This window comes from Rhizobium sp. A22-96 (assembly GCF_053521805.1).
Genome location: NZ_JBNWDQ010000008.1, coordinates 57,672 through 113,584 on the forward strand (window position 1 = coordinate 57,672; position 55,913 = coordinate 113,584).

Sequence of the window (55,913 nt, forward strand, 5' to 3'; positions counted from 1 at the left end):
TGTCGGCCTGCAGCGCGAAGCCCTGGTTGCTCGCGGTGATCTGCGATCTCTTGAGGTAGAGCGCCTGAGCCTGTTGACCCGACAGGCTCGCTTGGATGCAATCACGCAAGGGCAACCCTCGATCAGCTTTCCACCGGAGCTGACGGCGCGCGCAAACGAGCCGCTCATTGATCGAATGATGAAGCAGGAGCGGGATTTGTTCGATACGCGACAGCGCTCGTTGCGTACGGAGGTCGATGCGCTCAATCAGGCAAAGCTCCTTGCCGCAAACCAAATAGAGGCCCTCAATTCAAAGGCGGCATCGCTTGCAAAGCAGATCGAAATGGCCAACAAGGACGTAGGCACGGTCAGCAAGCTGATTTCGCAAGGGCTGACGGTGTCGTCGCGCGAGCTGGGCGCAAACCAGAATCTTGCTCAGCTTGAAAGCCAGAATCTCGACGTAGCCCTCGCCAATCTGAAGGCGCGGCAGGATATCGCCAAAGCGGATGGAGATATTGCCGACGTTAATAATCGCTATCGCGTGCAGGCGCTGACCGAAGCCGCAGATGTGCGCGACCGTCTTGCTGCCAACCGAGAAAAGGCGGCAACCACACAAGCTCTGCTCGACAACGTGCAGGCCCGCGCGCCAGCTGCGGCTGCAAGCCTCGCCATTGAAGATTCGCAACGCTCGCTCAAGACCACCATAGATCGCGTTGTCGATGGCAATTTGCGTATCATTGCCGTCGGAGACAATGATGCTGTCGCGCCTGGAGATGTCATTCGCGTAGAAGACGAAAAGCCGGCATCTCTCACCCAGACAACGGATGATGGCATGAAAGCCTCTCTTTCTCCGTGAGCCGCGTCAATTGCGGCTGGCAATAGCTAGGAGATCCATGCTGACCCGTTGGTTTCGGAAAGCGGCTGCCTCGCGCTAATCGGGCAATCTGTATGATCTATTCTTCGCTGCAAAGTGGAATTCATGCCTCCAGGCAGAACTTTAACGTAAAAATGGAGCGTATAACCGCGTGATCTTGCGATATTCGACTTGTTCCGCAAGCGTAGATCACTGATACTGTCTGCAATGATGCGTATTGATTGAAGATGGACTACTCGGAGCTGGAGCTTTGATGGCCTGGGGTCTTATTATCTCATTTGCAGTCGGGGTTTTGTGCGCCCTAAGAGTGCCCATCCTCCATTTCACGATAATCGTGCTGATTGTGATGGTCGGTTATTCGCTTGCGAATATCGGTTCTGCAAACTCCACGCTCGACAATATTGGATGGTCTTTCGTGCTCGCCGCAGTTCTTGAGGCTGGCTACATTTTTCCCCATGTGCTGCTCTATCTTGTTTATGTGAAAATACTCGGGCGGGACCTTAACAGATCACCCAAGCAAAGATCCGGTCTGTCTGCTTACAATCTGTTTCGTGTGCATTCGAATGACCGGCTCTCTGCAAAAGCCGAGGGCACCGGGCCAGACAAGGCGCGGCGCGGGATGCAGGACTGAGCCGGCGCCATAGGCACAGCATCCATTGATGCATCGTAAAGGCCGAGGTGCGAGACTTCAGGACGCCGGTGCTACCACATTCAGTTTCTCGCCGTTCCTCAGCTCCCGTGATACGTACCAGCCATCCCACTGTGAGAATTGCTCAAATACCCGCCGATAGCCATTGTCCTCCAGAAGCTTTTGAATGGCAGGTTCCGTCTTCGGATTATTCTCCACAGATATAAGGCGAAATTGGCGACTGAAACTGTAGGCCGAAAGTATATCCAGCTCGCTACCTTCCGTGTCTATCGAAAGATAATCGACCACTTTCGGTGCTTGATACATATCGAGCAGGTCATCCAACGATATCGTCTGCACCTCAATCTGCGATCCGCGGCTGCGGACGCCTGAGAAGTGATCGCCTTGAGAGAAGTCGGCAATAGAGCTCAGCTCAGGGTCGGATGCATCCGTTGTTATAAAGGCAACCGTGGCGTTGGATGTTGACGAGACGCACCTGTGCTCGATCGGTCCCGATCTGTTGACCGCAAGGTCCGAATGCCAGATCGGATTGGGTTCGGCCAGAATACCGGTCCATCCGAATTTCTTCTCGAGCAGCCAGCTATTGCTGTTTTTCAAGCCGTTGGTTGCGCCGAATTCGACAAAGAACCCGTCCCTTTTTTCAGCCAGCTCGAAACATACCCACAAATCCTGCAGGATCTGGGCGTGAGACCAGTCTCTTCTGGCCAGACAATAACTGATAAATCTCGCGTCGTTATCGCGGATGATATGGGATATCTCCGGCCTATCAAGACGAATTGCGTTAAACGTCGCTCTCTGTATTCTTTTACTGCGGTGAAATCTGCTGACCGCAGCGGATATTCCGGAAATTGCAACTTTTGTTACATCGAACATCCCGGATACTCCAAGAGTGCATTGCTTTATGCTAGCCTAGAATGTTTTCCGGAGCCAATCAATATTGCCGAATATCGAAAATAAGCTTCATCGGTAGCTACCAAGGTTGTCCGAGTTGCCCGTTCGCGAGAGGCCTTGGCGGCGACGGACCGCGAGATAAGACAAGCGACCGTTGTTCCCTAGCGGAAGGGTGGCTGAGTTTTAATCTGTTTGTATCGTCCCCGCATTTTCATTCAACTTTGTATGTATAGGGGCTCATTTCGACAATTTAAAACACGAATATAGGTATAATTCACGTACTATTCGATTAATATATTCACACGTATATCTATTAATTAGGCTGATTAATGTAATATTCTAATATCAAGTGTTGTTGTACTTCAAATTTTGTTGTATAGACGCAGAAAGACATAATATAATCTAAAAATTGGGGAGGCAGTATGAGGGACGCGATTAAATTTGCGCGTCCAGCATCGAGCTGGCGCGACTATCTCAAAATTGCCAGGCCTGATCATTGGGTGAAGAACATATTTGTTCTTCCGGGTTGCGCTCTGGCGATCACGCTGAGTGGCCGCACCGGCCCGGAGATATCGCTACTGGTCGCTCACGCCGTGATCGTCACCTGTCTGATTGCCAGTGCGAACTACACGATCAATGAGTTTCTCGACGCAAAATTCGATCGGTTCCATCCGATAAAGAAAAATAGGCCGGGTGCACAGGGGCATTTGTGGGCGCCTCTTGTTGCTGTTCAGTGGGCGGCACTGTCCGTTATTGGTCTTGCGCTCGCCGCCGAAGCAAGCTGGCCTATGGTCGTTGCAGCTGCATTTCTTTTGTTCATGGGAATTCTCTATAATGTCGAACCCGTACGCACAAAGGATCGTGCCTATCTCGACGTACTCTCGGAAAGCATCAACAATCCTATACGACTGACAATTGGCTGGCTGGCGATCTTGCCTGGACAATTGCCACCGTCATCGCTGCTGATCTGCTACTGGATGGGTGGTGCTTTTTTGATGGCAATGAAACGGTATAGCGAATATCGCAGGATTAATAATCCGGAAGTCGCTGGTTCTTATCGCCGCAGCTTCTATGTCTACACCGAAAGAACACTGCTGCTGTCATCGTTCTTTTACGCGTTGACCGCGAGCTTGCTTCTGGGTGTGTTCCTGATCAAATACAGAATAGAATATCTGCTGACGGTTCCTTTGTTTGCGCTTTTGTTTACGCAGTATTTTTCTCTGTCGATGGAGGCGGATTCCGCTGCCCAGGCGCCGGAAAAACTCTACAAGGAAAAGAGCCTCGTTATCGTCGTCTTTGCACTGGCGGCGAGCGTTGGCGTGCTCACCTTTATCAATATTCCGGCACTGGCTATCCTCATGGAACCGGTGAGATATTGATGATGACTGAGCGTGCCGTCGCCATATTCGATCTCGATAGGACAATATCGAGGCAGGATCTCTATCTTGCCTTCCTGATCCAGGGGGTGCGGCAACCGGCCAATCTCGGGTCTGCCTGTCTGCTGCCGGCTCACTTGGTCCGGTTCTTTGCCCACGTCATAAATAACGACCAGCTGAAGAGCCTATTCTTGGCGAGCATTTACGGCGGCCGCTCCAGAGATTTCATGGATGAGGCGGCGGCCCGCTTTATTAAGACCGTGCGCAGGACCATGTTGAAATCCGCGGCCTTGCGAAGGGTAGCTGAACACCGCAGGCAGGGTCATTTCCTGCTGCTGGCATCGGCAAGCCTGGATATCTACACTGTGCCACTCGCGGGCGAACTTGGATTTGATGATGTTGTCGCGACGAAGGTTGCATGGTCGACGGACGGCAGGATCACGGGCCAGCTCGATGGTCCAAACCTGCGAGGTACGGCCAAGGCGGCGGCAGTGGCAAGGATTTTACGGCGCCATGGCCTCGATGCCAGTCCGACGTTTTTCTATTCGGACCATGAAAGCGACGCGCCTCTGTTTTCGGCCGCTCGCTGGCCAGGCGCGGTAGATCCCACGAAGAAGCTCAGAATGCTTGCCCGGGAGTTTGGCTGGCCCGTCTATGATTGGCGAGGCTTCGATGAAGGACAGGCTTAGATATGCGCCGCTGATCGGGGTTGCCTTTGTCCTCCTTCCGCTTTCCTTGATCTTCACCTTCCCATCGCAGGATGTTCCGGCGCACCTGGATACGGGTCGCATTGCCGCGCTTCTTGCAAAGGCGGCGCCCACCGTCTCTTCGGTTTATGAGCTCGCGGCTCCCACGCTGTCGAATGGCGTCGCACCTTGGCTGCTAACCAGAGTGTCTTCGCTAACCTCAGCGCTCACAGCAGAATGGTTGATCGCGCTGTGTTCAACGGTTTTGATCTGCGCTCTCATCGTTACGACGCCATCGCTGCTCGGCAAGGAGAGGAAATGGGCAATCCTTGCCTTGCCCGTGGCCATGCCGCTCATGCTCTACATGGGCTCCATCAGCCTCGTTCTGGCCTATCCTGCGGTTTTTCTGGCCTTGGCCTGTGCAACGGCTTTTCTTCAGGGCGGTAAGCCGCTGTATCTGGCGCTGTTCGTCATCCTTTCCGTGATCGCTTTTTTCGTTCAGGTGCAGTCTGTGCTTGTCCTTCTCACCGCAGTGCTAGGCGGAGCGATCGGGGTGGTGGTCTGGCAGCTTGTCCGAGGCGGCTTGCCACCGCTACGGCCGCTTTTGCCGCTGGGCTTGGCGACAACCCCCGCCATCGCGCTGATCGGCGTCTATATGAGCACCATGTCCTCGGGAAGCGTTGGCGAGCAGACAAATCGTTATCTGCTGAAGAGCATCTACGCAGTGTTGATGCGCCTCGATGTCGTGCAGTTTTCTCTTTTCGACCGTGCGTTGCTCGCCGTCACATTCATTATGATGGTTTTGATCGCTCTGGGATGGGTATTGTCACGATGGAGAGCGAGGAAAATTGCTTTGGCGCCGGCTTGGGCCTTCGCCGGGACGGCGGCTGTCTTGACGCTGGTCGTTGTGCTGCCTTACGGGACGAAAGCCGTGCCGCAGATCCCCGAGCGTATCCTACCCGTCGCTCACTACATGGTGTTCCTGTGGTTTGCCACAGCCAGTCCAAAGGGGAGATGGAGTGTGGCTCTTCTCGGCCTCTCCATGCTATTTCTTGCGGTTTCAAGCGTGGAGCGGACTTTTGCCCATGCGCGTTTCGGCCAATACATGCGTGATCTTGCGAAGGCAGAGGAGAGCGTGCCGGCCGGATCGGTGGTCATTCCCTTCAGCCTTGGCCGTATCGCCAGAGAGGGTCGTATCCTCGTTGAGCAAGGCGGAATTGATGTCGGATTCGAGGCCTGGTATCATCGTGGGCGCGGCTATGGTGATAGGGACATCGTCAGCCTTGGCAACTATCAAGCCGAGGGCTCCTATCCCTATTTTCAAATCACGTATCGCCCCGAATGGAGAGCGAATGAAAATGCCAGAGAGCCGGATCTCGTTGTTCTGACGAGCACTTCGGTAACGCAGTTGAATGACTGGGTCAGAAACTTCGAGGCGATAACATCGAGGCGCGTTAGCCATGTCATTTTGAATACGGACGGGCTTGATATGCGTAAGATAGATTCTCCATATGTGCGAAATCTGGCTGAATTTCTCGACAGCAATTTCACACGGCAGTCCGCATCGCAAAATGTTGAAATCTGGGTCCGTCGATGATCTCTCGCCTGATGAGGCAGTCGTTGCGTTCGTCTGCAATTCGCTCGACCTTCGCGCGTTATCTCGTCACCGGCGGTGTCGCTGCGATAATCGATGTGTCCGTCTTTTCTTATCTGAACAGCCTCGGGTTCACCATTCTGGTTGCAGCAACGATAGGCTTCCTCGTGGCTTGCCTTTTCAACTACATCTCGACGTCGATCTTCGTCTTTGCAGCGGATTGGCGATCTGTTGCACGCGGATTGTTCTTCCTTGCCGCCGCGCTCGTCGGCTTATCGATCAACGTATCGATTACTTTTTGCCTGGCCGCCTATGGAGTCTGGCCGATCCTGGCAAAGATCGTCGGTATCGGAATTGCCTTCATCGCCAACTTCTCCATGAATTCTCTCATCGTTTTCAGGCGACGCTGAATGGTCGGCGATATCCCCTGAAAGGCTTCTCGTTGCCGCCGAAACGGCAAGATATCGGAAACGTGCACGCACCTGGATGATGGCACGACCCAGCCTCGCAGGCGGCCTAGCCGTCAACGCTGAGTGCTTGCTGCCCCGGTCTCAATCCACTCTGTCAATAGTCCACAATGCGGCCATCGGTCGGGTCAGCCCAGCGAGTATTTGGCGTAGTCGAAAACCAACCGGGGCGGGCTGGGTCGCGATCATAGAGATAACCACCCAGCGACTTATAGAGATCCGCATATTTCCCGAGCTTCTCGCGGTCCAATTCCACGCCGAGACCGTGGCCGGTCGGCACGGCGATCGACCCGTTGACGTATTTCATGGGGCCGCCGACGATGATGTCGTCGATGAGTTGGTGGTAATGCGCGTCGGCTGTGTAGACAAGGTTCGGCAGCACCGCGCCGAGATGCAGCATGGTGGCAAGCTGGATGCCGAGCTCACCAGAAGAGTGCACGGCAATGCCGAGCTGGAAGGTTTCGCAAACACCCGCCGCTTTGATACAGGGGCGGATGCCGCCCCAGAAGGTGGTATCGAGCAGAATGACATCGACGGCCGGGTTCAGCACATTGGTGGCAAGCTGCTCGAAATTGATCACGACGGTGTTGGTGGCGAGAGGCATGTGTGTATTCTCGCGCACCCGCCGCATGCCGTTCAGGCCCCAGGTCGGATCTTCGTAATAGTCGTTGTTGAGGTCCTCTATACCTTTGGCAAACCGGATCGCCTCTTCGACGCTGAAGGCCGCGTTCGGATCGTAGCGAACGGAATCGGTACCGACTGCCTTTGCAAGGGCACGAAAAACGTCGAGCTCATAGTCGGGCGGAAACACGCCACTCTTCAATTTATGAGCCTTGAAGCCGTGGGTGCGCTTCAGCTCGAGTGCCTGTTCGATCAGCTGGTCGGCAGTGCGGATCTCGCCCTTGCCGGTGTCTTTGTTGGGCAGGCGGAAGAAGAGATAGCTCGCAAAGCCAACCTCGTCACGCATCTTGCCGCCGAGCACATCATAGGCCGGCACGCCCAGGAACTTGCCTATAATGTCGATGCAGGCGAATTCGATGGCCGCATGCATCTGAGTGCGATTGTTGTAGAGACTGGCGGTGGGGTTGCAGATCTTGAAGCGCAGTTGCTCAAGTTCGAACGGATCGTGCCCAACGAGGTAGGTCTTCAGCGCACGAAATGCGGCCTCCGCACTTTCGCCACCGCCGCCCATCTCGCCGAGACCCACGATGCCTATATCCGTCTCGACCTCGATGATGGTGCGAACGAAGCGGCCCCAATGCGCCCCGTTGGAGTGGCGAAGCGGCGCTTCGAGCGGCACGGTCACGGTCGTGGCGCGGATGTCTGTGATTTTAGGCCGCTTCATGCAGGTCTCCGTTGTCATGGATGCTATCGATCAGTCGGGTAGCACGATGCCGAGCTTGGCCATGGTGCCGCCATCGATCTTCATGTCGGCGCCGGTAATGAAGCGCGCCTTGTCGCTGGCGAGGAAGGCGACGAGCTCCGCCACCTCCTCTTGCTTGCCGACACGGCCGATCGGATGGCCCTTGCCCCATTGGGCGATCATTTCGTCCTGAGTCAGGTCGCCCTTGAAGAGGTCGGCCGCCCAACGCAGCATGGGGGTGTCGATCGAGGCGGGGCAGACGGTATTGACGGTGATGTTATCGGCGGCATGATCAAGCGCCATGGCGCGCACCAATGCATTGATGCCGCCTTTGCTGGCAGTATAGGCGGCGACATTCGCCTGCGATGCGTAGGATTGTATCGAGGAAATGGCGACGATCGCGCCGCCGCCACGCTTCTTCATTTCCGGAACGGCATATTTCGCGGCGAGATAGATCCCCTTGAGGTTGATGTCGAGCACATCATCCCAAATGTCCTCCGGCGTGTCGACAACTGTGCCGTAGCGCTGGATACCGGCGCAGCAGGTGAGGATATCGACACCCCCATAGCTCGCGACGGCCTGCTCGACAGCGCTCCTCATGTCGGTTGAATTGCGGACGTCGCCGACGAAGCCGGCCGTTTTGCCGCCGATCTCCATCACAGCCTTGTCGACGGAATCCCTGTCGTTGGAGACGATCAGAACCTGCGCTCCGGCCTTGGCGAAGCGTTCCGCGCAAGCACGGCCCATGCCCAGGCTGCCGCCGGTGACGATGATGCTCTTGCCGTCAAATTCCATATCCAGGCGCTCCTCCACGCAATTCGATCTATTAACATTCTACCATACCAGTATGTCAATATCCGAATTTCGGCTCCGGCATGCCACGAAAGCTGGTTTCGATCGTCAACAGGCTGCCTTCGAGTGGATGGGTTGCAAGATGCTCTGGTGTCATGGTGAAGCGGGCCGAGGTCACGTAAAGCGTCGAGAAATCCTTGCCGCCGAATGTGCAGCTCGTCGGCCAGGAAACCGGCAGCTCGATCAAAGTGCTGAGTGTACCTTCGGCGCTGAACCGCGCGATCGCTGCACCGCCCACCACGCGGCAATTCCAGAGGTGGTCGTCCGCATCAAGGCATGAGCCGTCGGGCAGGCCGCGGTCGAAGCCGCTGACGATGGTACGGCGGTCAGAGATTACCTTCGTTTCGGGATCGTAGGCGAAGGAGTAGATTTCGTTTGCAAGCGTGTCGGCAAAGAGAAAGCGGTTGTTGCGCGTCCAGCCCATGGTGTTGGTGATGCCGTATTCGTTCGGAGTAAGCCGTGTGATGGTGCCCGACGGATCGATGCGGTAGACCGCACCGGTATTGGCGTCCATATGCTTGGGCGCACCGTCCGGATTGAGATTGTTCTGCATCGTTGAAACCCAGAACGAGCCATCCGGCGCGACACGACCTTCGTTCAACCTGTTGTCCGGCATGTCCGGCTCTGGCACGGCGAGGGTCTCGAATGCCTCACCAGGCTGCCAGAAGCAGACTTCGCGAGCGAGGCCGACGATGAAGCCGCCCGCCTTGCGGATACCGATCGACGTCGGGAAATCCGGCGTAGGCCAGGTGTCGTGCCTTGCTGTCTCCACCTCCAGGCGATGAATGCGCTTGCCGCCGATATCGACCCAATAAAGCGCGTGCTCGTCATCCGACCAGATGATGCTTTCGCCGACGATATCCTGTGCCTCGAACAAAACACTGGCCTGCATAGGTCCTCCCAATCACTCCCGAAACTTCCGATTGACAATAGGTATGTCACAATCTAAATCAAGCTTAAATTAAACCTATATGATAGGTAGGAGCGAAGCTTGATAGAGACGTTGTCGAGCGTGAGGGAAGCCGGAGAACGGCAGGGTGCGGCTGAAGGCCTGCTCGGCGGAGTGATGGAGTCCGTGAAGGTCTTCATCCGCGACAATGGGCTTCAAGTTGGCGATGAACTGCCGAGCGAAGGCGCCTTTGCGGAATTGACCGGCACATCGCGAACGATCGTACGTGAAGCCTATCGTTCGCTTGCGGCTCTGACGCTGATCGATATCGGCAACGGCCGCCGAGCTCGAGTGGCGGCTCCCAAGGCCGATGTGCTGGCGATGATCACCGATCATGCCGTTCACACCAACCAGGCGACGATCCAGCAGATCTTCGATGTACGGCGCACGATCGAACGGCGCACGGTGTCGCTCGCCGCGCTACGCCGAACCGATCGCGAGGCGGCAGAGATTTATGCCTTGGTCGAAGCCATGCAACACGATTTCTTCGATCCGCAGAAGGTCATGGAGCACGATATCGCCTTTCACGAAGCAATCGGTGCTGCGTCAAAGAATCCGATGTTTTCCCTGATCGTCGGCTCTTTCCATGTCGTGACGCGTCACACCTGGCCGATCGGCTGGGCAAGCCGTGGCAGCAACGAAACGCGACAGGAGAGCATCGACGGGCATTTCGCGATCGCGCAGGCAATCGCCAATGGCGATCCGACCAGAGGAGAGGCGGCCATGGTCGAGCATTTCGACCTGACCGTAAAGGCCCTGTTGGCCGCCGGAGTATACTGATGAAGATCACCGCGCTCGAAACCATCCGCGTCAGGGAATTTCCAAACATCCTCTGGGTGAAAATCCATACGGATGAGGGTCTGGTCGGGCTCGGCGAGACATTCTTCATGGCCGAAACGGTGGAAGCCTACATCCACGAAGTCGTGGCGCCCAAGCTCCTCGGCCGAGATCCGTTGGAGATCGACAAAATTTCCAAGGATCTGACCGGCTACCTCGGCTTCCGCTCGACAGGGGTCGAAATGCGCGGCAATTCCGCCGTTGATATCGGTCTCTGGGATCTGTTCGGAAAGGCGACGAACCTGCCGATCGCGCAATTGCTCGGCGGCTTCTCGCGTCGCGAAATCCGCACTTACAATACCTGCGCCGGCAACACCTATATGCGTGAGGCCAGCGGCCAGCAGACAAAGAATTACGGTATCGGCGGCCCGAAGCGCGACTATGACGACCTCAATGGCTTTCTCGAGCGCGCCGACGAGCTGGCCGAGGACTTACTGTCCGAAGGTATCACGGCCATGAAGATCTGGCCCTTCGATATCGCAGCGGAGGGGAGCGACGGCCAATATATTTCCGGACCTGCGCTGCGCAAGGCACTGGAGCCCTTCGAGAAGATCCGCAAGCGGGTCGGAGACAAGATGGACATCATGGTCGAGTTTCACTCGATGTGGCAGCTCACACCAGCGATCCAGATTGCCCGCGCGCTCGAACCCTATGCAACGTTCTGGCATGAGGATCCGATCAAGATGGATTCTCTTTCCAGCCTGAAACGCTATGCAGCGGCGAGCCGCGCGCCCCTATGCGCCTCCGAGACGCTTGCGACGCGCTGGGCCTTCCGCGACCTGCTGGAGACAGAGAGCGCCGGCATCGTCATGCTCGATCTCTCGTGGTGCGGCGGTATTTCCGAGGCGAAGAAGATCGCCACCATGGCCGAGGCCTGGCATCTGCCGGTTGCTCCGCATGATTGCACCGGTCCGGTCGTTTTGTCGGCGTCGACGCATCTGTCGCTCAATGCACCGAATGCACTCGTGCAGGAGAGTGTGCGCGCTTACTACCGTACCTGGTACGCCGATCTCACGACGCAATTGCCGACAGTCACCAATGGCATGATCACCGTTCCGCCGGGGCCAGGCCACGGTGTCGAACTGGCCGAAGATCTTGATAAAAAGTTCAGTGTTTCCCGTCGTATGGCCAAGGTTGAGACCTGAGTTCGGCAAAAGCACTTGACTTGTATGGTAGTAGGTTAGTACACAATTCGCATTGAGGCAGACATCGGGAGAAGGGTCGCCGCATGCATACAGTCAAATCCCCGAAAGTCGTCGCGATGGGTGAATCTGTCGGACCGCAGGTCTACCGCATCCTGCGCGAAAGGATCATTCAGGCCGAGCTTTTGCCGGGGGAGCGGTTGTCGGAGTCGGATGCGGCCAAATCCTTGTCGGTCAGCCGACAGCCGGTCCGCGAAGCCTTCATCAAGCTATCGGAGGAGGGGCTGGTGCAGGTATTGCCGCAGCGCGGCACCTTCGTCACCAAGATCTCCGTGGCTTCGGTCATGGATGTGCGTTTTGTCCGCGAGGCGATCGAAGCGGATATCGTCCGGCTCGTTGCCGAAGGCCATGCACCCGAAACGATTGCGGAACTGCGGCGCCAACTGGCCGAGCAGAAGAAGGTGCCGCATGACAATCGCGCCGCCTTTCTGAGGCTCGACGAACTCTTTCATCACACGCTCGCTGCCGCCGCCGGCAAGGCCTATGCCTGGAGCGTCATCGAAAGCGTCAAGGCGCAGATGGACCGCGTCCGCTTCCTGTCCGTCGACGACATGCACATCGGACGGCTGATCGAGCAGCACGAGAGGATCGTCGAAGGCATAGCCGCCGGCGAAAAGGCCGTCGCGGAGGAGGCGATGCGGCTGCACTTGCGCGAGATACTGAAATCTTTGCCGGCAATTGCCCGTTCTCGTGCCGAACTATTCGACGACACGGAATAATCGCAGCGCAATTCATTATAAAACAGAGGGAGGAAAGCATGCTTAAGAAATTGATCGCCGGTACGGCGCTCGGCCTGTCGTTTATGGCTTCCGGCGCGTCTGCCGCAGGACTGAACATCACATTCATCAGCCACTCGTCGGCCTCGAACACCTTCTGGCAGTCGGTCAAAAAAGGTTTTGACGATGCCTGCACCCGTGTTGATGCCAATTGCCAACTGGTCCTGACTCAGACCGAAGGCTCCGTCGAGCAGGCTGTCGCCAATCTGCAGGCGGCGATCGCTACCAAACCGGACGCGATCTTTGTCGCCATCGTTGACGACAAGGCCTATGACGCGGCGATCAAGGAAGCGACCGACGCGGGCATCCTTGTGCTTGCCGTCAATGTCGACGACAGCCAGGGTGCGAAGGGCAATGCCCGCAAGGCCTTTATTGGTCAAAGCTTTGTGGCTGCAGGTTACTCACTTGCCAAGGCCCAGTCGCTGAACTTCCCGAAGGATGGCCCGCTCAACCTGCTCGTCGGCGTCAATGCTCCCGGGCAGACATGGTCAGAACAGCGCGCCGCCGGCGTCACGAAATTCCTCGAGGAATACAAGGCCGAGCACAAGGAACGCGAGGTCAACATCTCGCGTATCGATTCAGCCACCGACCTTGCGGTCACGGCCGACCGTATCGGCGCCTATCTCAACGCCAATCCGAACACTACGGCTTATTTCGACACCGGCTATTGGGAAGCAGGGGTGGCCAAGGTGTTGAAGGACCGCGGCATCGCGCCGGGCAAGGTTCTGCTCGGCGGCTTCGACCTCGTGCCTGAGGTCTTGCAACAGATGAAGGCCGGCTATGTGCAGGTGCAGGTCGACCAGCAGCCTTACATGCAGGGCTTTATGCCGGTCATGGAGGCCTATCTCTGGAAGACTGCCGGTCTTACTCCCTCGGACATCGACACGGGGCAGGGTATCGTCACACCGAAAGACGTGCCTGCCATCATGGAAATGTCCAAGCGCGGCCTGCGTTAAGACAACAACCATCCATCATCATCCGGCGTCTTGCTCCCAGGAATAAGACGCCGAACCATGAGTGATATGCCTATGAAGCGGTTTCTGAAAGTCTATCTCGACAAGCCGGAGCTGGCGGGGCTTGCCCTGTTGATCATCCTGATCGTCCTGTTCCAGATCAAGTCGAATGGTGTGTTGCTGTCGTTCGAAAACATCCGTGGCATCATGGGTCTTCTGCCGGAAATGGCGCTGGTGGCCATCGGCGTCACCATATTGATGATCTGCGGTGAATTCGATCTTTCAGTCGGCTCGGTCTTTGCTTTGATGCCGATGTCGATGGCTGTCATGCTGAACGATGGTATTCCGTTCAGCGTGGCCCTGCTGCTGGGGCTGGTGCTCTGTGCGTTCATCGGCTTGATCAACGGCTATATTACGCTGCAGTTCTCCATTCCAAGCTTCATCACCACGCTTGGCATGCTGTTCATGGCGCGGTCGCTGACGATCGTCATCTCTGGTGGCTTTCCGCCGCTTCTGCCCGACGATCTGCCGACCTGGCTCTTCACCGACTATATCTGGCCGGGAGCGATCCTGCGTATGTCCTTCTTGTGGTTCGCGCTGATCGCAATACTCGCCGCTGCATTCCTGTCTCTCACGAATTTCGGCAATTGGATCCGCGCCGTCGGTGGTTTCAACGAAGCAGCGGGATCCATGGGTATCCCCGTCAGGCGTGTGAAGATCGTCTGCTTCATGCTCTGCTCGATGCTGGCGGGTTTTGCCGGCTTGTTGCAGGTGCTGCGTCTGGGCTCGCCGTTGCCGTCGATTGGCGAGGGGCTGGAGTTGCAGGCGGTTGCCGCTGCCGTCATCGGCGGCACGGCACTTGCCGGCGGGATCGGCACGGTATTCGGCGCAATCATCGGCACCCTGCTCATCCGCACCATCGACAACGGTCTCGTCCTCTCGCGGGTCGATGCCAATTGGTTCAAGTTCGCAATCGGCATGCTCACCATGTTTGCCGTCATCGCCAATGCTTGGATGGGCAAGATGTCCCGCAAGATCAAGGTGGAGGCGCATAAATGACAACCCCGATCATCGAGTGCCGCAATCTCCAGAAGTGGTATAGCGGCGTACATGCGCTCAAGAATGTGTCCCTGACCATCAACCCCGGAGAATCCGTCGGCCTGGTCGGCGACAATGGCGCTGGCAAATCGACGCTGATCAAGATCCTCTCCGGTGTGCACCATCAGGATGCTGGCGAGATCCTGATCGAGGGGCAGGAGGTCAATTTCCGTTCGCCCAAGGATGCGATGCATCATGGGCTGGAGACGATCTATCAGTACAATTCCATGGTTCCCACAATGTCGATTGCTCGTAACCTGTTCATCGGTCGTGAACCGATGAGGTGGCGCATCGGCAATTTCGGCATCATGGATCAGAAGCGCATGCGTGCGGACAGCGTCAAGGCAATCGCTGACGTCGATCTTCATCTGCGCTCTCCGGATGCATTGGTGGGGGAACTGTCCGGCGGCCAGCGGCAGGGGGTGGCCATCGCGCGGGCGATGCATTTCAGGTCGAAAGTTTTGATCCTCGATGAACCGACCAATCACCTCTCGGTCAAGGAGACCAACAAGGTGATCGGCTTCGTGCGTGGCCTGAAAGCGCAGGGGCTGACCGGCATCTTCATCTCGCACAACATGCAGCATGTCTTCCAGTCCTGCGATCGGATCGTCGCCATGGCGCGTGGTGAGATCGTTTTCGACCGGCCGACCGCCGAAACTTCGATCGACGAAGTCCACGAACTATTGTGAGGCAATCATGGTGACATTATCGGGAAAGACGGTGCTGCTGACCGGAGCACTGGGAACGCTCGGACGCGCCCAGGCCGATATCCTGGTCCGGGCCGGGGCGCAGGTGCTGCTGCTGGATCGCGCCGAACCCGAGACTGGCGAGGCTATCGCCGCGAGCATCGCCGAGAATGCCTCGGGCACGGCATTCTATGTCATGCAGGATCTCAACGATCTTGTCGGCAGCGAGAAAAAGGTGGCCGAGCTTTCCCGCGCGCATAGCGGCATCGACATCCTGATCAACAATGCCGCACTGATCATCAACAAGCCCTTCGAGGAGTTTTCTCTGGAGGAATATGAGCAGCAGCTGAGGGTCAATTCCTCCGCAGCCTTCGCGCTCACGCGCGCGGTTGCTCCTAAGATGAAGGAAAAGCACTACGGCAAGATCGTCAATTTCTGCTCGCTCACCCTCAATGGTCGCTGGGATGGCTATGTCCCCTATGTCGCCTCGAAGGGTGCCATATATGGCCTGACGAAATCGCTGGCGCGGGAACTTGGACCGCACGGTGTGCGTGTCAATTGCGTGTCGCCGGGTGCGGTTGTATCGGAGGCCGAGGAACGGGTCTTCGGCGATCGGCTGCAGCAATACAACGACTGGATTATCGAAAACCAGTCGATCAAGACACGTATCCAGCCCACCAATATTGCAGAACTCGTTCTGTTTCTCGTCTCACCCGCCTCGGATATGATCTCCGGCCAGAATATCGCAATCGATGGCGGTTGGTGACGGCGGCATTGTGGTGGTCAAAGGCGATTTAACAATTCCATCTCGTGACTGGCCCGGAGTGTCACCGATCCTGTTCGATCTGGCCAATGACCCAGACGAACTTGTCGACCTCGGTCGCGATCCAGGGAAGGCGGATATCATCCATGCTTTACAGCTTGCCTTTGAACGCAGGCTAGCGATGAAATAACTACAATTCTAGGCTCGCAAGGTGTCACGCCGAGAAAGCTCATTCGCTTCATCAATGAGGGCTGAGTCAGCATCGACCCCAAAGGAGTTGCGGACTTCCGAAGCTTGGGTCAAGGGATCTGACTCTATTTTATCGAGACTGTAAGTGAGAGCTCACCAAAACAATCTCCTTAGCGGGATTGCATCCCCTGATGGTCTTTTCGTTCATTGGTCTAGAATGGATATAAATTCGTATCGCCAGCAAAATGTGACAGCGAACCTGGAGTTCCTGCCGGAATCAGCGGTTCAGCTCTCTTCAAGAGCGACGGATGTTACATCGAATGCCACGATCGAGCGTTCTAGAGCCCACCTCGGTTACTTTACAAAACTGTAAACCGTCGGACAGGTGCTGGCGAGAATCAGAGCTTAGTTCTGGCAAGGCCCGAGATTGAGGGCCTCTGATAACTATCGAGCTATAGGACATCTCCGATGAAGAACCTTTTCTTGCCAATGATTGTGCTTGCAGTAGGCATCTATTCCGCAGGCGCGGCGCAGGCTGCGAACGTGCCGTGCGAGGAAGCGCTGAAAGAGTTACGCGCGGCCGAAGCCTCCGCCAAGCCAAGCGATACCGACAAAGCCAAGATTTCTGAACTCGAAGCAAAGGGTGTCGAGCGTTGCAATGCCGACGACGACAAACGCGCCGACGAATTCTTCAGCCAGGCGATGAAGATCCTGGGCAAGTGACATTCGCGCGATCCCCGTGAAAGAAGGAGGAGGCTATGCCCTCATCAACGACGCCAATTGTTCCGGCACCGAATCGCGTTCCCGATGTGACCGTCGATTTTTGGATCATCAAGCTCCTCGCGGTGACCATGGGCGAAACGGCTGCCGATTATCTGGCGGTCAATCTCGGCCTTGGCCTGCCGATGACATCGGCCATAATGTGCGGGTTGCTGGCGATCGCACTTATCCTGCAATTCGCGCAGAAGGAATACGTGCCCTGGGCCTATTGGCTTGCCGTGGTCATGATCAGCGTCGTTGGCACATTGGTCAGCGACAATCTCGTCGATAATTTCGGGGTCGCGCTTGCGACGACAACGATCGCCTTCAGCATCGCTCTTGCGCTCACGTTCGGCGCCTGGTACGCGAGCGAAAAGACGCTATCGATCCATACGATCTTCACGACACGACGTGAAATCTTCTATTGGTTTGCGATCCTCTTTACGTTCGCGCTCGGGACGTCCTCAGGCGATCTTGTGGCGGAACGGTTCGATCTTGGCTACTTGACCACGGGTTATATCTTCGGCGGGATTATCGCCCTCGTTGCGCTGGCCTATTACCTTTTCAAGCTCAATGGCATTCTCGCCTTTTGGCTGGCCTATATCTTCACCCGCCCGCTTGGCGCATCCTTTGGCGATCTGCTTTCGCAACCCAGCGAGTACGGAGGGTTGGGGTTCGGCACCACGATCACCAGCCTTCTCTTTCTTGGTGCCATTGTCCTGCTCGTTGTCTACATGACGATCAGTCGCCGATTTGACAAAGACGATGCTTTGATCCTCGGTGGGGATTGACCAAAAATCCCGGGTAGACCGGTATTCGCGGAATGTCAGCGCGGGCTCAGCGTCGATCCGTCTTCGATGTTCAGATGAGCGCTCATGTTACAAAATGGCCGACCAGGATTTCTGGTCGGCCATTTTGTTTTCAACCGGGCCTGCAAACGCGAATGAGCAAAATCATCAGGTTTGCAGGCTCGTCGAGATATTGATTACCTACTTCATCGACGGATTCTGCATGACCTTGATCAGCGTCTTGAGTGCGAGCTTGGCATTGGCGGGGGATGGCTTTTTTGCACGAAGCGAAGAAATCGCGTCATCCGCTGCCGTATCTATTGCGCCCCATTCTTCATGATTGAGCGGATAAAGCCGTGATTGCGCCGCATCCCATTCAGTCTCAAAATCGGTGATGCGTTTCTGAGCAGCAATCATGTCGCCGGACTCCACAAGAGTGAGTGTGTCGTTGGCGATTGTCTTGAAGCGCGAGAGGTCGCCGAGTGCTTGTGAGGTCGCCGCAACGACAGGTGTCGCCGACACGAGCGATGCGAGGGTGGGAGCAAAAGCCAGGGAAATGATGATAAGCGTCTTTTTCATGAGGGTGTCTCCAACATCTGGCGCGACGGTTGCGCCGCAACGAAGACTGGCGGCTGTTGATTACCCTGCTTTTGCCTGAGCTATACGGTTTCGTAAGGTCAGCGCATGACACCTGGAGCGTCCGTTCGAGGATGGAGGGGCGTGACCGATAAAGTGGCCGAGGCAACTATTCAGCCGGATTCATCTGCCTGTCAGTAAACTGGAGCATTGCTGTCCGCGCGAAGGGAGATCTGGGTTGCGGATACTGCTTGTGGAAGACAATATTCTCTTAGGCGGCGCTCTTCAGGAGCACCTGTCGTCGATGGGATGGGACGTGATCTGGGTGACGGGCTATCGGCTTGGCGCGGATATCCTATGCCGCATGTCCTTCGATATCATTTGCCTTGATCGGCGGCTTCCGGACGGCGACGGGTTCGACCTGTTACGTCGCGGACTGGCTCAGTGCCCGACCATCATCATGTCGGCGTTCGACCAATTGTCAGATCGGCTCGAAGCGAAGCGGCTGGGCGCTGCCGACTATCTGATAAAGCCCTTTCGCCTGGAGAAACTGACGCATCGGATCGACCTGCTGGCCGGCTTGGAGCCAAGCCGCGTGCCTGCTCTAAATCCGTCCCGGCTGTAGACATCTGCGATTTCTCGTTCTTGCACAACCACCGTTCAGGCGTTTGTCAGGCTCTTCCTGCATGTCATGCCAGCATCACAGAAGAAACGGCTGAAGATCAATGACTGTATTTCGCAAGGTGGTTCTGGCTGCACTCGGCGCCATCGGAATTCTTGGCGGGAGTTGCGCAGCCTATGCTGGCTTTCTCCAGGTCACGGGGAACTTTCATTCGGTGATTGACGGCCAAATTTACCGTTCGGCGCAACCAACGCCCGAGGAACTTGCGTCCTATATACAAAAAAATGGAATCAAGACTGTCATTAATCTGCGTGGGACCCATCCAGGCAAGGCTTGGTATGATGGCGAGGTCGCGACGGCTCAGAGCCTAGGTGTAAGTCACATTGATTTTAGCATGTCGGCCACGAAGGCCGTTTCGCCTGAAAAGGCGCAGCGCCTTGTCGAGCTGATGGCTTCGGCACCGAAACCCATCCTTATTCACTGTCTCTCGGGTTCTGATCGAAGCGGATTGGCCTCCGCACTTTATGTGCGGAAAGTTGCCGGGCTGGATGAGGCCCGCGCTGAAGGCCAATTGTCCTTCTACTACGGACATGTCGGCATTCCTATCGTCTCAGCCGCCTATGCCATGGATAGGAGCTGGCAGAACATCGAGGCTCAGGACAAGAGACAGGCGCAGGCGGAGCTCGTCAACGGTGCCAGCGTACAATAGCGGCGAGCGCTAAGTGGCGTGTCATGAAAGAGCGCCCGTCCAGTAGGGTGTTGATCACCGTGTGCTGACCTTCGCCAGGATGACTGTCAAATAAAGCAGGCTGTTCTTGATCAGGCCTCGCCCCGGCGGAGTGCTAGCCTGAGATCTCACCGATATGCACCGGCCGATGGCGAATAAAAGAAAAACTTGAGATCGGATATTATCGTGCAACAGGTTCAGGCTCTAGCGGCCACACACAAGCACGCTATCATGCGCCTATTCGTTGTCGGCATGATTTGCGCGCTTCTCGATTATATTATTCTCTTGATGTCGATCCGAGTTGGAATCGATCCGATGAAGGCTCACGTTTTGAGCTTTGCTTGCGGCTCCATCTTGTACCTGGTGTGTATCGGAACTGGCGGAATCCCGGCAAAAATTGATAGTGATGCCAGAGGCAGCTCTCGTTTTGAGCAATTGATAATTTTCCTCTTTATCAGAATTTTAATGCTTGGCCTGAGGGGTGGAATCCTGGTTGTCGCAATGACAACTCTCGGCTTTCCCATTATCTTTTCCGCTGCAATTACGGTATTCACGAGCGCCGCCATTGGTTTGCTGGCGGATGCGGTTTTCCTGTGGCCAACAATCTCTATTGAGAAGCGGAAATATTTGGCGGCTGCAGGCATTATCATCTATCTTCTTGCGCTTCGTCTTATATTTCTTGGTTCCGCTAATCTCCTTCCTGAAGAGGCCTATTATTGGAACTATTCTCAGCATCTGGATATCGGTTATCTCGATCACCCACCGATGGTCGCGTGGATGATCTGGCTGGGAACTTATCTTTTTGGAGATAATGAATTTGGTGTTCGTATCGGTGCTTATTGCTGCTGGTTATTAACTGCGATTTTTTCCTTCTATCTCACACAAAATCTGTTCGATAAAGTTACCGCGATCGTCTGCGTCGTGCTGGTCGCCGCTGTGCCGTTCTATTTTTCGACCGGTTTTCTAATGATGCCGGATGCTCCGTTGACGGCCGCATGGGCGGCCACATTATTTTTTCTGGAACGAGCTCTGCTTGGAGAAAAGCGACTTGCCTGGTTGGGAGCGGGTATGTCGCTTGGTATAGGCTTGCTGTCGAAGTATACGATATTGCTGCTTGGTCCAGCAGCATTGCTTTTCATCCTTATTGAACCGGGAGCGCGTCGCTGGATTTATCGAAGAGAGCCGTATCTCGCAGCTGCTGTGGCCGCCTTGCTGTTTTCTCCCGTTATCTATTGGAATGCGACGCATCAATGGATTTCCTTCGCGTTCCAGGGAAGCAGGCGTGTAAGTGGTGCGTTTCAGTTCACGCTGCCGTCGTTGATCATAAGCGTAGTCGTCCTCCTGACTCCCACAGGGCTGATTGCTGCGATCGTTTGCCTGAAGGCGAATATGTCTGCCGTCCTGTCTCGAACCGGCGCACCCAGAGGGCTCTTCCTTCTCCTCTTTACACTTGTTCCACTGAGCGTATTCATACTCTTCAGCCTCTTCCACGAAAACAAGCCGAACTGGACGGGTCCTTTATGGCTCGCGGTCCTACCCTTTGTCGCATCCACACTCATTGGCACCGTGGGCGGAACGCAATTGTCCGGCAGCCGTCTGAGGCGCGCATGGATACCGACGATCGGCATTGCAACCGCGGTCTATGCGGTGCTGTTTCACTATGTGGTTCTGGGTTTCCCAGGGGTCGGCTACATCAACAACATTCGTACATTGCCAGTCGCGTGGAGCGAGTTCGGCCAAGCGGTCGGCGCGATTGAGGCGGCGGTGGCCAAAGAGAGCACGGTTCCCGTGGTGCTGATCGGGACCGACAAGTACTTCCTTGCAAGCGAAATGGCCTTCTATGCGCGCCAGCCACAGGGAAATCGAGACAATTCGGTGGGGTTGAGCCCAATCGGCGGTAGTAGCTTGATGTACGACATCTGGCACCCCACCGAAACCGTAAAAGGAAATACGGCAGTGCTCGTTTCCGTAAAGCGAAACGAATTGGAGCAAGATGACATCCCTCAATACTTCTCACGCCTCACCGATATTCAGGAACAGATTGTGAGAAAAAACGGCACCGTCGTCGGAAGCTTCTATTACCGCATTGGCTATGATCTCGGCAGTTGCGGGAGCACGGGAATGCAATGTCGCTCATCGTCTGGCGGCTAGAGATTTTCTGCGCCGGCTACATGTGCGGTAAACTGGTTGAGGTCGAATTTCCACGCAAATTCAGAGTATTGTCAGGTGAGCATGGTATATTCACCATATCGAAGTCGCTCGCGTCATGGCGAGTTAATGAGCGGCGAAGGTTCGTAGAGGGACGTTGAGTTCATGGGCGCGAAGGCGATCGCATGCGTTCGACTTGAGCCTTTGCAAATTCGTCGATGCCACTCGCCCTTCCTTCCATGGACTCTCAGAGGCACATGAATTCTTCTCTTTTGGCTCCTCTCGGAGTATGGCCCGAGGCTTTGACGCCGACCCAGAGCGAAAGTCCTCGGCAGGACGGCATCGAGCTATCCATCGTCATACCCACCTTCAACGAACGCGAGAATATCGTGCCGCTGATCGAGCGGCTTCGGGCTGCTCTTGTCGGTATCGCTTGGGAGGTCATTTTCGTTGACGATGATTCAAGCGACAAGACCGTCGAGGTGGTGCGAAGCCTTTCCGTTGGTGATCGCCGCATCCGCGGGATACGGCGGATCCATCGACGTGGCCTGGCCGGCGCTTGTCTTGAGGGCATTCTCTCGACATCCGCTCCCATCGTTGCCGTCATGGATGCCGATCTGCAGCATGATGAAACACGATTGGCAGCCATGCTCTCGATGATGCGTCGCAATCACAGCGATCTCGTCGTTGCAACGAGATATGGTGGAGAAGGATCGTCGGAGGAAGGTTTCAATCGTATTCGTCAAGCTGGTAGCCAGGTGGCGATCCGGATTGCAAAGCGCCTGCTGAATATAGAAACGTCCGATCCGATGAGCGGGTTCTTCATGGTCAGGCGAACGCTGATCGACGAGCTTGCTCCGAAGCTATCGCAGCAGGGCTTCAAGATCCTGCTGGATATTCTCGCTTCATCGCCGGTACCCCTGAACATCGGGGAGGTTTCATATGTGTTTCGGCCGAGGATTCACGGCGAGAGCAAGCTGGATGCCTCGGTGATATTCGAATATATCGGGCTCCTCGTCGCAAAATGGTCTGGTGACATCGTCTCCTCCAGAATGCTGCTGTTCGGCATGGTCGGCCTGAGCGGTGTTGTCGTTCATTTGACCATGCTGCGGTTGTTCCTGCTGGGAGGGTTGGCATTTCCGGTCAGCCAGGCCGCCGCAATGTTGGCCGCAGTCGTCTCGAACTACACATTCAACAATGCTTTGACATATAGAGATCGCCGTCGTCGCGGCGTGCGCTTCGCAACGGGCCTGCTGTTGTTTTCCGCATTCTGCAGCATCGGAGTTCTCGCGGGGACCGGCGTGTCGTCGCTATTTTACAGCCAGGAGCCGCAATGGTGGCTTGCGGGTCTGGCTGGCGCCGTCATCGGCGCAGGTTGGAACTACATCACCAGTTCCATGATTACATGGAGACGCGCAGGTTGAGCCGTGAGAACGGCCGAAACATGAGACAAGCGGCTCAAGCTTTTGGAAAATTCAGTGCAACCCGCAGCCCAGGATGATTGTCCTCAAGCGCGATACTGGCCGCATGAAGATCGGCAATCGCCTTGACAAGACTGAGGCCCAGCCCACTGCCGGGGGTCGTTCGGCTTTTGTCGAGCCGGTAGAGCCGCCGGAACACCAACTCGCGTTCGCCTTCGGGTATGCCGCTTCCGTTGTCGCTGACGCTTGCGCGATAGATATCTGCGTCATGTGAGAGCGACAAGATAATCGTGGTGTCGCGGGGGCAATGGGTTATCGCGTTTTCGACGAGATTGACAAAGAGCTGTGTGAGCAATTCCCTGTCGCCATTGATGATACAAGCATCGCCGTCGACGCGGGCTAGTTTCAGGGTTTGGAGGTTATCATCGGCGACATCGGTGTAGATCTCCGCGACGGAGCTCATGATGTCCCAGAGGCTCACTGCTTTGAAACGCGTCTTCCGCGCGCCAGCCTCGATCTGCGAAATCCGAAGCAGAGCCTCGAAGGTAGCATTGATCCTGGCAATCTCGTCTCTGGCGTCAAACATAAGATCTTCGACGTCTTTGGATTTCTCCAATCGCTGGAGCGACCGCTCGATCGTCAAGCCCAGGCGATTGAGCGGGGTTTTCAGATCGTGCGCAATATCCGCGCTAACCTGCCTCATTCCTTCCACAAGCCCCGAAAGGCGCGCGAGAGCCTGATTCATGTGGGTGGAGACCACATCGATATCGTCGCCATTGCCGCGAATAGGGATTCGCCGCAGAAGATTGCCGGCAGAGACTTCGATCATGGTTTGTTCAATGGAATCAAGCCGCTGCTGCGTGCGCCTTGCCAGCACGCTTCCTCCCAAAATCACCGTCGCTACAATGATGACCGAGGCCCAGATAAAACTCATCAGCGCGATTTGTTCGATCCGATCGATTTCGCGATAGCTTTGGCCGACAATCAGCTTATTACCGCCAATGCTGCCGGCCATGACCCTTACAGGATCTCCGTCTTGCATGCCCAACTGCGCTGCCGGGATGGTTGAGATACCCGGTTCCACGGGGGCTGCATTGACATTGCCCGCAAGCTTTTCTCCCTTCGAACCAAGCAGGAGAAAGACCTGGTCTTCGGGCCTCTTGAGGGCCGAGTAGGTCGACACGGCTGCGACGAGATCCTCAAGGTCGTTCGTTGAAAAAGTCGACGCGGCGACCGAATAGGTGTCTCTGATCGAGACGTCGAGCGATCTTGCAAGTTCGCGCTTCATCAGGCCGTAAGCCGCCAGCCCGGTCATGAGAAAGGCGAGAATGAAGAAGAGCCCGAAGGAAAGCGCAAGCCGAAAAGGCGTGCTGCGCAACAGCCTACCGCGGTGCATGGATGCAATATCCGGTATTTCTTATGGTGTGGAGAAGCGGCACGTCGAATGGTTTGTCGATCTTGGCCCTCAGTCTGCTGATATGGGTTTCGACGACACTGGTCTTCGGATCAAAATGGAAATCCCAGACGCGTTCCAGAAGCATCGTTCGCGTCAAGACCCGGCCTTCGCCACGCATGAGTACCTCCAGTAGAGTAAATTCACGAGGTTGGAGGTCAATGGAAACTCCCTGCCTCAAGACCTTGCGCTTGGCGATATCAAGCTCCAGATCCGCGATTTTCAGAACGGTTTTCTGATCCTGGACGGGTGGCCGGCGCGCCAGCGCATTCAGGCGAGCGATGAGTTCGGAAAATGCGAATGGCTTTGTGAGATAATCGTCGCCGCCGGCCTCAAGGCCCTCAACCCGGTCATCGACGCCGCTCAGCGATGTCAGAAATAAAGCCGGCGTCTTGACCTTGGCAGCCCTTGCCGCCTTCACCAGCGAGAGCCCGTCCAGACCGGGGATCATCCTATCGACAACGAGAACGTCGTAGGGCTCCCTGGTGATCTGGAAAAGCGCGTCTGTGCCGTCTTTGATAATCTCGCAGCTATGACCGGCCTCGTTGAGCCCACGCGCGATATAGTCCGCGGTTTTCAGATCGTCTTCCACCAGCAGAATCTTCATGAGCCCCTCATCTGCGCGCGTGCATTGTCGGCAAGATGTGTGCGCCAAGAAAATGTCTGCAACCTGAACGGCATATTACAAATCCGTAAGATCGGTATGCAGCGATAAACCATTCTTACGAAACGGTAAGTTGCCGGCGAGGATCTCGTAAGGGGAGTGCTGTAGCACTAAGACGAACCTTCGTTCCCAGCCTGCCCGATCTGAAGGGTGGCGGCGATATTTACCGCGACGCGCCTTCGCTGCAACCATGAAAAACGTCGAAAGAAAAAATGCTACAGCGACTTTATGGGTGGGCAGCCGGCCTTAGTGTCAGCTGAGCAGCGGAAGCCTGGCTTGCCGCGATCGCCTTTGTCGAAAGTTCCGTCTTCTTGGTCCCTGCCGATGTGCTCTTTATCCCAATGGCATTGGCCCGTCCTGAGCGAGCGTACAGGCTGGCCACCGTCGCAACGATCGCATCGGTCGCTGGCGGAATTGCCGGATGGTTCATCGGGTTTTACGCCTATGAAGCGATTGCACGACCAATACTTGCCTTCTATGGAAAGCAGGAGGCCTTTGAACATCTACGATCCTATGTCGACACGCGATGGATCGCCCTGCTTCTATTGAGTTCCGGATTTACGCATTTCCCACCCATCAAGGTTGTGACAATTCTATCGGGCGTGGTGCATGTAAATCTGCTCGTCTTCATAGGCTTGGCGACAATTGCGCGAGGTGCAAGGTTTTTTCTGCTCGGTGCTTTGCTGCAGCGCTATGGAGCAGTTGTACTAACCGTCATCAAGAAGAGGCGCTCGACTATATTCATTATCTCATCGGTGGCTGTTGCCGTCGTGTTGCTGGGCTATGGCTTTGTAAGGCAACTCTAACATGGATCGATGCCTCGATGAGTGACAAGACCGCTTTCAGCTCAGTGAAAGGTTGACTGTGCATCTCTCTCTTGCTTCGGGAGGAAGCATGTGCGGTGTCGCGGTCGACCGGCGTATTATATCAATGGAGAGGAGAACTTCATGCGTGCATCAAGCATTTTTAGATATTCGGCAGCTCTTTCTCTTGCCCTGGCCACAGCCTCTTTTGCTGCTACGACGGCGCAGGCGGCGGGCAAGATTTCAATCATGGTCGGCGGGTATGAAAAGCAAATCTACCTGCCCGCCAAGCTTGCCGAGTCGCTCGGCTACTTCAAGGAGCAAGGGCTCGACGTCGAACTTCTGAATGAGCCAGCCGGCGTCGATGCTGAAAACGAGATGCTCGCCGGCGCCGTTCAGGGTGTCGTCGGCTTTTATGATCATTGCATAGACTTGCAGGGCAAAGGTAAATTCGTCGAATCCGTCGTGCAATTCAGTCAGGCACCGGGTGAGGTGGAACTGGTGTCCAGCAAACATCCCGAGATCAAGTCGCCCGCCGATTTCAAGGGCAAAAGTCTCGGCGTCACGGGCCTCGGCTCGTCAACCAATTTCCTGACGCAATATCTGGCAGTCAAAAGCGGCTTGAAGCTCAGTGACTTTACTTCGGTGCCGGTCGGTGCCGGACAGACCTTCATCGCTGCCTTGCAACAGGATGCCATCCAGGCCGGAATGACCACCGAGCCGACAATCTCGCACCTGTTGAAGACCGGCGAGGCCAAGGTTCTCATCGACATGCGCACCATGGCTGGAACGAAGGCGGTTCTGGGGGGCACTTACCCCGCTGCTTCGCTCTACATGCAGGAGTCGTGGATCAAGGATCACAAGCAGGAAACACAGAAGCTCGCGAACGCTTTCGTCAAGACGCTGCATTTCATCAACACTCATTCGGCCGCCGAGATCGCCGACAAAATGCCGAAGGACTTCTATGTTGGAGACAAGGAAGGCTATGTGAAAGCTCTCGAAAACGGCAAGGCGATGTTCACTCCCGATGGTGTGATGCCGGAAGATGGCCCAAAGACCGTTCTTGCCGTGCTTTCTGAGTTCTCCAAGAATGTCCAGGGCAAGTCGATCGATCTGTCGAAGACCTACACGACGGAGTTCGTCAAAGGCGCTAAATAGCTTTCCACGCGATGCCTACGCGCTGATCGCCAGAGCATTCGTGGACAAGACGGTGAAGCCCACATGACTTGAAATCCTGAAGGGGTCATGTGGGAAATCATGCTGCCGGAAGCCTGAGGTGTTTTCGATTAGGAGCGGCCGTCTGAGCCTTGATATCCAGTTGAAGACCGCTGCATTGATCAGGCTCAATCCAGAATGCGGCAGGTGGGTTATCCTTGAAAAAATGGCCACTGGCCGGTGGCAACGGGAGAAGAAGAGGCCGATCGCTGATCGGCCTCAAGTTCGTCGATGTTATCCGCGCGTGCCCTCAAGCGTCCGCTTGTAGAATGGCGTCAGTTTGCTCATTGCTGAGTTCACATATTCCGGAACCCAATAGGTTTCGATGTGGGTCGCACCCTCGATCTTGAAGAGTTCTTTATCGCTGGTCCCTGTCGCCTTGGCGAAGGCGTCTTCGGTCATGTAGAGGCTATCGGCCTTGCTGCCGGCGATCATCAGCAAGGGCTTGTCGATCAACGCGATCTGGTCGGTGGCGTCAAATTGCGCCAGATCCAGCAGGCTGCTCAACGTGTAGCGCGCGGAAGAGCCGGGATGCGCATTGGTTTTCTGATAATATTCCGCGCCCTGGCGATACATTTCGAAGGGCAGCTTGGCGATCTGCTCGTCGGTCAGCGGCGTGGCATTGGCATAGATGATATTGCCGCTGGCCTCCTGGGCGCGGGCATCCGATGCCTGCTGCAGGCGTTCCTGAATGCTGCTGAGCTGCGAGTCCTCAAAGCCGTTGCGGCGCACCCGGCCCGAATTGAACATGCTCAAGGTGGCGATCGCTTGAAAGCGCTTATCGGTCTTTGCAGCCGCCAGCGAGTATCCGCCGCCGCCGCAAATGCCGAGCAAGCCCAGCCGCGATCCGTCGACGCCGGCATAATGCGAGATATAGTCGGCCATTCCGCGGATGTCTTCGATGCGGTTGGCCGGCTTGTCGACGTTGCGCGGTTCGCCGCCGCTTGCGCCCTGATAGGCGGCATCCGCCGCAATGGTCACATAGCCCTGCTCGGCCAGACGCTGAGCGTAAAGCCCGGCCGTCTGTTCCTTGACGCCGCCGTTAGGGTGGGCCACGACGATTGCTGGATAGGACTGGCCGGGGTCGTAGCCGGGCGGGGTGTAGACGTTGGCCGCGATCTCCAGCCCGTTCAGCGTGTACTTGACGGGGTGGATGTTGACCTTGCCCGCCACGTTCTCGGTGATGGCGCCTTCATAGGTGAGGGTGAAGGGATTTTTCCGGTAGTCGGCCGCGCCGACGTCGCTTGCGGCCATGGCGACAACGGCGGCCAGGGCGAGCGGCTTGAGGTTGGTTATATTCATTTCGGTGCTCCTTGCTCATTCACTCGGTCGTCGTGCCGGGCATCGTCCTGTCAGAAGTCATTACGGTACGGCTCCAGGTTGGAGCCGCCGGCAACTTTGATGGGGTTGCTATCCTCGGGAAGGAGGACCGGCCGACAGCTAAAAGTTTAAGTCGACGCGGACTTAGTCATTAGTGAGCTAAATGAGATAGGGTTTATATTTTTGAATCACGAATGGCCGCGCAAGCGGAGATTTCGCATAATTTACAGCGAGATGACGGAACGCCTTGTCGTGGAGGAAGCCTGTTCACGCGTGTATGAATTAAAGGTGATGGAGTTATTTGCGATAGCGCAGCGCATCGATCAGGAGCGAGAATGCCGGTGAAGCAAGGCGTCTACTGGGGTAGTAGAGGTGATAACCAGGGAAGGGCGGTGACCAATCCTCAAGCACGGCCACCAGCTTTCCTTCACGGATCAGCGGAAGCAAATAGTCGTCTGGCAGGCATGCCAGGCCTAGGCCGTCCAGCGCGGCATCAATGATCATCGGGACATCATTGCAGACGAACTGACCTTCGACGCGAACGTTCAGCGGCTTGCCATCTTTTTCGAATTCCCAGGCATAGAGGCCACCAATCGTCGTCAGTCTGAGATTGATGCAGCGGTGTCGCGTCAGTTCGTGCGGGGTAACCGGCTTTGGGTGTCGTTCGAAATAGTCCGGGGAGGCGACGACGAGCATACGCATTTCCGGTCCGATTTTGAGCGCGATCATATCTTTTTCGATATGCTCGCCGAGCCGGACCCCGGCGTCGAAACGCTCGTTCACAAGATCAGCAAAGCGATTGTCGACGGAGATCTCGATGTTGATATCGGGGTAGGTCTGCATCAATCGCTTTACGGCGGGCATGAGAATGGTTTCCGCCGCATGCCGGATCGAGGTGATGCGGATCGTTCCTCCCGGCGCGTGACGCATGGCGCCAAGTGCGTCCAGCCGGCTGCGGATATCGTTGAATGCGGGCCGCAATGTTTCGACCAGCTGCTCTCCTGCCTCGGTCGGCACGACGGTGCGTGTGGTCCGGGTGAGCAGCCGAACGCCCATCCGGTCCTCCAAGCGCCGCACCGAATGGCTGAGGGATGATTGCGAAGTGCCCAATAGTGCGGCCGCCCGTGTGAAGCTGCGCTCTTCCGCGACCGTCAGGAAAGCGACCAGATCGCCCAGTTCATCCCGTCTCATTCATGAATTCCCAATATAGGTTCTTTCGGATGTTAGCATCTAGTCGAACCAATCGGCCAGCGGTAAATTTCCCTGAGTGTTGGTCGGCTCTTCGTCGAGGCGAACCCGCCCCCCGCGAAACCTCGGCTTCCACACATGAGGCTGACGTCGCCAACCCTTCAGGCATCAGGTCTGTGCATCCGCGCGGCCCCCAAGGAAATGGACAGGACAATGACCCAGAATATCAAAGACAAGGTCGTCGTGGTTGCCGGCGCAAGCAGCGGTCTCGGTGCCGAAACAGCACGGCAGCTCGTCAAGGCAGGTGCCCGTGTCGTGCTCGGCGCGCGGCGCATCGATCGGCTCAAGGACCTCGCGGTCGAGCTTGGACTGGGCGACGAGGCCGTGTTCCAGGTTGATGTCACCGATCGAGACCAGGTTAAGACCTTTGTCGATCATGCGGTCGAGGTCTACGGCCGGATCGACGTCCTGCTCAACAACGCCGGCCTGATGCCACATTCCCCGCTCGAACGGCTCAAGGTCGACGATTGGGAACGCATGATTGACGTCAATCTGAAGGGCGTGCTGTTCGGCATCGCCGCCGCACTGCCGCACATGCAGAGACAGAAGAGCGGCCATATCATCAACACATCGTCGGTCGCCGGTCACCAGGTGCGGCCGGGCGGCGTCGTCTATTCCGCGACCAAGCACGCCGTCCGCGTCATTTCGGAAGGGCTGCGCCAGGAGGTCAAGCCCTACAATATTCGCAGCACGATCATCTCGCCCGGTGCAGTCAGAACGGAACTGCCGGACCACATCAGCGAGCCTGATATCGCCAAGGGCATCAAGGAATTCTACGAAAACTATGCCATTCCTGCAGATAGTTTTGCCCGTTGCGTGCTGTTTGCGATCAGCCAGCCGGACGATGTCGATATCAACGAGATTCTGTTCCGTCCCACGGCACAGCAGCTCTGATAGAATGGTGCCCGCGCGCCCGGCGGTTCTTTTATGAACGAGAAATATAGGCCCTTTCGCTTTTGGAGGCCTAATCCTGCGGTCGGCCGCAGCCTATCTCGGAACAGCCGTCAAATTGCCAATGAGGAGAACTCTGTTGAAAAATCTTGCCGCCAGCATCGCCATTTCGGCCTTTGCAACGACGGGTGCCGAAGCCCAGCAGAATCCACGCGTGGCACCTCCGGCCGTCTACGACGTGGCGCCCGGTCTCGGCCACTTCACCGACGATGTGCTGTTTGGCGAATTCTGGAAACGCAACGACTTGACCCCGCGCGATCGCAGTCTGGTGACCATCTCGGTGCTGATCTCGACCGGCAAGGGACATGTCCTTGCCAATCATGTAAGGCGCGCGCTCGAAAACGGTCTCAAGCCTCAGGAAATCGGCGAGGTCATCACCCATCTGGCCTTCTATTCCGGATGGCCCAATGCCATGTCGGCGGTGACTGAAGTGAAGAAAGTCTTCGACGAGCAGAAGATCGCACCCGTGGCGGATAGCGATGCGGCTCGCATCCAGCTGGAGGCAGCCGCCGAAACGGCACGCCGCGCCGCCGTCGATGCCAACGTCGAACCGACCGCTCCGGCGCTTGCCGATCTCACCAACCGCGCATTGTTCGGCGATCTCTGGCAGCGGCCGGACCTGTCGGCCCGAGATCGCAGTTTGGTGACGATGGCGGCTCTGGTCGCGATGGGTCAACCCGAACAGCTGGCGTTCCATGCGAACCGCGCCTTGGACAACGGCTTGACGCCTGCTGAAGCGGCCGAAGCGGTTACACAGGTCGGGTTCTATGCAGGCTGGCCTCGTGCCATGTCGGCTGTGCCGGCCCTGAAGGCAGTCCTGGAGTCGCGCCAGGCTTCGCCCGCTGAGACATCTGGCGGCGGCAACATCAAGATCGTCAGGCGTGGCAGCCAGCCGGCGAGCGGGCCGCAGGAGCGGTTTACCGGAAAAGTGCAGGTGTCAGCCGCGTACAAAGGCGATGGCGCCGCGCGCATCGGTGGTGCGACGGTCTCTTTCGAGGCAGGCGCTCACACTGCGTGGCACACACATCCTCTTGGACAGACGCTCTTCATCGTTTCCGGCCGTGGGTGGGTACAGAAGGAAGGCGGCCCGATCGAGGTCATGGAGCCTGGGGATGTTGTCTGGATACCGCCGATGGTCAAACACTGGCATGGTGCTTCGGCCAATGAAGCGATGGTCCACTTCGCGGTGTCTGAAGCCCTTGAAGGCAATACCGTGACCTGGATGGAGAAAGTTTCAGCCGAGACTTACGATAGAGGCCGAGAAGCCGACTGAAGTCGCCGGTCATAAACTCACCGAAGATGGGTTAGATCCGGATGTGTTTTATGTGTTGATTTCCGGTGCTCGCCATAGAGCGGTGATTGAGTGTTTCTATGTGAGACGCGCAATCGCATCGCTGAGATTATCTATTGCCAGTTGCTCGTGGGCGATCATCCCGTCAATATCAATATGATCGCCTACCCCCTTTGCACCATCGGCTCGCATCTTCATCTCCAGTAGCTCGTCGCGATGGGCGATCTTCTCATTTCTGATCTTGATGAGCTTCAGGCGAAAGTCGTCATTCATCTCGGATCCCTCTGCTTGCGATCAGCTATCTGAAACTCCCAAGCCAACGGTTTGTCCTCCCGTCGGTATTACTCATGCCCCCGGCCACGATAGGTGGTTGGCACACCGGCCGCCTCGTGGCACTGCGCGAGAGTTTCGAGCCACGCCGCCAATCCGGTTGGCACTTCGACATTCCCCGCTTCAAGCGCTTCCACCCATGACAGATCGCATTGCAGCGCGCTCGCCAGATTGATCGGCGTCCAGCGGATGTGCAAAAGACATTCGGAAAATCGCTCTCTGGTCATGTATCCTCCAATTTGTGATCTGGCTTTCACGGTGCCTGAGGGCGAGGCGAAGTCAAGCAAACATGCAATCGAGCAGCTCCTGACAGTCGAGAAGGACGGTGAAAGATCTCAGCGACGCCACAAGCGGAAAACGGCCCCTTATGGAGTTACCTCGACCAATGAGGCTTTGAAGCGACGCTTCATCGACAACTATTTGGGTTTGGTTCCCTGTTTATCCGATGGTCTGCGGAAATCCTGTCCTGCATCTTCGTTCTGTCGACTCGCCCTCAAGTCGTTTTCGTCGAAGGCGTATCGACGCAAGAGAGCAAAGAGCGCTTCATTCATTCGAGCGCCGTCCAAAAGCTCAGGACTGTCGCAAATTACATTGATGGTTCGCTGCACAACACGGTCTGCAGCGATGTCAGATTGGACCAGCTTCCTCGCCCATTGGTAAAGAAGAGCGCGAAGTTGCGGATCCTGCGACATCTCTGCGGAATGTGGAACCGGCACGCTCTCTCCTTCGATCCTCTCGGGCGGGAGCACATGGCATCGCTCGGTCGTGGTTGGCTATAGGATGGATCGACGACGACTGATTGACCGTATCAATTGAGGTGCAAAAGTCCAGCTTCAATCGAGCAGGCGGCGCCATTGGCCCATTCCAGCATTCGCCCGGAGCTTCGTATGCTGGCAGCCGGCCTCAAAGGTGCCTTCTGCGAAGCTGCAGTTGGGGCGCAAGTGCGCGCATAACCCAAGCGTACACCGCGTGGCTGAAACGGAGTTACAGTACCGGATCGTAACTCTGGAGCGAGACTAGGCAAGCGCCGCGACGAGCACGGAGAGCCAGACCAGGGCTACTCCCGTTGCAAACGCTCGCCTAGCGACGACAACCTTCTCTTCGCCCTCTTCGGCAACAGGGGCCGTCACGATCCAGGGCACCGAGCCAAGTGCTGCAAATCCGACGAGCGCCAGAAGTACAACAACAAAATCGGTGCTGCGCCAGTGGCCGGGCTCATAAACGCCCCAATAGCCCAGAAACGCCATGCCCACTGCAAACATAGTGGCGGAGGCGGAGCAAAGCCCCGTAACAGAACCTGCTGGCGCACGCATCTTGCATCCCTCCCTAAAGCGATTTCCGCGATCGTATGAACTATCTTCGCACATTTGTGTCCGAAATTCAGGATGACCTGAAGCGACCATGCAGGAGGAGTGCTTTACGCCGCTCCAAACGCACGGCGAAATGAGCAATTGCCGCGGCCTGTTGAGTTCCGCCGTGACTTGACCCGCCTTTCCGCCTGGCGCTGGCCAAATGAAGCAAAGATAGATCCTGAAATGCTTCACTATTCCAAGCCCACTTCGGGTTATCGTGTCGATGGCTCTCTCGGTTCTCGTTTAGTTGGTGAATGATAGATTTGCAGCCTGCCCCTGCCTCAGGCCTGACGGCAAGGGCGAAGGTTCGGAATTCTCATCAGGCGTTGATCCGCCCTCGGCAAAGACCGGCCATTGGGCTCTCGTAAAAGGCAATCACGAGACGCAAATCTTTGCGGGCGATATTTGCGACACCGATTTCCCGCAATTACTGCTTTGAAGTATTTCCGCGACAAGTATGTGCGCTATGTGTTGATCCAACCATACGCAAATTGCTCGGAAGAAAGCATGAACGCTGCGCCATCTACTGTGTCAGACTGGTGGGCCTTGGTGCCAGGCTGGTTGGATCGTGAGCTTACGTCTGAAGACGGCTTACCTTTGGAGGTCATCAGTGCAGCCGTGACAAGGATGGCGGCACGAGGCTTTGCAGTGCCACCTGAGCTGCTGAAACTGCATCTAAGTTTAGGCGCTTGCCGTGAGCTGATGGATAGCTTCAACCGCTTCACAAAACCCGAAGAATGGAAAGTGCAAGATGGCTTCCTGATGTTCCTCGAAGAGAACCAGGGTGTATGCCAATGGCTTGTCGATGCGAGCGAACGGGTGTGGATGCTGGTGAATGAAGAGCGCTATCCAGAAGAACTGACCCTCAATGACTTCCTGGCCGTGGTTGTCCCGTATCAGTTGGCGCAGGGTGGATGGCCGTATGCGGCGGACATGGTGCTGCCATTGACCGAGGCCACAGACATGCAGGAGCAGCTTTTGCGCGAACTAGGCTGGCCGCTGCTCGCGCAGCACAACGGTTTGACCATCCACAGCCAAGGCGCGTCAATGTTGTGGTGGCTGGATCCCGTATCCGGCAATACGATCCAACACCTGTTCATGAGTTGCTTGCATCAGTCCGACCTCGAAAACTTATGCGTGCGTTTCGGTTTTGTGGATCTGGACTGAATGTCATGCGAGAGCGCCATTTCGATGCGGTACAGAATCCAATCGCAGAACTCGCGATTTTGCACCGGCGCTTTGGCCAAGTGCAAAAGCCAGACAAAATTCGAGATAACCGCCCAAAGGAGAGCTTATGACAACACTGGACACAATCCTCCGATCCGGCAGGGTCGAATCGTTCGGGAAAGCGAGCTCAGCAGCGCTCGAACGTCTGGTGAACGAACACGGTGTATATCTTTCGCAGGATTACATACGCTTTCTGAGCCGTTGCAACGGTTTGCGTACGACGTTCGACTTCGATGAGGTAAAGCGGGTTGGCCTGAGCATGGCTTTGGCTGATATCAATACCTTCTACGGCGTCGAAAATGGGCGTGACTATGCCGATCTTCTGAGCATTATTCCGAAGATGGACGCATCCGGAAGAGAATTGCTCGGCTTCGCGCCACCGATCGCGGTTGGAGGCGATTTCTGTACATTTGTCGAGATCACCGAGGGTTCGCGGGTTGGCGAGATCATGTACACGGACGGCGAGATGTACTGGGGTTATTTCGAAGAGGCTGAGACCGATTGGACCAACACGCCCGATGCGCTGATTAGCACCTTCATCGAGCATGGCTTCTTCATGCCGATTGCTCCCTCATTCAACGCTTTGGTGGAGATGTATGGCAAACTGGTTTGATATCGCGGTTGCTGTCCGCCGCCGCTGCCACGTTCATCCGCTCTCGGCCAATCGCGAGCTCCCACGTCGCTGAGGTGAAATCATCGCCTTTGGTGATGCCTCCATGAAAGCGCTCAGGTCAAAAAGGGCATTACATCCACCCCGTCGCCGGGAAAAATTGTGATATGCGGGTGATCCTTGAACAGACGTGCAGCGGCGTCAGGGCTCTCGGCTTCGACCACTAGGTAGCCGCAAAGCGAGTTCACGGCATCGACGACTCCGCCCTTGGTTATGCGTGTCGTCTTGCCCACCATTCCGCCACGGTCAAGGATTGACGGAGCATTCCTTTCTTCCCAGGCTGCCCACTCTTTGACGCCTAAGGCGTCCACTGCGTCCTGTTCGGCCTTGGGCAGGTTTCGAAAGGACGCCAGGTCCTCGGGCTTCATGGTATAAATGGCAAGAAAACGGGGCATCGGCACATCCTCCATGTGTCTCCAAGGTTGCCAACTTACACGCCTCGCTGTGGAAATCATACTCCGACAAATGGCGCTGGATGCGGAATGGCCGCCTACGCCACGAAGCTGTCGTGACGTGTAAAATGCGCGGGGCGAGGCCGCATGTCGGCTTGCGGTGCCAGCCTCAGGCAGCGGATGCAGCGCATCACTCCGTCGTCGCGCATTGACGTGGGCATGCTTCACCACAATAAGGTCAAGCCGAATAATGTGGTAAGCACCAGCGAAACAACAACAGGAGTGTAATAATGAGCGAACCGACCGTAGTAGATGCAATCAACCGCATTTATGAATCGCTCCACGCAGACAATGCCGACATCGATTTGCATATCGCGAACCTCAAGGCGGCCTTGACGCGGGCCGGTTTGACGGAAGCCGTATTCGACCCGGTCAAGCTGGTGCATAACAATCGTTCTGGCAGGAAACTTATGCAGGCCTACTTTCGGCAGCGCGGCGTAACGGTGAAATTCATCGCCTCGTGACGTCTTCCGACGACGCTAAACGGGCCGCAACATACGCCGAGCGGATCACTCTCCATGCGGCCCGACGCCTAACTTTGGTTTTCGGATACGAATTGAGTTGCCGCGCCTGTTCCGCAGCATGATACTGTCAAAGTAAAAGCACGGCGCGTCCATTTAACATAGTGTTCCGCTAAACAGAGGCTCGAGAATACCCCGGAATTCCGAGCGAAACCGCACCATTCCTGCTTGGAGTGCCAATAATGAACAAGCCGTCTACTCATGACCGGCGATGAAGGTTTGCATGATTTGCGGCTTGATGCGCAATTTAGGCGTCGAAATGGTGCGCCAAAGTCGCTTACCAAGTGAAACGAGGGCCGAAAGAGCCATAGGAGCCCGGTGCCGACCCACTTGGATCCAGCTGATTATCGCGCTCTACTCTCTCAGACCATCGCCGACGCTCGGCCGCTTTTTCTTTGGCGTTGGCGGGATCTGCCGAATTGCTCGCAGCCGCGGAGCCAGATTGGCCACCAGTTCGGCCGACCGTCGAGCAGGAAACACAGAAAACAGCGGGAAAAATAATCAGAATGCCGAAGGCAATTGCCCTCGTGAGTCCGTTGTAGATCGGCGGCCTGGACATGCCTAATGCTCTCTTTGACCATCTGTCACGAAGAGAGATTATTCGATTTCGCATCGAGTGGAAACTGCAGTCTGAAGAGACAGGTCAGCTTCGATGAGCGCCCCGCTTGGCATCGGTTCAAACAGCCTGAGACAGGTCCATGAAGTGCCTCACCAATTTGAACCATTTGTAGGCCATCGCTAAATGGCAAACGGGATGGCTTTAAATGGAGCTCAACACTTCGGCGTTCGCACAAGCTGCGAACGGGCGCCCGATCACTTGCCGTATACGGCACTTTTGACGGCGCCGCGCGACAAGCCGATGTCCTTCAGGCCCGCGTCGCTGATCTGCTGGAGTTCGCGATAGGCACGGCGGAGTTCAATAAATCTGGAGAGTTTGCTGACCACGGTCATTTCGAATACCTCATCTTCTTTCTGCCCATAATTTTAGCAGTTTGGCGAAGATCTGTGCACTTCGAAATTGGCAGAGCTGCTCTACGCCCAACACAGGGCTTCCGTCATGCCAGGCTGACGATGACCTGCTTCGCTCGCCTTGAAGCATGTCAGGTCGAAGCAATTTTCAACGGCCTTCGGTCAAGGCCACCCGGTCTCCTAATGTCCAAGAAAGGCGAGCCAGCCACGCACCGTTGCGATCGCGCTTTCTTTGATCTCGGAAACCCAATTTCGAACAGTTTCAACGCGATCCATGATCCAATTGAGCCAGCCATAAGTTAGCAGCTTCTCGCGGCCTGCATGGAAAAGGCGCTCAACCAGGAGGAAGCTCATCAGGTAGGCCAATGCGATTATCACGATCCCGGAGGCGACATGACCTTTGGCGATGAGGAATAAAGCATAAATCTTCAACGGCTCCGCAACGGCCAGCGGCACCACGAACAAGACGAGAATGACACTTCGCGGCAACGAGCCAACCAGCGCACTGAAGTGCTCCACAATGGAGAGCGAGGCGAACCATGTCACGAATGGCCGGTAAAGCGGTCGAGCGATCTCGCTGATGATGACGAGGAGGGCTATGAGAAGCCGCAGGGGCAGCAAAAGAAATTTCCAGGCGGGATGTCGTCGTATTTTGATACCCATCTCCGAGCGCCTCAAATTAGGGTCACGTGATCGAGATTTGCGAATTGTTTTGACAGGAAATAAACGAGATCCTTGGCCTCATCACGATAGACATCAGCAAGAGCGCTGCCTGGATCGGATGCCATCGCGATGAATTCGGGAAACTCGACCAGGCTCACGCCCGCCACTTCCCTGTTGTCGACCGCCACATCTGAAAGCGTGAAATCTCCCCATGCGGCATACACATCGTTAAACTGACGATCAATATATTCGTCGCCCAATACCGCGTCGCGTCGGTACGAGAACAGGAAGCGGCTCGACACTTTGTGGCGGGAAAGACCAAGCTCTTCTTCCAGCTCTCTTTCGGCGGTATCCATGCTGCTCTCTCCCGCATCGACATGTGCAAGCACGGAAATGGTCAATGCGCCGGGAAAATGATCGACCGTCAGTGAGCGGCGCTGGAGAAGCAATCGACCTTTTGCGTCAAAGAGATAGAGGTGCACGACCCTATGTAGCTTTCCCAAGCGATGTATATCGGACCGGGAAAGCACCTCACCAGTCCGCAGTCCGGACTCAGCCAGTACGTCAATCGGGTTCTTCATGATGCTTGAACCTCTCCCACTCGCTTGCGGTTTTCGTCGTCACAGCCACTTGCTCAATAGTATTCAAATTTCAGCGTTGGCAGCCTTCGCGTCTACTCGACGTCGATTTCAGCCTGCTTCTGTGGCAATGGTGAGGGGCTCTCCAATCGCATAAAAATGGCCGCCTGCGACGTGGTGAAGGCTTCGCCACCGGGGATCAGCAGTTTCGAAATGCCAATGCCCGTCCCGGAACACGCGCTCATCGGCCCAGGCCGCAGTTACTTCCGCGATAAAGAGATCGTAGGTGTTCTGAATATGAGGCTCACTCATCAGCTTGCAGACGAGCCAGGCGGAGCAGCCTTCGACGAAAGGTAGATCTTGGCCAGGCATTTCGAAAATCGAGACACCCGCTTTCTGAAGCTTGTTCGGTTCCTTGTACAATGTCCGGGTCCCGACCTCGCGTGTCAGTTCGAGTTGCGCAACAGTCGGCACTTGGACGAGGAACTGTCCGGTTGCCTCGATCAATGAACGGGTCTGGGCAATCTGGTCCACGACGACGGTAAGTTTTGGAGGATCAATGTCGAGCCCACAGCACCAGGCTACAGCCATGACATTGTCGATACCGGCGTGGCGGGCTGATAGCAGCACGGTTGGACCGTGATTGATCAAACGAAACGCCTTCTTAAGCTCTACGGATTTCATGTGTTCGTTCATCGAAAGTCCAGATAGATGAGGTTGCCGGTGGGCAGGAAAATCGAATTGCAGCCTTGGTGATTTCCTATAGCAACCAATTTCACCGTTGTCGCTCAGGGCAGTTCGGCAGGACTACTCGCCGTTTGAACTGAACTCGCTTGAGGTATTATAGATCCCCTTGTGTCGCAGGCCACTGAATGCTGGCGTATGTGGAAGCGCCGCACAACGCCGGTGCAGATCCCGTTTGGACAACCGATCCGGCGGCCTCGTGTTATGAGCCTTTCTCAGTGCTATCGAAAATCGGTCGTCCATTGATGCGAACATTGTCTGCCGCCGAAAACAACCATGGGCAGGCGTAATAATCGGTAATTGCGTCGATCAAACCATCTCGAACGTGCACGCGCACGGGATAGGTCGGAATCCAGCCATTGTGCCGCTTGAACAAAACGATCAGCACCGCTTCGCCTTCCACCTCGCCGATGTCGATCCGCCAGGGTGCCTGGGCCCGCTCGAATTCGGCGAAATAGGGTGAATCGACCAGCAGGCCATTGAAGCAATCGGATACGCGCAATCTAGCGTCGGCGCTTGCAAGGGCGCGAACGCCGTCCCAGTCGCGTCGATTGAACAGGTCGACATAGCGGTCGAGCAGCCGCGCCAACTGGGGATCGGGCGCGACAGCCGCGGGAGGTACTGCAGGTGATGCCGGCAAGAAGGCGAGCTTCGTTCGGCCACGATTGAGCGCCGATTTGACGCCGCCGACAGTCGAACCCACCAATTCGGCAATCTCGTCCAGCGAATAGTCGAACACATCCTTCAGCAGCACACAGGCTCGCTCCTTCGGCGGCAGATGGATGAAAAGGCGCTCGATCGCACGGCCAGCGCCGAAACCGGCGGGCTCGACCGGCAGGATGATTTTCTCCTGCGCATAGTTCGCCTCGGCTCGCTCCCGGGCTTTGCGATTGCGCAGGAAGTCGATGCAGCGATTATGCGCAATACGGAATAACCACCCCTGCAAAGCTCGCGGATCCTGCAACTGATCGACCTTGCAATAGGCCTCGAACAGCGCTTCCTGCATGATATCCTCGCCATCCATGGCCGAGCCGGTCATGCGCGCGCAATAGCGATGAAGCTGGCCACGCAGATGCGAGACCGTCTTGAGAAAATCGGCATATCGGACATCGAAGAGGCCGGTGGATTCGACGCGCGGCTGCAGCTTCATGATTTACCCATCCAAAATCACCCAGGTAGCTGCGACCTTTGTCGCAAGCTTCCTGTACGCGTTCATCCTAGCCGAGCCGACAAAGCAAAGGAAATCCTGTTCGCCGGCCTTGTGCCTTGCTGAAATCACGCGGCGTTGCTTTCTGCCCCGGGAAGCCCGAGCTTGGGCCTTACCCACGCGGCGAACCTGGCGATCGCATCGTCGGCCTCCGGCGCACGGCCGGCCATCATCTGGAAAGAATGAAGCATCTGCGGAAATACATCGAGCCTTACATCGACGCCGGCAGCTCTGGCGCGCTCGGCAAGGACGCGGCTGTCGTCGAGTAGTGTTTCATCGCCGCCGGCCTGCAGGAAGATTGGCGGGAAGTTGGTGACATCTGCGAAGAGCGGACTCGCATGCGGATCATGTGGGTCTGAACCCGCGAGCACCATGCCGGCCAGCCACTGGACCGTTTCCCTCTGGAAGAAGAGATCCTTCTGGCTGTTCGACTGGTAGCTCGCGCCGCTTGCCGTCATATCAAACCATCCGGAGATGCTCATAATCGCAGCCGGAAGCGGCAGCCCTCGATCACGAGCCACCAGGAGTGCGCCAAAAAGAATTGTAACGCCTGCTGAATCCCCGGCGCCTGCGATATGTCGAGGCTCGATGCCCTGATCCAGCACCCAGCGATAGACATTAACGGCCTGATTGCGCTGGGCCGGATAGTGCTGCCCCTGGTGAACAAAGTCGTAGCTCATGGCGAGGGCTCGACAACCGGTCGCCTTGGCAAGATGGGCGATCATCTTTCGATGCGTGTAGATCGAGCCACCGACAAATCCGCCACCGTGAATATAGAGGATGACTCGATCAAGCGCTGCGCCTTTCGGGACGATCCAAAGTGCCGGTCTGCCGCCGACCTCCACCTCCAGAAAGTCAACGCCGCCCGGTTCAGCCGTCAGCTTGGTCCATTCGGCATCGTTCCAGGCGGCGGCCTCCTCGGGCGACAGTTGTTCGCCGCTTTGCGCGTGGGCTGCAATCGTCTCGTAGTGCTTCTTGTTCGCTTCGCTTTGTTTACTCGCCATTTCGTCGGTCTCCTGCTTCCTGGGATTGCCGACCACCAGTTTGGGCGGCACATCATCCCAAGACGAGGCTGAGGCGGAAAAGGATACGCGGACCGATAGCGGTGGCGAATAGCGACCTGACATGGGCATGCTACGGAGCCGCTCTGCGCTCTCGGTGCAAGAAGAGGCACCACGTGTCGGCGGCTATGGCGGTGTTCCTTTGAAATCGGTTTTATACGAAGGTTTTGAGCAGGTTTACAAATGCTGGTTCGACAACAAAGGCTTGTTCCATCAGCAAGAGCCAGTTGGCGGCGTCTAATTCCATCAACAGCAAGCGTTTGCAAATGCCGTTGCTTGGGTTAGGGCAGAGGATGCGCAAGATCTATGCCTTACGGCAATTGCGATCCTGGAATTGGAGCGAGGGGGCTCAGCATACGGCGTCGCGATACAACCTGGCGCACCCGCCTGTATTCATGGTTGGAAAATTACGTGCGGCGGAAATTCGCCGGCCGAATTTTATCCATCGATGATGCGATCGCAACACGTTGCGCGCACCTGCATATCCCCGACCGACGCAATGAAGCAGATGCTCTAGTTGCTGCGGCCACGAACCCATTTGCCGATCCTTTGGCGCGCTGCCATGAGCAATTCCCTGCACAAAAGGCCCTTGCTCCGCCCGTTGGCGGAGCAAGGGCCAGACGGCAAGATTTCAGTTCTTGACGGTGTCTTCCAGGAAAAACCGGCCAAGCGGATTCTGGTGGAAGTTCTCTATGTTCTTGCGCGAGACGTTGATGTAGGGGCTGTAATAAAGGTCGATCCAGTTGACGTCGTCCTTCGCCATCTTCTGCAGATCGATATACATTTGTTCGCGCTTCTTCGGATCCAGCTCCTGACGCGCTTTTGCGACCAGCTCCTTGACCGCTTCGTTCTTGTAATTGGTCATATAATTGTTGTTGGAGTCATGCCCGAGCACGAATGTTGTCTTCTGGTCCGGGTCAAGAATGTCGTTGGTCCAATAGTTGACCGAGATATCGTAGTCGCCGGCAACCGTCATGTCCCATTCCTGGCTTGGATCGACCTTCTGCAGGTTGGCAGTGATGCCGGCCTTGGCGAGTTGCTGCTGAACCAATACCGCTGTTTGTTCGTCGACTTCGTCGCCGGCGCGAATGAGATAATTCAGCGTGAGATTGGAGACGCCGGCGGCGGATAGCATCTGCTTGGCTTTCTCCGGATCATAGGGCCGCTGGAGGTTGTCGGGATAATAGTAGAGAGCGCCTTTAGGAATATAGGAATTGGCAACCGTGCCCTGGTGGAAGGTGACAGCATCGACGATTGCCTTCTTGTCGATAGCCATGTCGATTGCCTGACGCACGTCCTTTCTACCGAGATCGCCATGGGCATGGTTGATCAGCAGGTGATCCTCTCGGGTCGACGGATCGATCGACACGTTGAGGTTTGTATCCTTCTTCAATTCATCGACGCGCGAGAAGGGCACGAAAATGGCGGCATCCAACTGACCAGCCTGAACATTCAGCATGCGGGTATTGTCGTCAGGAACCGAAATCCATTGGACGCCATCGAGCTTCACGCGGTCCGCCTGCCAGAAATTCGGGTTCTTCTTCAGGATGATGCGGTCGCCGCGACGCCATTCCTCCACTGAAAAGGCGCCCGATCCGATCGGTTTTTCGGCATAGGCATCCGGCCCCATGGATTGCATTGCAGCCTTGGAAAGGACCGAGGCGTTCGGCAGAGCGAGTGTCGACAGGAATGGTGCGGAAGCATGCTTGAGCTTGATCGTCAGAGTATGCGGATCGGTCGCAATCGCCGTGTCGATCACCTTGTAGGAATCGCTCCAGAGGGAGGCTGGATCATCGCGGATGCGCAAAAGGCTGAAAGCTGCATCATCAGCTGTCAGCGGCGAACCATCGGAGAATTTCGCATCACGGATTTTAAAGACATAGGTCAGACCATCGCTGGATGCTGTCCAGCTTTCCGCGAGACCTGGTTCGAGCTTCGTGCCCGTCTTGTCGACGCGCACCAGGACGTCATAGACATTGGAGAACACCCAGTTATCGATATTCTGCGCCGTCTTGATTGGATCGAATGTCGTCGAATCCTCGCGCCGACCGATAGTCAGCACGCCGGCGGCTTCGGCATAGCTTGCGCTCAGCGTGAGGCCGGCCAGGATTGCCGCAAGCCCGATTGTTTTCCACCTGTTGATCATGAGTTCGTTCCCTTCGTTGTTATGATATGCGTTTGGCCGAGCGGATAGGCGCTGCGTCGAGTTCTCCAAGCAGGGGCTTGTCCGGATCGATATCGGGAATGGCGGCGATGAGCGCAGCGGTGTAGGCATGTTTCGGTCGCGAGAAGATCTCCTCCGAGGGACCTTCTTCGACGATCTCACCGTGATACATCACGACCGTTCGCTCACAGAGATTGCGCACGATGGCGAGATCATGGGCGATGAAGATCAGCGTCAGGTTCATCTTGCGGGTCAACTCACGGAACAGATCGATAATCTGGGCCTGTATGGTGACATCGAGAGCCGCGACGCATTCGTCGGCAATGATAAGCTTCGGATCGACGGCAAGCGCCCTCGCGATGCCCGCGCGCTGGCACTGTCCCCCGCTCATGCTGCGAGGCTTGCGATCGGCAAATTCGCGCTCAAGGCCGACCAGATCGAGCAATTCGCCGATGCGGGCCGGAATATCCGGCCTTGCGACCTTGCCTTGCACCTTCAGCACCTCGGTAAGCGTCTGGCCGATCGTAAGGCGAGGGTTGAGAGCATTGAACGGGTCCTGAAAGACCATCGCTGTTTCGCGGCGAAGCTTGGCGAGATCGATGCTTTTGCGCTGGGCGAGGTCGACGCCGTCGAAGGTAACGTGACCGGAAGAGATTGGGGTAAGCCCGAGAACAGCGCGGGCAAGCGTGCTCTTGCCGCTGCCGGATTCACCGACGATGCCGACGGTCTCGCCTGGCATGATCTGCAGGCTGACACCGGAAACGGCGCTCACCATAGTCGCCTCACGGCTCTTTAAGAGACCGCTGCCGACCTTGAAGCGCACATGCAGGTCATCGATCTCGAGCAGCGGCTTGACGGCCGGGTCCAGAGCGCGTGGTCCGCTTGGTGTTGGTGTCGCTTCGTCAGGCATTGACGGATGGCTGTTGATCAGATCGATCGTATAGAGGTTTTCCGGCCGGCTGAGAATTTGCCGTTTCGATCCCTGTTCGAGCAACTGCCCGGCACGCATGACGGCAATGCGGTCGCAGGTCTGAGCGACGATGCCAAGATCATGGGTGATGAGGATGATGGATAGGCCACGCTTGTCGCGAATGTCGATCAAAAGCCGCAATATCTGAGCCTGGATGGTCACGTCGAGCGCCGTTGTCGGCTCGTCCGCGATCAGGATCTTCGGATTGCAGGAAAGCGCCACGCCGATCATGGCGCGCTGGCGCATGCCGCCGGAAAACTCATGTGGGTAGTTGTCATATTGCCTGGCCGGATCGGGAAAGCCAACCTGAGCGAGGATCTCAGTCGCTGCCGCGCGCGCGTCCCGCGTGTTCAGGCCTTGATGGTAACGGATGCCTTCGGCGATCTGATTGCCGATGCGCATGACCGGATCGAGATGGCTGGTTGGATTCTGAAAGATCATGCCGATCTCGCCGCCGCGCACCTTGAGCATTTCGGCGTCGCCGATGTCCGTGAGCTCACGTCCCTCAAGGCGGACCGAGCCGCTGTCGATCTTCAGCAATGACGATGGCAGCAACCGCACCAGCGAACGGCAGAGCAGACTCTTGCCGGAACCGCTTTCGCCGACCAGACCGAGGATTTCGCCCTTGCCGAGATCGAGTGAGACGCTGTCGATCAGCGTGCGGACGCTATTGTCGAGATGGGCTTTGACCACAAGGTTGCGGACAGAAAGAACCGGCGCGCTCATTCATGCACTCCAAGCAGTTCGCCGAGCGCGTCACCCAGCATGCTGAAGCCAAAGGCGAGGCAGACGACGGACAGGCCGGGAAAGAGCGTGATCCACCAGGCTGTGGTGATAAAGCTCTGGCCCTCGGCAACCATGACGCCCCATTCTGCGAGCGGCGGCTGCACGCCGAGCCCGAGATAGCTGACGGCGGCCCCACTGAGAAGCACGAGCACGGCATCCGACATGGAAAAGACGATCGAGCCGGCAATGGCGTTCGGCAAGAGATGGCGGAACATGATGCGCGGCCGACTGAAGCCGAGGCTGACGGCGGCGACGGCATAGTCGCTGCTTTTCAGGACCAGCATCTGCGCGCGGATGAGTCGGGCATAGGATACCCAGCCCACAAGCGCCATGGCGATATAAAAGCTGCTCAGTCCCGGCCCAAGGATGGCGATGATCGACAACATGAGCACCAGAAAGGGGAAGGCGAGAATGATATCGACGAGGCGCATGAAGAGCGCATCGACGATGCCGCCGAAAAAGCCTGCGATGGTGCCGACCGTAGTGCCGATCAGAAACGGGAAAAGCACACCAATGACGGCGATCTGCAGGTCGATGCGCACGCCCCAGATGACGCGTGACAGGATATCGCGCCCGAAATTATCCGTGCCGAACGGATGCAACAGCGACGGCGCCTGCAGGCGCACATCGGCGTTCTGGAAGATCGGATCATAGGGTGCGACGATAGGAGCCAAGATTGCCAGCAGGAGGAAGAACAGCAGTATGCCGCCGCCCAGTGTCAGCGTCAGATGTTTGCCGAGGAATTTTCTCCAGCCGAGGGAGGAGGGGGCAATGACGTCGACGCTCATAGCGTGACCCTCGGGTCAGCCGTGACCGTCACGATATCGGCGAGGAAATTGACAAGCACGGTAGCGCAGGCAAATACCATCGCTACGCCCTGGACGACCATGTAGTCGCGGGAGAAGATGGCTCTCACCAGCAATTGGCCCATCCCGGGCAGGGCGAAGACACTTTCGACGACGACCGTTCCGCCGATCAGCCAACCGATATTGACGGCCAGCAAATTAATGGTCGGTACCAGCGAGTTCGGCACCACATGCCGCCAGAAGACGATGCTTTCCGGCATGCCGCGGGCTCGAGCGGCAGTTGCCACATCCGATTTCAGCGACTCGATCATCGCAGCCCGCAGGCTTCGGGTGAGCACAGTCGAGAGCGACAGCGCAACGGTCAAAGCCGGCAGGGCGAGATGGGCAAGCTTGTCGTTGATCGTCTCGCCATAGCCCGACACCGGCAAGACGCCAAGCTGGACGCTGAACAGGATGATCAGCATCAGCCCAAGCCAGAAGGGTGGAAAGCCGATGCCAAAGGTCGAGATGATGCGCACGACATGATCCGGCGCGCGACCAGCATTGCGCGCAGCGATCGCGGCCATCGGCACTGCGATCAGGATCGACAGGATGACGCTCGAAACGACCAGGGCAATTGTCGGTTCGATCCGGGTCGAGATCAGCGGCAGCACGTCGATCTTGTAGAGGATCGATTTGCCCATTTCGCCATTGCCGAGATTCTTGATGAAATAGAAATATTGCAGCCACATCGGCTGATCGAGCCCATATTGCGCGCGGATACTGGCGAGCGCCGCCGGGGTGGCGCGCGTGCCAAGGATATTGCGTGCGGGATCACCCGGAATGAGGTGCACCAGAATGAAGGTGATGACGCTGATGCCGAAGATCACAGGCAGGAACTGCAGCGGTCGTGTCAGAACGAATCTATAGCGATGCATGGCGGCGATCGCCCCCTTGTCGTCGTCGGGTTTCGATCACCTTAGTTTGCATCAGCTTGCCCCATGCCGCGACAGGAAATCGATAAGGGCCGGATAGTAGTCCTGCGGGTTCTCGTAGAAAGGCATGTGGCTGGCATTGGCGAAGACCTTGAGCTCGGCATCGGGCAAAGCAAGCTTCATTCGCAGCGCGCAGGCGGGCGTCAGCTCATCATGCTCGCCGGTCGTGATCAGCACCGGCATGGTCAGGTGCTTCAGGTCGGGAATGCGGTTCCAGTCCTTGAGATTGCCAATATATAGAAACTCGTTCGGCCCCTGCATCGTCTCATAGGGACCCATGTTCCAATCGTCGAGCGAACGACGAACCGGCGCCGGCCATTCCGGCAGGCGACAGACATGGCGATAATTGAGAATTGTGACGGCGGCGAGATATTCGGGGTGATCGTACGTACCCTGCGCCTCGTGCTTCTGCATCATGGCGACGGTTTCCGGGCCAAGTGCCGCGCGCAGCCGTTCCAGTTCGGAAATCAGGTGCGGCATGTCGGCCACGGTATCTTCGAGGATCAATGTCTGCAGGTTTTCGGGATAAGTCAGCGCATAGTCGATCGCCAGCCATCCGCCCCAGGAGTGACCGAGCATATGAATTTTGCCGAGACCGAGCGCCCTGCGGACAGTCTCGGTCTCCTCGACATAGCGGCCGATGGTCCACAGACTCTTGTCGGCCGGACGGTCCGAGGCGCCGGTGCCGAGCTGATCGAAGGCGACGACTCTGTATCCTTTATCAATCAGGCAGGAATGCGCTTCGCGCAGATAGTCGCAAGGCAGGCCGGGGCCGCCATTCAGACAAAAGATGGTTTCAGGCCCATCGCCGAAGCTGTAGGCGACCACCGTGTGGCCGTCGACCTCGATGTCGTGCCGCGCCTCGGGCTCAATTTCACGCCACATTGCCAACTCCGGCGAAAGATTCCGCTTGCTCAATATTTGAGCATGGCTAAATTTTTACCTTAAACCGCGCCTGGCACCAGCTATAAGAAGTGATAGGTTAGGGCGCAGCCACAGACGGGAACCGTTGCATGTTCGACCAAATGGGAGCCATCAGGCGTCAGTTCACGGCGCATCAGACGCTGGACGGCCGCATCGACCAAGTCTTCGAGGCCATGAAGGCGATCGGTTTCGAAGCGTTGATCTACGACTACACGCCGGTGCCTTATGATCTCGACGGCAGGGTTATGATCCCCTCGCTGCTGAAGCTGCGGAATATCTCTGACGATATGCATGAATATTGGTTCGATCGCGGCTATTTCCGCATCGATCCCGTGCAGCAGGTGGCGCTGCGCACCTCCGCGCCCTTCTTTTGGAATTATGACGCCGACGCCGATACGCTGATCAAGCGTTTCATGAGCGAGGATACCGCTCCCGTTGCCCGCTATCTCAGCGAACGGGACATGTCGACGGGCGTGACCGTGCCCGTGCATATGCCGCGCGGCGATTATGCAACCGTCACCGGGATTCGTTTTGGCGGCGACCGGGAATTCGAGCGAGATGCCCTGCGCTATATTGCCGATTTCAACCTGCTCGCCCATGTCTTCCACGAGACGGCCTATTCGCTCTTCGACAGCGCCGCCCTTAGCGTCGGCAAGATCCGGCTGACGGATCGGGAGAGGGAATGCCTGCGCTATTCCGCCGAAGGCTATTCGGCCAAGGAAATCTCGCGCATCATCGATCGCTCCGTGCCGACGGTCGTCATGCATCTCAACGCTGCGGCAAAGAAGCTCGGCGCCAAAAACCGGACGCAGGCCGTCGTTCGCGCCACGCATTACCGCCTGCTGGACGAGCGGCCATCCTATAACTTCTGATAGCTGCCGCCCGCGTTTTCGCCGCGTTATGGTCTCGCCGTCAAAGCCTAGAGATGGAGACCCCCGTGGCCGCAGTCCCGACGCAGGAAGCCTTTCTGCCCTTTCGCGAATACCGGACATGGTATCGCATCACCGGCTCGCTTGATTCGACGAAGCTGCCGCTTATCGTCGCCCATGGCGGCCCTGGCTGCACGCATGACTATGTCGACAGCTTCAAAGGGATCTCCGAAATCGATGGCCGCCCGGTGATCCATTACGACCAGCTCGGCAACGGCAACTCCACGCGCCTGCCGGAAAAAGGCCCTGACTTCTGGACGCCGGCGCTCTTTCTTGAAGAACTCGATACGTTGCTGAGGCATCTCTGCATCCAGGATCGCTACGCCTTTCTCGGTCAGTCCTGGGGCGGCATGCTGGGCGCCGAACATGCCGTGCGTCAGCCTAAGGGTCTGAAGGCGCTGGTGATCGCCAATTCGCCGGCCAACATGCATACCTGGGTCGCGGAAGCGAACCGACTTCGCGAGGAACTGCCGCAGGCCGTGCAGGACACGTTGCTGCAGCACGAGCAGGCCGGAACGATTACCGATCCGGATTATATCGCCGCCTCCCGGGTCTTCTACGACCGCCATGTCTGCCGGGTAACGCCTTGGCCAGCGGAGGTCGCCCGCACCTTCGCAACCATGGACGAAGACAGTACCGTCTACCGCAACATGAACGGCCCGACCGAATTTCATGTCATCGGTACGATGAAGGACTGGACGATCGAGGAACGGCTTCCGCTTATCCAGGCGCCGACCTTGCTGCTCTCGGGCAAATACGACGAGGCAACGCCGTTGGTGGTCAAGCCTTATGTCGATCGCGTCAAGGGCTGCGAATGGGTGCTGTTCGAGAATTCGAGCCACATGCCGCATGTGGAAGAAAAGGATCTTTGCCTGGCAACAGTTTCGGAATTCCTGAAACGGTATGACTGATCAGGATCCGCTCTGTGCTTGCGTCCGCCATGACGGCACAAGCGAAAAAAGCTTCCGGCAAACAAGGTTCAGCTTCGTTGGAACCTTCTGGCGTCCATTTCACAATATGGATCGATTGCCCAATCATAGGTTGGTCCCGAACCCTGAACGCACAGGAGCCGTCCTGGTGGGTGATGTAGGGCTCGAACCTACGACCCGCTGATTAAGAGTCAGCTGCTCTACCAACTGAGCTAATCACCCGCACCGTGACATCTACGGCTGCGCTCGGCCTATAAACGGGACAAGCATCATTGTCTAGATCGGGATTTGCAGATTGCTGGCCTTCTCATCGACGGAATGCCCGAAGACTTATTTGCTCGGGCGTGTCTTCAGGCCTGCAATGATATATTGAGCCAGCCTGTCGTAGTCACCACCAAAATGATGCCCGCCGGGCATGCCGATCACCTCTATTCCTGTGCGCCGCAGAGCCGGACAGGCATTGTCGTGATCGTCGTCCTTGCCGTAAACGCATTGAACTATCCCCGGCCTGATTGACCTCACATCATCGACAGGGTTGCCGCCTTTGCCTTCGGTTTGAAATCCAAGCCAGCCCGCAAGGGAGATCACATAATCGACCTTGTGCGACAGGGACAGGAGTGAAATTGCCTTGACCTTCGCCTTTTGCTCTGGGCTCAGCCTATTGTAGCTGGCTGGCATCACGTCTGCCCCGAAGGAATAGCCGACAAGAACGACATGGTGCACGTTCAGCCGCTTGGTGTAATAGTCGATGATGCGACCAAGATCTCCGGCTGTTTTCCGGGCTGTCCGCCCAGACCAAAAATAGCGAAGGGAATCCAGTCCTATCACCGGAACACCCACGTTCCGCAAATAGCTGCCGACTTCTTCGTCGAGGTCTTGCCATCCCCCATCGCCAGAATAAAGGATGGCGAGCGTATCCCGCGTCGCTTTGCCATTGATCACATGGATCGGAAGATTTGGCGGCGTGATTTCACTGGGCAGCGGCCCGGTGGTGGCTCCGTCTTGTCGGGCATTTACCGGACCGCCCATGATCGCAAGTATCGCAATCAAAACGGCTGCATATTTCAGGATCATTTGAGCGGGGCCTCTTTTACGATAGCCTATCTATATCGCTCGATGCTCCTGGAAAAGATGGCTCCCGTATTCTGGGGTTGCGGAAATTCGTCATAGACAGCGATGTTGCTTGGCGAAACGAATGCGCTCCCCGGAGACTAGATCTATCTGAAACGGTCGTTGGCTTTGCGCGATGTAGCTCTTCACATCGCTTGAAGACCACAATAGCTTTGTTCGCCCACTAGGCCATTTCAGTTGGGAAGCGGCGGCAAGCGTGGAGCATCCAATCCGCGAAATGGATCGCGCCAGGCTTCGATTTGGTTTAACCGATCAGACCATCGTCTTATGGCGGGATAGTCCTCTATCGGAAGGCGTGCCGCGTCGTTGAAGGGCAAGAACGTCGCCATGCGAAAATCGGCAAACGAGATGGTGTCGCCAAGGATCCACGATCGATCGGACAATTCACCTTCGAGAATGACTGCCGCTTTGTGGAATTGTGTTAGACCCTCTGCAACCATCGTGTCGTCGCAGGGCCCAATACCGTAGCGCAGCTTCGTGCCGCGCTCCCAGTGGACGATGTCGCATGCCTTCATGAAGTTTTCCTTCGCCCAACTGATCCAGCGGATCATGTCCGGTTCTTCATCGTCGGTTCTCCAGAAGTTCGAGCCGGCGCGTCTGGAAAGCCAGCAGGCAATCGCATCGCTTTCCCAAAGCGTTCGACCGGAATGCTCCAGAATCGGCAAAAGAAGGTTCGGATTGAGCGGCAGATATCTCTCTGATTGCCCTGGAGCCATTGGTGCGGCGAACTCGAAGGCGACATCTGTTTTCAAGAAACGCGCAACGGCAACTGCAAGGCGTGGATTGGGGTTTCTGCTGAAATACAACTTCATTTGGCTTCGCCTCCGGTGTCTTCGTCGTAGAAGACGAACGAAGATTCACCTTTTCGACAATCACGGATCAAAAATCTTCCTTGAGGCCGAGTTTATTCGAATGGCGCTGCATCTTACTCCCGATAATGATCCTGCGCCGATTTTCCTGATCGCCTAGCTGTGTTTGTTTATGGCCTGGATCAAAAGCGCAGAAGATCCGGCGGGAGCCAAACAGACGGCTCCCGCCAAGATGTTACTCGGCAGCCTGGAGACTCCTTTGGACACCCTCGGTGGCCGGCTGATCGGCCGCAGCCGCTACCGGCAGCCGCCATCCCTTGACTAGCCCATAGACCGCCGGGATGACGATCAACGTCAACAGCGTCGACGACACCATGCCGCCGATCATCGGTACGGCGATGCGCTGCATGATCTCCGACCCCGTGCCGGTCCTCCAGAGGATCGGCACGAGGCCAGCCATAATGGCGACCACCGTCATCATTTTCGGCCGGACGCGCTCGACCGCGCCGACCATGATCGCCCTGTTGAGGTCCAGCCTCGAGAAAACACGTCCTTCATTTTCGCAGGCTGCGCGCTGCTCTTTCATCGCATGGTCGAGGTAGATCAGCATGATCACGCCCGTCTCCGCCGCTACGCCTGCAAGAGCGATGAAGCCGACGGCAACAGCAACGGACACGTTGAAGCCCATCCACCACATCAGCCAGATGCCGCCGACCAGCGCGAAGGGCAGGGACAGCATGACAATCATCGTCTCGGTCAGCGCCTTGAAGTTCAGGTAGAGCAGCAGGAAGATCAGCGCCAGCGTCAGGGGAACGACGACGGCAAGTCGTGCCTCTGCCCGTTGCAGATATTCGAACTGGCCGCTCCATGCGACGGAATAGCCGGGGGGCATCGTCACACTCCGTGCCACCGCCTGCTGGGCTTCGGCGACATAGCCGCCGAGATCGCGGTTGGCGATATCGACATAGATATAGACCGCAAGCTGGCCGTTCTCGGTGCGGATCGTGGTGGCACCACGGGTCAATTTGACCTCTGCGACTTCGCCCAGGGGAACCGTTCCGCCACCCGGTAGTGATATCAGCACATCCTTGGCGATCGACTGTGGATCGCTTCGAGACGCCCGCGGATATCTTACAGCCACGCCGTAGCGTTCCCGGCCTTCAACCGTCTGGGTCACGACCTCGGAGCCTAGCGCCATGCCGACGACATTCTGGACATCGTTTATGGTCAGTCCGTAACGCCCAAGGGCCACGCGGTCGGGAACGATGTCGAGATAGTAGCCGCCGATTACTCGCTCCGCATAGGCACTCGACGTTCCGGGGATCGTCTTCAGCTCGGTCTCGATCTGGCGGGCGATTTTCTCCATTTCGCCGAGATCGGTGCCGTAGACCTTGACACCAACTGGCGTCCTGATCCCGGTCGACAGCATGTCGATGCGGGCGCGGATCGGCATGGTCCAGGCGTTGGAGACGCCGGGGAATTGCAGGGCCGCATCCATCTCCTGTTTCAGACTGTCGGTCGTCACGCCTGGTCGCCACGCGGATTTCGGCTTCAGCGTGATGATTGTCTCGAACATTTCCGTTGGGGCGGGATCGGTGGCAGTGAGCGCGCGCCCGGCTTTGCCGAAGACGCTCTGGACTTCGGGGAAAGATTTGATGATCCGGTCCTGCGTCTGCATCAGTTCGGCTGCTTTGGTGATGGATATGCCGGGCAGGGTGGTCGGCATGTACATCAGCGTGCCCTCGTCGAGATTGGGCATGAACTCGCTGCCGATGTGCTGCACGGGCCAGATGGTGATCCCAAGGATGACAAGTGCCGCCAGGATGGTCAGCGTCTTCACCCGCAAAACGCCTGATATGACCGGACGGTAGATCCAAATGAGGAATCTGTTTAATGGGTTCCTGTGCTCAGGGACGATGTATCCCCGGACGAAGAGGATCATCAGGGCGGGAACGAGTGTCACTGACAGCAATGCTGCGGCGGCCATCGAGAAGGTCTTGGTGAAGGCGAGCGGGCCGAACAGGCGGCCTTCCTGCGATTCCAGCGTGAAGATCGGCAGGAACGACACGGTGATGATCAGCAGGCTGAAGAACAGCGCCGGACCGACCTCGCTTGCCGCTTCCACCAGGATTTCCACCCGCGGCTTGTCGGGTGGCGCTCGCTCGAGATGCTTGTGGGCATTCTCGATCATGACGATCGCCGCGTCGATCATCGCCCCAATGGCGATCGCGATGCCGCCAAGACTCATGATGTTCGCGCCAAGACCAAGCAGCTTCATGGCGATGAAGGCCATCAGGATGCCAACGGGGAGCATGATGATGGCGACAAGGGCGCTGCGGACATGGAGAAGGAAGGCGATCGTCACGAGAGCGACCACGATCGATTCCTCGACCAAGGTGCCTTTTAGGGTTTCGATTGCAGCTTCGATCAGCGTCGAGCGATCGTAGACAGGAACGATCTCGGTCCCCGCCGGAAGGCTGCTCTTGATCGAATCGAGACTCTTCTTGGCGTTGTCTATGACGGTCAGAGCATTTGCCCCGAACCGCTGAAGCACGATGCCGCTCGCAACCTCGCCTTCGCCGTTCAGTTCGGTGATGCCGCGTCGCTCGTCTGGAACGAGTTCGACCCTGGCGACGTCGCTGAGCTTGAGCGGCACGCCGTTCTGGCTCTTCAGGACGATATTCTCGATATCGGGGATGCCTTTGAGGTAGCCGCGCCCGCGCACCATGAACTCGAACTCGGAAAGTTCGACCGTGCGGCCACCGACGTCGGTATTGCTGGCGCGCACCGCGTTGGCGACGTCATTGAGCGTGACACCCTGAGCCTTCAGCCGAGCCGGATCGACGACGATCGAATACTGCTTGACGAAGCCGCCGACGCTCGCAACCTCGGATACGCCTTCGGACTTGGAGACGGCGAAACGGATCACCCAGTCCTGCAGCGACCGCAGCTCGGCGAGCGATAATTGCTTGGCGACGACCGCATATTGATAGACCCAGCCCACGCCCGTCGCATCGGGCCCGAGCGTCGGCGTCACGCCTTGCGGAAGTCGGCTTTGCGCCGCGTTTAGATATTCCAGAACCCGGCTGCGCGCCCAATAGGGATCGGTGCCATCGTCGAAGATCACGTAGACGAAGGAAACGCCGAAGAATGAGAAGCCGCGCACGACCTTGGACTTCGGCACAGTCAGCATCGAGGTGGTCAGTGGATAGGTCACCTGGTCCTCGACCACCTGCGGGGCTTGGCCTGGATATTCGGTATAGACAATGACCTGGATGTCAGAGAGATCCGGGATGGCGTCGAGCGGCAGCGACCGCAGTGCGTAGACGCCACCTGCGACAGCAAGTGCAGCACCGACGAAGATCAGGATGAGATTGTGGGCGGACCACGAGATGAGGCGGGAGATCATGGCTTTGTCTCCTCCTGTGTCATGGCGCTGAGCGCCGAGTTCAGGTTACTTTCGGCGTCGAGCAGGAAGTTGGCGGCAACCACCACCCTGTCGCCGGCAGCGACACCCTTGGTGATCTCCGTTCGGTCCTCGCCGCGG

Annotated in this window: 56 protein-coding genes, 1 tRNA gene and 2 pseudogenes (2 of these 59 cut by a window edge); 30 read left to right on the forward strand and 29 right to left on the reverse strand. The window is 56.8% G+C overall.

Annotated elements, in window-relative coordinates:
- Positions 1-835 carry the 3' portion of a polysaccharide biosynthesis/export family protein gene (locus ACQZ6F_RS29810; RefSeq protein ID WP_449094844.1) on the forward strand. The gene continues 425 nt to the left of window position 1, outside the view, so only the last 835 of its 1,260 coding nucleotides appear in the window; its start codon lies off the left edge, out of view; its stop codon occupies positions 833-835.
- Positions 836-1,106: 271 nt separating this feature from the next.
- Positions 1,107-1,484, forward strand: coding sequence for a hypothetical protein (locus ACQZ6F_RS29815; protein WP_077471634.1), 378 nt, complete (start codon positions 1,107-1,109; stop codon positions 1,482-1,484).
- 57 nt (positions 1,485-1,541) lie between these two features.
- Here the strand turns inward: ACQZ6F_RS29815 and ACQZ6F_RS29820 are convergent, their stop codons facing one another.
- A complete protein-coding gene (locus ACQZ6F_RS29820; protein ID WP_449094845.1) occupies positions 1,542-2,375 on the reverse strand; it encodes an FkbM family methyltransferase in 834 nt (277 codons plus the stop codon).
- Positions 2,376-2,815: 440 nt separating this feature from the next.
- On the opposite strand from ACQZ6F_RS29820, the gene ACQZ6F_RS29825 reads away from it, so the two are divergent.
- The 4 genes from ACQZ6F_RS29825 to ACQZ6F_RS29840 all read left to right on the forward strand — a co-directional run bounded on the left by ACQZ6F_RS29825 (position 2,816) and on the right by ACQZ6F_RS29840 (position 6,459).
- A complete protein-coding gene (locus ACQZ6F_RS29825; protein ID WP_077471636.1) occupies positions 2,816-3,772 on the forward strand; it encodes a UbiA prenyltransferase family protein in 957 nt (318 codons plus the stop codon).
- Entirely contained in the window at positions 3,772-4,458 is a 687-nt protein-coding gene (locus tag ACQZ6F_RS29830; protein ID WP_449094846.1) for an HAD family hydrolase, read from the forward strand. The genes ACQZ6F_RS29825 and ACQZ6F_RS29830 overlap by 1 nt, the downstream gene beginning before the upstream one ends.
- Before the next feature lie 337 nt (positions 4,459-4,795).
- A complete protein-coding gene (locus ACQZ6F_RS29835; protein WP_449096347.1) occupies positions 4,796-6,052 on the forward strand; it encodes a hypothetical protein in 1,257 nt (418 codons plus the stop codon).
- A 23-nt stretch (positions 6,053-6,075) separates the two neighbouring features.
- Positions 6,076-6,459 carry a GtrA family protein gene (locus ACQZ6F_RS29840; protein ID WP_449094848.1) on the forward strand — a complete coding sequence of 128 codons (384 nt, stop codon included), beginning with the start codon at positions 6,076-6,078 and terminating at the stop codon, positions 6,457-6,459.
- Between the two features lie 154 nt (positions 6,460-6,613).
- On the opposite strand, the gene ACQZ6F_RS29845 is transcribed toward ACQZ6F_RS29840, so the two are convergent.
- The 3 genes from ACQZ6F_RS29845 to ACQZ6F_RS29855 are packed head-to-tail and all read right to left on the reverse strand — an operon-like array spanning position 6,614 to position 9,623.
- Entirely contained in the window at positions 6,614-7,861 is a 1,248-nt protein-coding gene (locus ACQZ6F_RS29845; protein WP_449094849.1) for an enolase C-terminal domain-like protein, read from the reverse strand.
- 30 nt (positions 7,862-7,891) lie between these two features.
- The gene (locus ACQZ6F_RS29850; protein WP_449094850.1) at positions 7,892-8,674 is read right to left on the reverse strand and encodes an SDR family NAD(P)-dependent oxidoreductase; all 783 of its coding nucleotides are present in this window, start codon (positions 8,672-8,674) and stop codon (positions 7,892-7,894) included.
- A gap of 55 nt (positions 8,675-8,729) precedes the next feature.
- Entirely contained in the window at positions 8,730-9,623 is an 894-nt protein-coding gene (locus ACQZ6F_RS29855) for an SMP-30/gluconolactonase/LRE family protein (RefSeq protein WP_449094851.1), read from the reverse strand.
- Between the two features lie 174 nt (positions 9,624-9,797).
- Between ACQZ6F_RS29855 and ACQZ6F_RS29860 the strand changes: the two genes are divergently transcribed.
- The 10 genes from ACQZ6F_RS29860 (at position 9,798) to ACQZ6F_RS29905 (ending at position 17,734) form a co-directional block, all read left to right on the forward strand.
- The gene (locus ACQZ6F_RS29860) at positions 9,798-10,460 is read left to right on the forward strand and encodes a FadR/GntR family transcriptional regulator (protein ID WP_449095059.1); all 663 of its coding nucleotides are present in this window, start codon (positions 9,798-9,800) and stop codon (positions 10,458-10,460) included.
- A complete protein-coding gene (locus ACQZ6F_RS29865; RefSeq protein ID WP_449094852.1) occupies positions 10,460-11,662 on the forward strand; it encodes a mandelate racemase/muconate lactonizing enzyme family protein in 1,203 nt (400 codons plus the stop codon). Before ACQZ6F_RS29860 ends, ACQZ6F_RS29865 begins: the two co-directional genes overlap by 1 nt.
- Before the next feature lie 83 nt (positions 11,663-11,745).
- On the forward strand, positions 11,746-12,438 hold the full coding sequence (locus ACQZ6F_RS29870; RefSeq protein ID WP_449094853.1) for a GntR family transcriptional regulator: 693 nt from the start codon (positions 11,746-11,748) through the stop codon (positions 12,436-12,438).
- 38 nt (positions 12,439-12,476) lie between these two features.
- Positions 12,477-13,451: a substrate-binding domain-containing protein gene (locus ACQZ6F_RS29875; RefSeq protein WP_449094854.1), complete on the forward strand. Its 975-nt coding sequence runs from the start codon at positions 12,477-12,479 to the stop codon at positions 13,449-13,451.
- A gap of 72 nt (positions 13,452-13,523) precedes the next feature.
- Entirely contained in the window at positions 13,524-14,507 is a 984-nt protein-coding gene (locus tag ACQZ6F_RS29880) for an ABC transporter permease (protein ID WP_449095060.1), read from the forward strand.
- Positions 14,504-15,235 (forward strand): ATP-binding cassette domain-containing protein, encoded by a 732-nt coding sequence (locus ACQZ6F_RS29885; protein ID WP_449094855.1) that lies wholly within the window; start codon positions 14,504-14,506, stop codon positions 15,233-15,235. Before ACQZ6F_RS29880 ends, ACQZ6F_RS29885 begins: the two co-directional genes overlap by 4 nt.
- 7 nt (positions 15,236-15,242) lie before the next feature.
- A complete protein-coding gene (locus tag ACQZ6F_RS29890; protein WP_077471648.1) occupies positions 15,243-15,998 on the forward strand; it encodes an SDR family oxidoreductase in 756 nt (251 codons plus the stop codon).
- Complete coding sequence (locus tag ACQZ6F_RS29895) at positions 15,985-16,185, forward strand: hypothetical protein (protein WP_449094856.1); 201 nt, start codon at positions 15,985-15,987, stop codon at positions 16,183-16,185. Before ACQZ6F_RS29890 ends, ACQZ6F_RS29895 begins: the two co-directional genes overlap by 14 nt.
- A 467-nt stretch (positions 16,186-16,652) precedes the next feature.
- Complete coding sequence (locus ACQZ6F_RS29900) at positions 16,653-16,907, forward strand: hypothetical protein (RefSeq protein WP_077471649.1); 255 nt, start codon at positions 16,653-16,655, stop codon at positions 16,905-16,907.
- 35 nt (positions 16,908-16,942) lie between these two features.
- A complete protein-coding gene (locus ACQZ6F_RS29905) occupies positions 16,943-17,734 on the forward strand; it encodes a COG4705 family protein (RefSeq protein ID WP_077471650.1) in 792 nt (263 codons plus the stop codon).
- A 198-nt stretch (positions 17,735-17,932) separates the two neighbouring features.
- Here ACQZ6F_RS29905 and ACQZ6F_RS29910 read toward each other — a convergent pair whose 3' ends face one another.
- Entirely contained in the window at positions 17,933-18,310 is a 378-nt protein-coding gene (locus ACQZ6F_RS29910) for a hypothetical protein (RefSeq protein WP_449094857.1), read from the reverse strand.
- A 250-nt stretch (positions 18,311-18,560) separates the two neighbouring features.
- On the opposite strand from ACQZ6F_RS29910, the gene ACQZ6F_RS29915 reads away from it, so the two are divergent.
- From ACQZ6F_RS29915 to ACQZ6F_RS29930, 4 genes are all read left to right on the forward strand, one after another.
- Positions 18,561-18,932 carry a response regulator transcription factor gene (locus tag ACQZ6F_RS29915; RefSeq protein ID WP_449094858.1) on the forward strand — a complete coding sequence of 124 codons (372 nt, stop codon included), beginning with the start codon at positions 18,561-18,563 and terminating at the stop codon, positions 18,930-18,932.
- A 100-nt stretch (positions 18,933-19,032) separates the two neighbouring features.
- The gene (locus ACQZ6F_RS29920; protein ID WP_449094859.1) at positions 19,033-19,638 is read left to right on the forward strand and encodes a dual specificity protein phosphatase family protein; all 606 of its coding nucleotides are present in this window, start codon (positions 19,033-19,035) and stop codon (positions 19,636-19,638) included.
- Between the two features lie 204 nt (positions 19,639-19,842).
- Complete coding sequence (locus tag ACQZ6F_RS29925; protein WP_449094860.1) at positions 19,843-21,807, forward strand: glycosyltransferase family 39 protein; 1,965 nt, start codon at positions 19,843-19,845, stop codon at positions 21,805-21,807.
- Positions 21,808-22,061: 254 nt separating this feature from the next.
- A complete protein-coding gene (locus tag ACQZ6F_RS29930) occupies positions 22,062-23,228 on the forward strand; it encodes a glycosyltransferase family 2 protein (protein WP_068396714.1) in 1,167 nt (388 codons plus the stop codon).
- Between the two features lie 34 nt (positions 23,229-23,262).
- Here the strand turns inward: ACQZ6F_RS29930 and ACQZ6F_RS29935 are convergent, their stop codons facing one another.
- Both ACQZ6F_RS29935 and ACQZ6F_RS29940 read right to left on the reverse strand, forming a co-directional pair.
- Positions 23,263-24,540, reverse strand: a complete 1,278-nt coding sequence (locus ACQZ6F_RS29935) for an ATP-binding protein (RefSeq protein ID WP_449094861.1) — start codon at positions 24,538-24,540, stop codon at positions 23,263-23,265.
- A gap of 67 nt (positions 24,541-24,607) precedes the next feature.
- Positions 24,608-25,285, reverse strand: coding sequence for a winged helix-turn-helix domain-containing protein (locus ACQZ6F_RS29940; RefSeq protein ID WP_449094862.1), 678 nt, complete (start codon positions 25,283-25,285; stop codon positions 24,608-24,610).
- A gap of 269 nt (positions 25,286-25,554) precedes the next feature.
- On the opposite strand from ACQZ6F_RS29940, the pseudogene ACQZ6F_RS29945 reads away from it, so the two are divergent.
- Both ACQZ6F_RS29945 and ACQZ6F_RS29950 read left to right on the forward strand, forming a co-directional pair.
- Positions 25,555-26,148: pseudogene (locus ACQZ6F_RS29945) on the forward strand (YqaA family protein).
- A gap of 141 nt (positions 26,149-26,289) precedes the next feature.
- Positions 26,290-27,303, forward strand: a complete 1,014-nt coding sequence (locus tag ACQZ6F_RS29950; protein WP_449094863.1) for an ABC transporter substrate-binding protein — start codon at positions 26,290-26,292, stop codon at positions 27,301-27,303.
- Positions 27,304-27,594: 291 nt separating this feature from the next.
- Here ACQZ6F_RS29950 and ACQZ6F_RS29955 read toward each other — a convergent pair whose 3' ends face one another.
- A complete protein-coding gene (locus tag ACQZ6F_RS29955; protein WP_449095061.1) occupies positions 27,595-28,614 on the reverse strand; it encodes an alpha/beta hydrolase in 1,020 nt (339 codons plus the stop codon).
- Between the two features lie 363 nt (positions 28,615-28,977).
- The gene (locus ACQZ6F_RS29960) at positions 28,978-29,871 is read right to left on the reverse strand and encodes a LysR family transcriptional regulator (RefSeq protein ID WP_077471660.1); all 894 of its coding nucleotides are present in this window, start codon (positions 29,869-29,871) and stop codon (positions 28,978-28,980) included.
- A 210-nt stretch (positions 29,872-30,081) separates the two neighbouring features.
- On the opposite strand from ACQZ6F_RS29960, the gene ACQZ6F_RS29965 reads away from it, so the two are divergent.
- Together ACQZ6F_RS29965 and ACQZ6F_RS29970 are read left to right on the forward strand one after the other, a co-directional pair.
- The gene (locus ACQZ6F_RS29965; protein ID WP_449094864.1) at positions 30,082-30,822 is read left to right on the forward strand and encodes an SDR family oxidoreductase; all 741 of its coding nucleotides are present in this window, start codon (positions 30,082-30,084) and stop codon (positions 30,820-30,822) included.
- Between the two features lie 136 nt (positions 30,823-30,958).
- The gene (locus ACQZ6F_RS29970; protein ID WP_449094865.1) at positions 30,959-32,152 is read left to right on the forward strand and encodes a (R)-mandelonitrile lyase; all 1,194 of its coding nucleotides are present in this window, start codon (positions 30,959-30,961) and stop codon (positions 32,150-32,152) included.
- 96 nt (positions 32,153-32,248) lie between these two features.
- Here ACQZ6F_RS29970 and ACQZ6F_RS29975 read toward each other — a convergent pair whose 3' ends face one another.
- The 3 genes from ACQZ6F_RS29975 to ACQZ6F_RS29985 all read right to left on the reverse strand — a co-directional run bounded on the left by ACQZ6F_RS29975 (position 32,249) and on the right by ACQZ6F_RS29985 (position 33,813).
- Positions 32,249-32,443 carry a hypothetical protein gene (locus ACQZ6F_RS29975; protein WP_068396688.1) on the reverse strand — a complete coding sequence of 65 codons (195 nt, stop codon included), beginning with the start codon at positions 32,441-32,443 and terminating at the stop codon, positions 32,249-32,251.
- Positions 32,444-32,511: 68 nt separating this feature from the next.
- Positions 32,512-32,727 carry a hypothetical protein gene (locus ACQZ6F_RS29980; protein WP_077471664.1) on the reverse strand — a complete coding sequence of 72 codons (216 nt, stop codon included), beginning with the start codon at positions 32,725-32,727 and terminating at the stop codon, positions 32,512-32,514.
- A 789-nt stretch (positions 32,728-33,516) separates the two neighbouring features.
- Positions 33,517-33,813 carry a hypothetical protein gene (locus ACQZ6F_RS29985; RefSeq protein ID WP_077471665.1) on the reverse strand — a complete coding sequence of 99 codons (297 nt, stop codon included), beginning with the start codon at positions 33,811-33,813 and terminating at the stop codon, positions 33,517-33,519.
- A 546-nt stretch (positions 33,814-34,359) separates the two neighbouring features.
- Here ACQZ6F_RS29985 and ACQZ6F_RS29990 point away from each other — a divergent pair.
- Positions 34,360-35,019: a hypothetical protein gene (locus tag ACQZ6F_RS29990; protein WP_449094866.1), complete on the forward strand. Its 660-nt coding sequence runs from the start codon at positions 34,360-34,362 to the stop codon at positions 35,017-35,019.
- A 127-nt stretch (positions 35,020-35,146) separates the two neighbouring features.
- A complete protein-coding gene (locus tag ACQZ6F_RS29995) occupies positions 35,147-35,692 on the forward strand; it encodes an SMI1/KNR4 family protein (RefSeq protein ID WP_077471667.1) in 546 nt (181 codons plus the stop codon).
- Positions 35,693-35,805: 113 nt separating this feature from the next.
- Here ACQZ6F_RS29995 and ACQZ6F_RS30000 read toward each other — a convergent pair whose 3' ends face one another.
- Positions 35,806-36,144: a hypothetical protein gene (locus ACQZ6F_RS30000; protein WP_077471705.1), complete on the reverse strand. Its 339-nt coding sequence runs from the start codon at positions 36,142-36,144 to the stop codon at positions 35,806-35,808.
- Positions 36,145-36,431: 287 nt separating this feature from the next.
- Here ACQZ6F_RS30000 and ACQZ6F_RS30005 point away from each other — a divergent pair, with 287 nt between their 5' ends.
- The gene (locus ACQZ6F_RS30005; protein WP_077471668.1) at positions 36,432-36,665 is read left to right on the forward strand and encodes a hypothetical protein; all 234 of its coding nucleotides are present in this window, start codon (positions 36,432-36,434) and stop codon (positions 36,663-36,665) included.
- A gap of 870 nt (positions 36,666-37,535) precedes the next feature.
- Here ACQZ6F_RS30005 and ACQZ6F_RS30010 read toward each other — a convergent pair.
- From ACQZ6F_RS30010 to ACQZ6F_RS30035, 6 genes are all read right to left on the reverse strand, one after another.
- The gene (locus ACQZ6F_RS30010; protein WP_077471669.1) at positions 37,536-37,673 is read right to left on the reverse strand and encodes a DUF1127 domain-containing protein; all 138 of its coding nucleotides are present in this window, start codon (positions 37,671-37,673) and stop codon (positions 37,536-37,538) included.
- Between the two features lie 198 nt (positions 37,674-37,871).
- A complete protein-coding gene (locus tag ACQZ6F_RS30015; RefSeq protein ID WP_449094867.1) occupies positions 37,872-38,369 on the reverse strand; it encodes a hypothetical protein in 498 nt (165 codons plus the stop codon).
- On the reverse strand, positions 38,366-38,935 hold the full coding sequence (locus ACQZ6F_RS30020) for an NUDIX hydrolase (RefSeq protein WP_449094868.1): 570 nt from the start codon (positions 38,933-38,935) through the stop codon (positions 38,366-38,368). Before ACQZ6F_RS30020 ends, ACQZ6F_RS30015 begins: the two co-directional genes overlap by 4 nt.
- 108 nt (positions 38,936-39,043) lie before the next feature.
- Positions 39,044-39,628: a flavin reductase family protein gene (locus tag ACQZ6F_RS30025; RefSeq protein WP_449094869.1), complete on the reverse strand. Its 585-nt coding sequence runs from the start codon at positions 39,626-39,628 to the stop codon at positions 39,044-39,046.
- A gap of 250 nt (positions 39,629-39,878) precedes the next feature.
- Entirely contained in the window at positions 39,879-40,826 is a 948-nt protein-coding gene (locus tag ACQZ6F_RS30030) for a sigma-70 family RNA polymerase sigma factor (RefSeq protein ID WP_449094870.1), read from the reverse strand.
- 125 nt (positions 40,827-40,951) lie between these two features.
- Positions 40,952-41,887 carry an alpha/beta hydrolase gene (locus ACQZ6F_RS30035; RefSeq protein WP_449094871.1) on the reverse strand — a complete coding sequence of 312 codons (936 nt, stop codon included), beginning with the start codon at positions 41,885-41,887 and terminating at the stop codon, positions 40,952-40,954.
- Positions 41,888-42,197: 310 nt separating this feature from the next.
- Between ACQZ6F_RS30035 and ACQZ6F_RS30040 the strand changes: the two are divergent.
- A pseudogene (locus tag ACQZ6F_RS30040) lies at positions 42,198-42,469 on the forward strand (PIN domain-containing protein); the annotation flags it as partial.
- 106 nt (positions 42,470-42,575) lie between these two features.
- On the opposite strand, the gene ACQZ6F_RS30045 reads toward ACQZ6F_RS30040, so the two are convergent.
- The 5 genes from ACQZ6F_RS30045 to ACQZ6F_RS30065 are packed head-to-tail and all read right to left on the reverse strand — an operon-like array spanning position 42,576 to position 48,529.
- Positions 42,576-44,090, reverse strand: coding sequence for an ABC transporter substrate-binding protein (locus ACQZ6F_RS30045; protein ID WP_449094872.1), 1,515 nt, complete (start codon positions 44,088-44,090; stop codon positions 42,576-42,578).
- A gap of 19 nt (positions 44,091-44,109) precedes the next feature.
- Positions 44,110-45,804, reverse strand: a complete 1,695-nt coding sequence (locus ACQZ6F_RS30050; protein WP_449094873.1) for a dipeptide ABC transporter ATP-binding protein — start codon at positions 45,802-45,804, stop codon at positions 44,110-44,112.
- On the reverse strand, positions 45,801-46,652 hold the full coding sequence (locus ACQZ6F_RS30055) for an ABC transporter permease (protein WP_449094874.1): 852 nt from the start codon (positions 46,650-46,652) through the stop codon (positions 45,801-45,803). The genes ACQZ6F_RS30050 and ACQZ6F_RS30055 overlap by 4 nt, the downstream gene beginning before the upstream one ends.
- Positions 46,649-47,587, reverse strand: a complete 939-nt coding sequence (locus ACQZ6F_RS30060; RefSeq protein WP_449094875.1) for an ABC transporter permease — start codon at positions 47,585-47,587, stop codon at positions 46,649-46,651. The genes ACQZ6F_RS30055 and ACQZ6F_RS30060 overlap by 4 nt, the downstream gene beginning before the upstream one ends.
- Before the next feature lie 51 nt (positions 47,588-47,638).
- On the reverse strand, positions 47,639-48,529 hold the full coding sequence (locus tag ACQZ6F_RS30065) for a proline iminopeptidase-family hydrolase (protein WP_449094876.1): 891 nt from the start codon (positions 48,527-48,529) through the stop codon (positions 47,639-47,641).
- A 128-nt stretch (positions 48,530-48,657) separates the two neighbouring features.
- Here ACQZ6F_RS30065 and ACQZ6F_RS30070 point away from each other — a divergent pair, with 128 nt between their 5' ends.
- Both ACQZ6F_RS30070 and ACQZ6F_RS30075 read left to right on the forward strand, forming a co-directional pair.
- Positions 48,658-49,440: a LuxR family transcriptional regulator gene (locus tag ACQZ6F_RS30070; protein WP_449094877.1), complete on the forward strand. Its 783-nt coding sequence runs from the start codon at positions 48,658-48,660 to the stop codon at positions 49,438-49,440.
- 53 nt (positions 49,441-49,493) lie between these two features.
- A complete protein-coding gene (locus tag ACQZ6F_RS30075; RefSeq protein ID WP_449094878.1) occupies positions 49,494-50,408 on the forward strand; it encodes a proline iminopeptidase-family hydrolase in 915 nt (304 codons plus the stop codon).
- Positions 50,409-50,572: 164 nt separating this feature from the next.
- Here the strand turns inward: ACQZ6F_RS30075 and ACQZ6F_RS30080 are convergent.
- The 5 genes from ACQZ6F_RS30080 to ACQZ6F_RS30100 all read right to left on the reverse strand — a co-directional run.
- Positions 50,573-50,648, reverse strand: a tRNA-Lys gene (locus ACQZ6F_RS30080).
- A 108-nt stretch (positions 50,649-50,756) separates the two neighbouring features.
- Positions 50,757-51,500 carry a virulence factor family protein gene (locus ACQZ6F_RS30085; protein ID WP_449094879.1) on the reverse strand — a complete coding sequence of 248 codons (744 nt, stop codon included), beginning with the start codon at positions 51,498-51,500 and terminating at the stop codon, positions 50,757-50,759.
- A gap of 230 nt (positions 51,501-51,730) precedes the next feature.
- A complete protein-coding gene (locus ACQZ6F_RS30090; protein ID WP_449094880.1) occupies positions 51,731-52,369 on the reverse strand; it encodes a glutathione S-transferase family protein in 639 nt (212 codons plus the stop codon).
- Between the two features lie 232 nt (positions 52,370-52,601).
- Entirely contained in the window at positions 52,602-55,775 is a 3,174-nt protein-coding gene (locus ACQZ6F_RS30095) for an efflux RND transporter permease subunit (RefSeq protein ID WP_449094881.1), read from the reverse strand.
- Positions 55,772-55,913 carry the 3' end of an efflux RND transporter periplasmic adaptor subunit gene (locus tag ACQZ6F_RS30100; protein ID WP_449094882.1) on the reverse strand. It continues 1,295 nt past the right edge of the window, so only the last 142 of its 1,437 coding nucleotides appear in the window; its start codon lies off the right edge, out of view — the gene reads right to left on this strand; it ends in the stop codon at positions 55,772-55,774. The genes ACQZ6F_RS30095 and ACQZ6F_RS30100 overlap by 4 nt, the downstream gene beginning before the upstream one ends.

Bases quoted from the DNA above. Each gene is read 5' to 3' on its own strand.
- ACQZ6F_RS29815 (WP_077471634.1), top strand. From the start codon at position 1,107: ATGGCCTGGGGTCTTATTATCTCATTTGCAGTCGGGGTTTTGTGCGCC.
- ACQZ6F_RS29820 (WP_449094845.1), bottom strand. From the start codon at position 2,375: ATGTTCGATGTAACAAAAGTTGCAATTTCCGGAATATCCGCTGCGGTC.
- ACQZ6F_RS29825 (WP_077471636.1), top strand. From the start codon at position 2,816: ATGAGGGACGCGATTAAATTTGCGCGTCCAGCATCGAGCTGGCGCGAC.
- ACQZ6F_RS29830 (WP_449094846.1), top strand. From the start codon at position 3,772: ATGATGACTGAGCGTGCCGTCGCCATATTCGATCTCGATAGGACAATA.
- ACQZ6F_RS29845 (WP_449094849.1), bottom strand. From the start codon at position 7,861: ATGAAGCGGCCTAAAATCACAGACATCCGCGCCACGACCGTGACCGTG.
- ACQZ6F_RS29850 (WP_449094850.1), bottom strand. From the start codon at position 8,674: ATGGAATTTGACGGCAAGAGCATCATCGTCACCGGCGGCAGCCTGGGC.
- ACQZ6F_RS29855 (WP_449094851.1), bottom strand. From the start codon at position 9,623: ATGCAGGCCAGTGTTTTGTTCGAGGCACAGGATATCGTCGGCGAAAGC.
- ACQZ6F_RS29860 (WP_449095059.1), top strand. From the start codon at position 9,798: ATGGAGTCCGTGAAGGTCTTCATCCGCGACAATGGGCTTCAAGTTGGC.
- ACQZ6F_RS29865 (WP_449094852.1), top strand. From the start codon at position 10,460: ATGAAGATCACCGCGCTCGAAACCATCCGCGTCAGGGAATTTCCAAAC.
- ACQZ6F_RS29870 (WP_449094853.1), top strand. From the start codon at position 11,746: ATGCATACAGTCAAATCCCCGAAAGTCGTCGCGATGGGTGAATCTGTC.
- ACQZ6F_RS29875 (WP_449094854.1), top strand. From the start codon at position 12,477: ATGCTTAAGAAATTGATCGCCGGTACGGCGCTCGGCCTGTCGTTTATG.
- ACQZ6F_RS29880 (WP_449095060.1), top strand. From the start codon at position 13,524: ATGAAGCGGTTTCTGAAAGTCTATCTCGACAAGCCGGAGCTGGCGGGG.
- ACQZ6F_RS29885 (WP_449094855.1), top strand. From the start codon at position 14,504: ATGACAACCCCGATCATCGAGTGCCGCAATCTCCAGAAGTGGTATAGC.
- ACQZ6F_RS29890 (WP_077471648.1), top strand. From the start codon at position 15,243: ATGGTGACATTATCGGGAAAGACGGTGCTGCTGACCGGAGCACTGGGA.
- ACQZ6F_RS29895 (WP_449094856.1), top strand. From the start codon at position 15,985: ATGGCGGTTGGTGACGGCGGCATTGTGGTGGTCAAAGGCGATTTAACA.
- ACQZ6F_RS29900 (WP_077471649.1), top strand. From the start codon at position 16,653: ATGAAGAACCTTTTCTTGCCAATGATTGTGCTTGCAGTAGGCATCTAT.
- ACQZ6F_RS29905 (WP_077471650.1), top strand. From the start codon at position 16,943: ATGCCCTCATCAACGACGCCAATTGTTCCGGCACCGAATCGCGTTCCC.
- ACQZ6F_RS29910 (WP_449094857.1), bottom strand. From the start codon at position 18,310: ATGAAAAAGACGCTTATCATCATTTCCCTGGCTTTTGCTCCCACCCTC.
- ACQZ6F_RS29920 (WP_449094859.1), top strand. From the start codon at position 19,033: ATGACTGTATTTCGCAAGGTGGTTCTGGCTGCACTCGGCGCCATCGGA.
- ACQZ6F_RS29930 (WP_068396714.1), top strand. From the start codon at position 22,062: ATGAATTCTTCTCTTTTGGCTCCTCTCGGAGTATGGCCCGAGGCTTTG.
- ACQZ6F_RS29935 (WP_449094861.1), bottom strand. From the start codon at position 24,540: ATGACCGGGCTGGCGGCTTACGGCCTGATGAAGCGCGAACTTGCAAGA.
- ACQZ6F_RS29940 (WP_449094862.1), bottom strand. From the start codon at position 25,285: ATGAAGATTCTGCTGGTGGAAGACGATCTGAAAACCGCGGACTATATC.
- ACQZ6F_RS29950 (WP_449094863.1), top strand. From the start codon at position 26,290: ATGCGTGCATCAAGCATTTTTAGATATTCGGCAGCTCTTTCTCTTGCC.
- ACQZ6F_RS29955 (WP_449095061.1), bottom strand. From the start codon at position 28,614: ATGGCCGCAAGCGACGTCGGCGCGGCCGACTACCGGAAAAATCCCTTC.
- ACQZ6F_RS29960 (WP_077471660.1), bottom strand. From the start codon at position 29,871: ATGAGACGGGATGAACTGGGCGATCTGGTCGCTTTCCTGACGGTCGCG.
- ACQZ6F_RS29965 (WP_449094864.1), top strand. From the start codon at position 30,082: ATGACCCAGAATATCAAAGACAAGGTCGTCGTGGTTGCCGGCGCAAGC.
- ACQZ6F_RS29975 (WP_068396688.1), bottom strand. From the start codon at position 32,443: ATGAATGACGACTTTCGCCTGAAGCTCATCAAGATCAGAAATGAGAAG.
- ACQZ6F_RS29980 (WP_077471664.1), bottom strand. From the start codon at position 32,727: ATGACCAGAGAGCGATTTTCCGAATGTCTTTTGCACATCCGCTGGACG.
- ACQZ6F_RS29985 (WP_077471665.1), bottom strand. From the start codon at position 33,813: ATGCGTGCGCCAGCAGGTTCTGTTACGGGGCTTTGCTCCGCCTCCGCC.
- ACQZ6F_RS29990 (WP_449094866.1), top strand. From the start codon at position 34,360: ATGAACGCTGCGCCATCTACTGTGTCAGACTGGTGGGCCTTGGTGCCA.
- ACQZ6F_RS29995 (WP_077471667.1), top strand. From the start codon at position 35,147: ATGACAACACTGGACACAATCCTCCGATCCGGCAGGGTCGAATCGTTC.
- ACQZ6F_RS30000 (WP_077471705.1), bottom strand. From the start codon at position 36,144: ATGCCCCGTTTTCTTGCCATTTATACCATGAAGCCCGAGGACCTGGCG.
- ACQZ6F_RS30005 (WP_077471668.1), top strand. From the start codon at position 36,432: ATGAGCGAACCGACCGTAGTAGATGCAATCAACCGCATTTATGAATCG.
- ACQZ6F_RS30010 (WP_077471669.1), bottom strand. From the start codon at position 37,673: ATGACCGTGGTCAGCAAACTCTCCAGATTTATTGAACTCCGCCGTGCC.
- ACQZ6F_RS30020 (WP_449094868.1), bottom strand. From the start codon at position 38,935: ATGAAGAACCCGATTGACGTACTGGCTGAGTCCGGACTGCGGACTGGT.
- ACQZ6F_RS30025 (WP_449094869.1), bottom strand. From the start codon at position 39,628: ATGAACGAACACATGAAATCCGTAGAGCTTAAGAAGGCGTTTCGTTTG.
- ACQZ6F_RS30030 (WP_449094870.1), bottom strand. From the start codon at position 40,826: ATGAAGCTGCAGCCGCGCGTCGAATCCACCGGCCTCTTCGATGTCCGA.
- ACQZ6F_RS30035 (WP_449094871.1), bottom strand. From the start codon at position 41,887: ATGGCGAGTAAACAAAGCGAAGCGAACAAGAAGCACTACGAGACGATT.
- ACQZ6F_RS30045 (WP_449094872.1), bottom strand. From the start codon at position 44,090: ATGATCAACAGGTGGAAAACAATCGGGCTTGCGGCAATCCTGGCCGGC.
- ACQZ6F_RS30050 (WP_449094873.1), bottom strand. From the start codon at position 45,804: ATGAGCGCGCCGGTTCTTTCTGTCCGCAACCTTGTGGTCAAAGCCCAT.
- ACQZ6F_RS30055 (WP_449094874.1), bottom strand. From the start codon at position 46,652: ATGAGCGTCGACGTCATTGCCCCCTCCTCCCTCGGCTGGAGAAAATTC.
- ACQZ6F_RS30060 (WP_449094875.1), bottom strand. From the start codon at position 47,587: ATGCATCGCTATAGATTCGTTCTGACACGACCGCTGCAGTTCCTGCCT.
- ACQZ6F_RS30065 (WP_449094876.1), bottom strand. From the start codon at position 48,529: ATGTGGCGTGAAATTGAGCCCGAGGCGCGGCACGACATCGAGGTCGAC.
- ACQZ6F_RS30070 (WP_449094877.1), top strand. From the start codon at position 48,658: ATGTTCGACCAAATGGGAGCCATCAGGCGTCAGTTCACGGCGCATCAG.
- ACQZ6F_RS30075 (WP_449094878.1), top strand. From the start codon at position 49,494: ATGGAGACCCCCGTGGCCGCAGTCCCGACGCAGGAAGCCTTTCTGCCC.
- ACQZ6F_RS30085 (WP_449094879.1), bottom strand. From the start codon at position 51,500: ATGATCCTGAAATATGCAGCCGTTTTGATTGCGATACTTGCGATCATG.
- ACQZ6F_RS30090 (WP_449094880.1), bottom strand. From the start codon at position 52,369: ATGAAGTTGTATTTCAGCAGAAACCCCAATCCACGCCTTGCAGTTGCC.
- ACQZ6F_RS30095 (WP_449094881.1), bottom strand. From the start codon at position 55,775: ATGATCTCCCGCCTCATCTCGTGGTCCGCCCACAATCTCATCCTGATC.